The 55385-nt window shown below is 73.1% G+C and carries 54 protein-coding genes (1 of these 54 running past the window's edge); 26 read left to right on the top strand and 28 right to left on the bottom strand.

Annotated elements, in window-relative coordinates:
- The coding region (locus tag ACFP2E_RS00510; RefSeq protein WP_378539246.1) for a DUF222 domain-containing protein at positions 1-895 on the top strand (895 nt) is incomplete at its 5' end.
- Positions 896-911: 16 nt separating this feature from the next.
- On the opposite strand, the gene ACFP2E_RS00515 is transcribed toward ACFP2E_RS00510, so the two are convergent.
- The 3 genes from ACFP2E_RS00515 to ACFP2E_RS00525 are packed head-to-tail and all read right to left on the bottom strand — an operon-like array spanning position 912 to position 4509.
- A complete protein-coding gene (locus tag ACFP2E_RS00515) occupies positions 912-1421 on the bottom strand; it encodes a GNAT family N-acetyltransferase (protein WP_378521670.1) in 510 nt (169 codons plus the stop codon).
- Positions 1422-1432: 11 nt separating this feature from the next.
- Positions 1433-3418, bottom strand: a complete 1986-nt coding sequence (locus tag ACFP2E_RS00520; protein ID WP_378521671.1) for a CocE/NonD family hydrolase — start codon at positions 3416-3418, stop codon at positions 1433-1435.
- The gene (locus tag ACFP2E_RS00525; protein WP_378521672.1) at positions 3415-4509 is read right to left on the bottom strand and encodes a P1 family peptidase; all 1095 of its coding nucleotides are present in this window, start codon (positions 4507-4509) and stop codon (positions 3415-3417) included. Before ACFP2E_RS00525 ends, ACFP2E_RS00520 begins: the two co-directional genes overlap by 4 nt.
- Here ACFP2E_RS00525 and ACFP2E_RS00530 point away from each other — a divergent pair.
- Both ACFP2E_RS00530 and ACFP2E_RS00535 read left to right on the top strand, forming a co-directional pair.
- Complete coding sequence (locus ACFP2E_RS00530) at positions 4508-5620, top strand: hypothetical protein (protein WP_378521673.1); 1113 nt, start codon at positions 4508-4510, stop codon at positions 5618-5620. The two genes, ACFP2E_RS00525 and ACFP2E_RS00530, sit on opposite strands and share 2 nt — an antisense overlap.
- A 9-nt stretch (positions 5621-5629) precedes the next feature.
- Positions 5630-6220 carry a GNAT family N-acetyltransferase gene (locus ACFP2E_RS00535; RefSeq protein WP_378521674.1) on the top strand — a complete coding sequence of 197 codons (591 nt, stop codon included), beginning with the start codon at positions 5630-5632 and terminating at the stop codon, positions 6218-6220.
- Between the two features lie 28 nt (positions 6221-6248).
- On the opposite strand, the gene ACFP2E_RS00540 is transcribed toward ACFP2E_RS00535, so the two are convergent.
- Positions 6249-7532 (bottom strand): ATP-binding protein, encoded by a 1284-nt coding sequence (locus tag ACFP2E_RS00540; RefSeq protein ID WP_378521675.1) that lies wholly within the window; start codon positions 7530-7532, stop codon positions 6249-6251.
- Positions 7533-7664: 132 nt separating this feature from the next.
- Between ACFP2E_RS00540 and ACFP2E_RS00545 the strand changes: the two genes are divergently transcribed.
- From ACFP2E_RS00545 to ACFP2E_RS00570, 6 genes are all read left to right on the top strand, one after another.
- On the top strand, positions 7665-8036 hold the full coding sequence (locus ACFP2E_RS00545; protein WP_378521676.1) for a hypothetical protein: 372 nt from the start codon (positions 7665-7667) through the stop codon (positions 8034-8036).
- A 40-nt stretch (positions 8037-8076) separates the two neighbouring features.
- Positions 8077-9126 carry an NUDIX domain-containing protein gene (locus tag ACFP2E_RS00550; RefSeq protein ID WP_378521677.1) on the top strand — a complete coding sequence of 350 codons (1050 nt, stop codon included), beginning with the start codon at positions 8077-8079 and terminating at the stop codon, positions 9124-9126.
- A 10-nt stretch (positions 9127-9136) separates the two neighbouring features.
- A complete protein-coding gene (dxs, locus tag ACFP2E_RS00555; RefSeq protein ID WP_378521678.1) occupies positions 9137-11086 on the top strand; it encodes a 1-deoxy-D-xylulose-5-phosphate synthase in 1950 nt (649 codons plus the stop codon).
- Positions 11087-11156: 70 nt separating this feature from the next.
- Complete coding sequence (locus ACFP2E_RS00560) at positions 11157-12329, top strand: sensor histidine kinase (protein WP_378521679.1); 1173 nt, start codon at positions 11157-11159, stop codon at positions 12327-12329.
- Between the two features lie 10 nt (positions 12330-12339).
- Positions 12340-13038 carry a response regulator gene (locus tag ACFP2E_RS00565; RefSeq protein ID WP_378521680.1) on the top strand — a complete coding sequence of 233 codons (699 nt, stop codon included), beginning with the start codon at positions 12340-12342 and terminating at the stop codon, positions 13036-13038.
- 109 nt (positions 13039-13147) lie between these two features.
- On the top strand, positions 13148-13825 hold the full coding sequence (locus ACFP2E_RS00570; protein WP_378521681.1) for a hypothetical protein: 678 nt from the start codon (positions 13148-13150) through the stop codon (positions 13823-13825).
- Positions 13826-13870: 45 nt separating this feature from the next.
- On the opposite strand, the gene ACFP2E_RS00575 is transcribed toward ACFP2E_RS00570, so the two are convergent.
- The 5 genes from ACFP2E_RS00575 to ACFP2E_RS00595 all read right to left on the bottom strand — a co-directional run bounded on the left by ACFP2E_RS00575 (position 13871) and on the right by ACFP2E_RS00595 (position 20175).
- On the bottom strand, positions 13871-14950 hold the full coding sequence (locus ACFP2E_RS00575) for a hypothetical protein (RefSeq protein WP_378521682.1): 1080 nt from the start codon (positions 14948-14950) through the stop codon (positions 13871-13873).
- A gap of 31 nt (positions 14951-14981) precedes the next feature.
- Entirely contained in the window at positions 14982-15110 is a 129-nt protein-coding gene (locus ACFP2E_RS00580; RefSeq protein ID WP_378521683.1) for a methionine/alanine import family NSS transporter small subunit, read from the bottom strand.
- Positions 15110-16657: a sodium-dependent transporter gene (locus ACFP2E_RS00585; RefSeq protein ID WP_378521684.1), complete on the bottom strand. Its 1548-nt coding sequence runs from the start codon at positions 16655-16657 to the stop codon at positions 15110-15112. Before ACFP2E_RS00585 ends, ACFP2E_RS00580 begins: the two co-directional genes overlap by 1 nt.
- 201 nt (positions 16658-16858) lie before the next feature.
- Positions 16859-18958 (bottom strand): 3-hydroxyacyl-CoA dehydrogenase NAD-binding domain-containing protein, encoded by a 2100-nt coding sequence (locus ACFP2E_RS00590; RefSeq protein ID WP_378521685.1) that lies wholly within the window; start codon positions 18956-18958, stop codon positions 16859-16861.
- Entirely contained in the window at positions 18958-20175 is a 1218-nt protein-coding gene (locus ACFP2E_RS00595; protein WP_378521686.1) for a thiolase family protein, read from the bottom strand. The genes ACFP2E_RS00590 and ACFP2E_RS00595 overlap by 1 nt, the downstream gene beginning before the upstream one ends.
- Positions 20176-20358: 183 nt before the next feature.
- Between ACFP2E_RS00595 and ACFP2E_RS00600 the strand changes: the two genes are divergently transcribed.
- From ACFP2E_RS00600 to ACFP2E_RS00615, 4 genes are all read left to right on the top strand, one after another.
- Positions 20359-21318 carry a PAC2 family protein gene (locus ACFP2E_RS00600; RefSeq protein WP_378521687.1) on the top strand — a complete coding sequence of 320 codons (960 nt, stop codon included), beginning with the start codon at positions 20359-20361 and terminating at the stop codon, positions 21316-21318.
- A 25-nt stretch (positions 21319-21343) separates the two neighbouring features.
- Positions 21344-22225 (top strand): acyl-CoA thioesterase, encoded by an 882-nt coding sequence (locus ACFP2E_RS00605; RefSeq protein ID WP_378521688.1) that lies wholly within the window; start codon positions 21344-21346, stop codon positions 22223-22225.
- A 223-nt stretch (positions 22226-22448) separates the two neighbouring features.
- Entirely contained in the window at positions 22449-23645 is a 1197-nt protein-coding gene (locus ACFP2E_RS00610; RefSeq protein WP_378521689.1) for a peptidoglycan DD-metalloendopeptidase family protein, read from the top strand.
- Positions 23646-23704: 59 nt separating this feature from the next.
- Positions 23705-24475: an MBL fold metallo-hydrolase gene (locus ACFP2E_RS00615; RefSeq protein ID WP_378521690.1), complete on the top strand. Its 771-nt coding sequence runs from the start codon at positions 23705-23707 to the stop codon at positions 24473-24475.
- Positions 24476-24581: 106 nt separating this feature from the next.
- Here the strand turns inward: ACFP2E_RS00615 and ACFP2E_RS00620 are convergent, their stop codons facing one another.
- Both ACFP2E_RS00620 and ACFP2E_RS00625 read right to left on the bottom strand, forming a co-directional pair.
- Complete coding sequence (locus ACFP2E_RS00620) at positions 24582-25502, bottom strand: MaoC/PaaZ C-terminal domain-containing protein (RefSeq protein ID WP_378521691.1); 921 nt, start codon at positions 25500-25502, stop codon at positions 24582-24584.
- Position 25503: 1 nt separating this feature from the next.
- Positions 25504-26874, bottom strand: coding sequence for a 3-oxoacyl-ACP reductase (locus ACFP2E_RS00625; RefSeq protein ID WP_378521692.1), 1371 nt, complete (start codon positions 26872-26874; stop codon positions 25504-25506).
- Positions 26875-26970: 96 nt separating this feature from the next.
- Between ACFP2E_RS00625 and ACFP2E_RS00630 the strand changes: the two genes are divergently transcribed.
- Both ACFP2E_RS00630 and ACFP2E_RS00635 read left to right on the top strand, forming a co-directional pair.
- Positions 26971-28251, top strand: coding sequence for an acetyl-CoA C-acetyltransferase (locus tag ACFP2E_RS00630; RefSeq protein WP_378521693.1), 1281 nt, complete (start codon positions 26971-26973; stop codon positions 28249-28251).
- A gap of 129 nt (positions 28252-28380) precedes the next feature.
- Positions 28381-29775: a protein kinase gene (locus ACFP2E_RS00635; RefSeq protein ID WP_378521694.1), complete on the top strand. Its 1395-nt coding sequence runs from the start codon at positions 28381-28383 to the stop codon at positions 29773-29775.
- A 28-nt stretch (positions 29776-29803) separates the two neighbouring features.
- Here the strand turns inward: ACFP2E_RS00635 and ACFP2E_RS00640 are convergent, their stop codons facing one another.
- Together ACFP2E_RS00640 and ACFP2E_RS00645 are read right to left on the bottom strand one after the other, a co-directional pair.
- Positions 29804-30490 (bottom strand): TetR/AcrR family transcriptional regulator, encoded by a 687-nt coding sequence (locus ACFP2E_RS00640; RefSeq protein ID WP_378521695.1) that lies wholly within the window; start codon positions 30488-30490, stop codon positions 29804-29806.
- 71 nt (positions 30491-30561) lie between these two features.
- Complete coding sequence (locus tag ACFP2E_RS00645; protein WP_378521696.1) at positions 30562-30972, bottom strand: nuclear transport factor 2 family protein; 411 nt, start codon at positions 30970-30972, stop codon at positions 30562-30564.
- Between the two features lie 68 nt (positions 30973-31040).
- On the opposite strand from ACFP2E_RS00645, the gene ACFP2E_RS00650 reads away from it, so the two are divergent.
- Positions 31041-31271: a hypothetical protein gene (locus ACFP2E_RS00650; protein WP_378521697.1), complete on the top strand. Its 231-nt coding sequence runs from the start codon at positions 31041-31043 to the stop codon at positions 31269-31271.
- Positions 31268-31474, top strand: a complete 207-nt coding sequence (locus ACFP2E_RS00655; RefSeq protein WP_378521698.1) for a hypothetical protein — start codon at positions 31268-31270, stop codon at positions 31472-31474. The genes ACFP2E_RS00650 and ACFP2E_RS00655 overlap by 4 nt, the downstream gene beginning before the upstream one ends.
- Positions 31475-31576: 102 nt before the next feature.
- On the opposite strand, the gene ACFP2E_RS00660 is transcribed toward ACFP2E_RS00655, so the two are convergent.
- Positions 31577-33109, bottom strand: coding sequence for an ATP-dependent DNA ligase (locus tag ACFP2E_RS00660; RefSeq protein WP_378521699.1), 1533 nt, complete (start codon positions 33107-33109; stop codon positions 31577-31579).
- 91 nt (positions 33110-33200) lie between these two features.
- Here ACFP2E_RS00660 and ACFP2E_RS00665 point away from each other — a divergent pair, with 91 nt between their 5' ends.
- On the top strand, positions 33201-34460 hold the full coding sequence (locus ACFP2E_RS00665; RefSeq protein ID WP_378521700.1) for an aldehyde dehydrogenase family protein: 1260 nt from the start codon (positions 33201-33203) through the stop codon (positions 34458-34460).
- A 24-nt stretch (positions 34461-34484) separates the two neighbouring features.
- Here ACFP2E_RS00665 and ACFP2E_RS00670 read toward each other — a convergent pair whose 3' ends face one another.
- A complete protein-coding gene (locus tag ACFP2E_RS00670) occupies positions 34485-35345 on the bottom strand; it encodes a tryptophan 2,3-dioxygenase (RefSeq protein ID WP_378521701.1) in 861 nt (286 codons plus the stop codon).
- Between the two features lie 74 nt (positions 35346-35419).
- On the opposite strand from ACFP2E_RS00670, the gene ACFP2E_RS00675 reads away from it, so the two are divergent.
- Positions 35420-36349, top strand: coding sequence for a DNA-3-methyladenine glycosylase family protein (locus ACFP2E_RS00675; RefSeq protein ID WP_378521702.1), 930 nt, complete (start codon positions 35420-35422; stop codon positions 36347-36349).
- Positions 36350-36352: 3 nt separating this feature from the next.
- Here ACFP2E_RS00675 and ACFP2E_RS00680 read toward each other — a convergent pair whose 3' ends face one another.
- The 7 genes from ACFP2E_RS00680 to ACFP2E_RS00710 all read right to left on the bottom strand — a co-directional run bounded on the left by ACFP2E_RS00680 (position 36353) and on the right by ACFP2E_RS00710 (position 43661).
- Positions 36353-37282: an NAD(P)H-binding protein gene (locus tag ACFP2E_RS00680; protein WP_378521703.1), complete on the bottom strand. Its 930-nt coding sequence runs from the start codon at positions 37280-37282 to the stop codon at positions 36353-36355.
- Between the two features lie 32 nt (positions 37283-37314).
- Entirely contained in the window at positions 37315-38574 is a 1260-nt protein-coding gene (locus ACFP2E_RS00685; RefSeq protein WP_378521704.1) for a phosphatidylserine/phosphatidylglycerophosphate/cardiolipin synthase family protein, read from the bottom strand.
- A gap of 41 nt (positions 38575-38615) precedes the next feature.
- Complete coding sequence (locus tag ACFP2E_RS00690) at positions 38616-39203, bottom strand: ATP/GTP-binding protein (RefSeq protein ID WP_378521997.1); 588 nt, start codon at positions 39201-39203, stop codon at positions 38616-38618.
- Positions 39193-39555: a DUF742 domain-containing protein gene (locus tag ACFP2E_RS00695; protein ID WP_378521705.1), complete on the bottom strand. Its 363-nt coding sequence runs from the start codon at positions 39553-39555 to the stop codon at positions 39193-39195. Before ACFP2E_RS00695 ends, ACFP2E_RS00690 begins: the two co-directional genes overlap by 11 nt.
- A gap of 4 nt (positions 39556-39559) precedes the next feature.
- Positions 39560-40012 carry a roadblock/LC7 domain-containing protein gene (locus ACFP2E_RS00700; RefSeq protein WP_378521706.1) on the bottom strand — a complete coding sequence of 151 codons (453 nt, stop codon included), beginning with the start codon at positions 40010-40012 and terminating at the stop codon, positions 39560-39562.
- Positions 40009-42624 carry an ATP-binding protein gene (locus tag ACFP2E_RS00705; protein ID WP_378521707.1) on the bottom strand — a complete coding sequence of 872 codons (2616 nt, stop codon included), beginning with the start codon at positions 42622-42624 and terminating at the stop codon, positions 40009-40011. The genes ACFP2E_RS00700 and ACFP2E_RS00705 overlap by 4 nt, the downstream gene beginning before the upstream one ends.
- A gap of 182 nt (positions 42625-42806) precedes the next feature.
- Positions 42807-43661: an META domain-containing protein gene (locus ACFP2E_RS00710; protein WP_378521708.1), complete on the bottom strand. Its 855-nt coding sequence runs from the start codon at positions 43659-43661 to the stop codon at positions 42807-42809.
- 117 nt (positions 43662-43778) lie between these two features.
- Here ACFP2E_RS00710 and uvrB point away from each other — a divergent pair, with 117 nt between their 5' ends.
- Genes uvrB through ACFP2E_RS00740 form a run of 6 tightly spaced genes read left to right on the top strand, consistent with a single transcriptional unit; the run spans position 43779 to position 47955 of the window.
- A complete protein-coding gene (gene uvrB, locus ACFP2E_RS00715; RefSeq protein ID WP_378521709.1) occupies positions 43779-45929 on the top strand; it encodes an excinuclease ABC subunit UvrB in 2151 nt (716 codons plus the stop codon).
- Entirely contained in the window at positions 45926-46369 is a 444-nt protein-coding gene (locus ACFP2E_RS00720) for a VOC family protein (protein WP_378521710.1), read from the top strand. Before uvrB ends, ACFP2E_RS00720 begins: the two co-directional genes overlap by 4 nt.
- A 20-nt stretch (positions 46370-46389) precedes the next feature.
- Positions 46390-46680, top strand: a complete 291-nt coding sequence (locus ACFP2E_RS00725) for a hypothetical protein (protein ID WP_378521711.1) — start codon at positions 46390-46392, stop codon at positions 46678-46680.
- 52 nt (positions 46681-46732) lie between these two features.
- On the top strand, positions 46733-46972 hold the full coding sequence (locus ACFP2E_RS00730) for a hypothetical protein (protein WP_378521712.1): 240 nt from the start codon (positions 46733-46735) through the stop codon (positions 46970-46972).
- Positions 46973-47016: 44 nt separating this feature from the next.
- Positions 47017-47574, top strand: coding sequence for a hemerythrin domain-containing protein (locus ACFP2E_RS00735; RefSeq protein WP_378521713.1), 558 nt, complete (start codon positions 47017-47019; stop codon positions 47572-47574).
- 15 nt (positions 47575-47589) lie between these two features.
- The gene (locus ACFP2E_RS00740; RefSeq protein WP_378521714.1) at positions 47590-47955 is read left to right on the top strand and encodes an MmcQ/YjbR family DNA-binding protein; all 366 of its coding nucleotides are present in this window, start codon (positions 47590-47592) and stop codon (positions 47953-47955) included.
- On the opposite strand, the gene ACFP2E_RS00745 is transcribed toward ACFP2E_RS00740, so the two are convergent.
- From ACFP2E_RS00745 to ACFP2E_RS00765, 5 genes are read right to left on the bottom strand one after another with little or no spacing between them, the layout of a single operon-like run.
- Entirely contained in the window at positions 47895-50114 is a 2220-nt protein-coding gene (locus ACFP2E_RS00745) for a glycosyl hydrolase (RefSeq protein ID WP_378521715.1), read from the bottom strand. The genes ACFP2E_RS00740 and ACFP2E_RS00745 overlap by 61 nt on opposite strands.
- Entirely contained in the window at positions 50111-50587 is a 477-nt protein-coding gene (locus ACFP2E_RS00750) for an ATP-binding protein (protein WP_378521716.1), read from the bottom strand. The genes ACFP2E_RS00745 and ACFP2E_RS00750 overlap by 4 nt, the downstream gene beginning before the upstream one ends.
- Entirely contained in the window at positions 50580-50915 is a 336-nt protein-coding gene (locus tag ACFP2E_RS00755; protein WP_378521717.1) for an STAS domain-containing protein, read from the bottom strand. Before ACFP2E_RS00755 ends, ACFP2E_RS00750 begins: the two co-directional genes overlap by 8 nt.
- Positions 50916-50942: 27 nt before the next feature.
- Positions 50943-52922 carry a glycosyltransferase family 2 protein gene (locus ACFP2E_RS00760; RefSeq protein WP_378521718.1) on the bottom strand — a complete coding sequence of 660 codons (1980 nt, stop codon included), beginning with the start codon at positions 52920-52922 and terminating at the stop codon, positions 50943-50945.
- Positions 52919-54130, bottom strand: a complete 1212-nt coding sequence (locus tag ACFP2E_RS00765) for a PP2C family protein-serine/threonine phosphatase (protein ID WP_378521719.1) — start codon at positions 54128-54130, stop codon at positions 52919-52921. Before ACFP2E_RS00765 ends, ACFP2E_RS00760 begins: the two co-directional genes overlap by 4 nt.
- 144 nt (positions 54131-54274) lie before the next feature.
- On the opposite strand from ACFP2E_RS00765, the gene ACFP2E_RS00770 reads away from it, so the two are divergent.
- Complete coding sequence (locus tag ACFP2E_RS00770; protein ID WP_378521720.1) at positions 54275-54997, top strand: response regulator transcription factor; 723 nt, start codon at positions 54275-54277, stop codon at positions 54995-54997.
- On the opposite strand, the gene ACFP2E_RS00775 is transcribed toward ACFP2E_RS00770, so the two are convergent.
- Positions 54981-55385: the 3' portion of an ion channel gene (locus tag ACFP2E_RS00775; RefSeq protein WP_378521721.1), read on the bottom strand. It continues 276 nt past the right edge of the window; only the last 405 of its 681 coding nucleotides appear in the window; its start codon lies off the right edge, out of view; the stop codon is at positions 54981-54983. The two genes, ACFP2E_RS00770 and ACFP2E_RS00775, sit on opposite strands and share 17 nt — an antisense overlap.

A 55385-nucleotide genomic window follows, 5' to 3' on the forward strand; every position in this document is an offset into this window, starting at 1 on the left:
GGCGTCGGGGGCGGTGAATCCGGCGCAGGCGCGGGTGCTGGTCACGTCGCTCGACGACCTGCCGGCCGACCTCGACCCCGACGTCGTCGCGAAGGCGGAGGAGTACCTCGTCGACCAGGCCGCCCACTTCGCGCCCAAGCAGCTGCGGGTGCTCGGTGCGAAGGTGCTCGAGGTCGTCGCGCCCGAGGCCGCCGAGGCTGCCGAGCGGGACGCGCTGGAGCGGGCCGAGGCGCACGCCCGGCGCCGCACCAGCCTGACGTTCCGGCGACAGGGCGACGGCACGACCGAGATCCATGCCCGCGTCAGCGACGCCGTGGCCAGCCGCCTGAAGACGTACCTGGACGCGTACTCCAGCCCACGCCAAGCAAGCGGAGCGGAGAGGGTTCCGCGGGACCGGCTGCTCGGGGAGGCGTTCGGTGCGCTGCTCGAGCACCTCGACCCCGCGAGGCTGCCGCGGCACGGCGGCCGCGCCACCACGGTGGTGGTGACGATCGACCTCGACCAGCTCCGCGCCCGGCTCGGCGCGGCCGGGCTCGGGACCGGCGACCTCGTGTCCGCGGCCGAGGCGATGCGGCTGGCCTGCACCGCGGACCTGGTGCCGATGGTGCTCGGCGGCAGGGGCGAGGTCCTCCACCAGGGCCGCGCGAAGCGGCTGTTCACCGACGCCCAACGGCTCGCGATGGCGGTGCGGGACAAGACCTGCCGCGCGGCCGGCTGCACCATCCCCGCGACCTGGTCCGAGGCGCACCACAAGCACGAGTGGGCCCTGGGCGGACGGACCGACCTCGACGACGGCGTCAGCCTCTGCTCGTGGCACCACCACCGCGCCCACGACCCGGCGTACACGACGGAGTTCCACGCATCCGGCGACGTCCGGTTCCACCGACGCAGATAAGAGCGCGGATCCAGCCTCAGAGGTCGAGCGCCGTCAGGAGGGTGGTTCCGTGGAACTCGTCGACCTTCCACTGCTTGGTCTCCTCGAAGCCGAGCTTGGCCAGCACCCGGAGGGACGCGGAGTTCCAGTCCCAGACCGTGGCCCAGAGGCGCTCATGGCCGGACGAGCGCGCCCAGTCGAGCACTGCCAGCGAGGCCTCGGTCGCGTAACCCTGACCCCACACGCGGCGCAGCAGCTCGAACGCGAGCTCCGGCTCGCCGTCGGCGCCGCGCCCGCTGTCGACGAGGCCGCAGTAGCCGATCGCGTCGCGGGTCGACCTCCGCTCGACCGTCAACAACGACGATCCATCGGCGGAGCGGATCGACTCCTCGAGGTCCGCGACCGTGGGGCGCCCGTCCGCGTCGACCCGGCGGTGCTGCGGCACCCGCGGGTCGCGCTCGGTCCACAGCTCCCGCAGCACGGCAGCATCCGCCACCTGCCGCGGCCGCAACAGCAGCCGCTCGGTCTCGATCCTCACGCCGGTCATCAGCTCGACCCTCACCGGGGCGGGAGGTGCTCGGACCAGTGCCGGTGCGAGACCTGCTCGCCGTCCTGCGTCGCCCACGTGTCGATCGCGACGGCGACGCCGGACCGGTCCACCCGGACCTCCATCACCGACCGCACGCTGACGTCGACGCCGGGCCACGACAGGTCGAAGGTGGTGTCGGCGTGCGCGCGCTGCTCGAAGCTGCGGCGGTCGACACTCACCTCACCGCGGTAGGACTCGCGGGCGCGCCCGTCGTCCGGCACGGCGTACGCCGACTCCGCGAACGTGCGCGCGCTGGTCGTCCGTCGCAGCACGTCGTCGATGACCTCCCAGACCACGCCGTCGGCCGACTCGGTCGAGTGCGCCGCACCGGGCGTGAACGACGGCTCCGCGGCGTGCCCGTCGTTCAGTGGCACGTCCTCCAGCACCGGCAGCACCAGCCGCACGCCGTGCACGGTGAGCGCGACCGGGGCCGGGGGAGCGACGGTGTTCGGCCAGTCGCAGCCGGCGATGCTGAGCCGCAGCCGGTTGCCCGGCTGCCACGAGTAGGCGCATGCGTCGAGGTCGAGCGTGACGTCGTAGACCTCCTCCGGCACGAGCGGCGCCGGGTCGCCGTGCACGCCGTCGCGGAAGGCAAGGTCCAGCGTGCCGCGCGCAACGAGTGCGGACGCCCCGTCGGGGAACACGTCGCAGAGCTTGACCGACAGCGACGCCTCCGGCCGGTCCGCGCTCACCCGCACGGTCACCCTCGGGTGCCCGACCACCGGGTCAGACGGCGGGTCCACGTCCCACGTCAGCGACCGCGCGTCGTCGAGCCGCTGGTCGGTCGACTGGCCCCACGGCAGGTGCCCGGCGCAGTCGATCCAGGCAGCGGTCCCGACGTCGGGGAGCACGACCAGCCGCCGGGTGTCCGACACGTCCACCACGACCGGCCGGGTGGGCGGCACCGACGGCAGTCGCAGCCACCGCCCCTCGTGCATCTCGAGATCGGGCTCGGGGCGGGTGGAGGAGCGCACGAAGACGTCGCAGTGCGAGGTGAAGGCCTGCGCCGGCTCCTCCCGCAGCCAGCGGTCGAACCACGCCGCCATCTCGACGTCGAGGTCGATCCGTGGGCCCGGCATCGCCGTGCGCGGGTCGGCGTGGGCCCACGGCCCGGCCAGCAGCCGGTGCGGCACGCCCTGCTCCGCGAGCCGCTCGACGGTGCGGAACGTTTTGTTCCGGTAGCCGTCGGCCCACCCCGCCACGAGCATGGTCGGCACGGTGATCCGTTCGTAGCCCTTGTCCCGGCCGTCAGGGGACGGGTCCAGCCGCACCGAGCCGTGCCGCCAGTAGTCGGAGTGCCGCGACTCGCGGAGCCAGGTCAGCACCCACGGCTCGTTCACGGCGAGGCGGCGCCGCCACTCCTCGTCCCAGGTGGTCTCCTGGTCGGGACCCCACACCGCCGGCACGGGCGGCAGCACGCACATCGCGGTCATGTAGTGGCAGTAGTCCACGAGGTCGACCAGCCGCAGCGCCCCGCCGCGCCAATGGACGTCGTCGGTCCACCGGTCGTCGGTGGCGTAGATCGCGCAGATCGCGCCCAGCGCGGGCGCGTCCTCGCAGGCGACCTGCAGCGAGTTGAAGCCGGAGTACGACGTCCCGAACATGCCGACCCGCCCCGAGCACCACTCCTGCTCCGCGAGCCAGGCGATGACGTCGACGAGGTCGCGCTGCTCTGCTGCGGGGTACTCGTCGGTGGCGTCGCCCGGCGACGAGCCGGTGCCACGCAGGTCGAGCCGGCACACGGCGAACCCGTGGCGGTCGCGCAGCTCCTCGTAGCCGACGGCGTACGACGCGGTGAGGTCGTCCTTGCGGTAGGGCAGCGCCTCGAGGAGGCAGGGCTGCGGGCCGGCCGCCGGATCGGGGAGGTAGAGCGTCGCGGCGAGCAGGAGGCCGTCGCGGACCGGGATCCGGACCCGGCGGGTCAGGCTCACCGTCGAGCCGGCCACCCCGGTCACGACCGCACCCCGGCGAGCAGGTCGAGCACCTCGGGCGAGTGCAGCGACGGACTGGTGTTGCCGTCCCGGCCGGTCGTGGCCGGCGCACAGAACATCGAGTTCAGCACCGCCTCCTCGGCCGCCTCGACGACCGCGGCAAACAGCGGGTCGAGCGCGCGACCGGACAGCACGGGCGGACCGGCCTCCGGCGAGATGTCGCGGTCGTGCCGCCGCCCGGTGCCGAAGCCCAGGAAGATCTCGCCGCTGCCGTGGTGGGCCACGGACCCGGCGCGCGCCAGGCCGAGCCCGACGCGGCGGGCGAGCCGCTCGCAGCCGTGCCCGTCGACCGGCGCGTCGGTGACGACGAGGCCGATGCAGGACCCCGCCGGCCGCGCCGGGCCCGGTCCGGCGGCAGGCAAGAGCAGCCGTCCCACCGGTACGCCGGCCACGACCGCCTGGTCACGGGTGCCGAAGTTCGTCAGCAGCAGCACCCCGACGGTGTACCCACCGGCGCCCCCGCCAGGCACGACGCGGGACGCCGTTCCGATGCCGCCCTTGAGCTCGAAGCACGACATCCCGGTCCCCGCGCCGACCGCGCCCTCCGCGGGCGGCGCCGACGAGCCGCGCGAGGCGAGCGCCGCGTCGTACGCCGCGCGGACGTCGTCGGCGGTCACCTGCATGCGGCGGCAGTCGTTGAGGAAGGAGTCGTCGCACTCGGCGACCACGGGGATGACGACGTCGTCGGCGACACCGGCGTCGCCCTCCAGCGCGATCTCGCACGCGGCGTCGTAGACACGGCCGAGCTGCATCGTCGAGGTCAGCCAGACCGGCGTCTCGGCCGTTCCCCACTCGCGGGCGGAGAGGAAGCCGGTGCACTCGCCGGCGCCGTTGAGAACCGCGCCACCGGCCGCCACGGGTCGCCGGTAGGCGTCCTCGGCCAGGACCACCGCGGTCACGCCGGTCCGGGCCACGCCGCGGCCGCGTGGTGGCGGATCCTCGTCGCGGTGCACGGTGGCGTGGCCGACGCCGACCCCGGCGACGTCCAGCACCGAGTTGGTCGGACCGGTCGGCAGCACCCCGATCCGCAGGCCCAGGTCACGAGCACGCGGCATGCGCTCCATCCTGCCGGAGACCGCGGCCGTCGGCTGGCATGCTGGCGCGGTGAACCGCACCCGGATCCCGGTGGTCTGGTCCCCGGACACCCGCCTCCACGACCCCCGGCACGAGATCTGGGTCGGCGCTGCCACCCCGGCGGTCGAGGTCGCGGAGCGCGTCGACGCCATCCTCGAGACCCTCGCGGACCACCCGCGCGTCGAGGCGCGGCCCCACGACGACGACCTGCTCGAGGCGGTCCACGGTGGCGAGCTGCTCGCGTTCCTCGAGGGCGCCCACGACGCCTGGGCCCGCGGGCCGTACGCCGACGCGGTCGGCCAGGACCGCGTGGTGCCGTACGTCTTTCCCACGGAGGCGCTGCTGGCGGGCATGGAGCCGACGCCGCCGGCCGCGCTGCACGGCCTCGCCGGGCGCCACGCCTACGACACGATGACCCTCGTCGGCCCCGGCACCTGGCGGGCGGCGCGTGCGGCCGTCGACGTCGCACTCACCGCCGTCGACCTCGTGGTCGCCGGCGAGCAGACCGCGTACGCCCTGTGCCGGCCGCCGGGCCACCACGCCACCCCGGACGGCTACGGCGGCTCCTGCTACCTCAACAACGCCGCCGTCGCGGCGGAGGCCCTGCGGGCCGCCGGGCACGCGCGCGTTGCCGTGGTCGACGTCGACGCCCACCACGGCAACGGCACCCAGGCGGTCTTCTGGGAGCGGGCCGACGTGCTCTACGGCTCGCTGCACGTCGACCCGGCGGCCGGGTGGTTCCCGCACTGGTTCGGCCACGCCACCGAGACCGGCCGCGGTGCGGGGGCCGGCGCGACCCGCAACGTCCCGCTGCCCGAGGGGACCGGCGACGACGCCTGGCTCGCGGCCCTCGCCGGTCTCCGCGACTGGGTCGCCGCCGAGGGTGCCCACGCGCTGGTCGTCTCGCTCGGCGTCGACGCCGCCGCCGACGACCCCGAGAGCCCGTTGCAGGTCACCGCGACCGGCTACCGCGAGGCCGGCGCCCTGCTCAGCGGGCTCGGGCTGCCGTCCGTCCTCGTCCAGGAGGGCGGCTACCACCTGCCCAGCCTGGGCGGCCTCGTGGCTGCCTACCAGGACGGCCACGCGGGCTAGGGTCGCGGCGTGGTCTCCGCCCTTCCCTCGCCGCCCGCGATCCGCCCCGCGCGGCCGTCCGACGACGACACCGTACGGCGGCTGGTGCGCGCCGCGTTCGGGGAGGACGAGGGGCCGAGCATCGTCGGCCTGCTGGCCGGGCTCGAGGCGAGCGGACGCCGCGAGCGCAGCCTGGTCGCGGTGACCGCGAACGACGACCCCGTCGGCCACGTCCAGCTCAACCGGTCCTGGGTCGACGCGCGCGAGGCGCTGGTCGACGTGCTGGTGCTGAGCCCGCTGTCCGTGGCGCCCGCGCACCAGGGGCACGGCCTCGGCACCGCGCTCGTCCGGGCCGCCATGCAGGCCGCTGAGGAGCTGCACGCGCCGGCGCTCTTCGTCGAGGGGGACCCGGACTTCTACGGCAGCCGCGGCTTCGAGCCGGCGACGCCGCAGGGCTTCATCCGGCCGTCGGTGCGGGTCCCCGAGCCTGCGTTCCAGGTCAGGCTCCTCGCCGCCCACGAGCCGTGGATGACCGGGGCACTCGTCTACTGCGAGGCCTTCTGGGCCCACGACTGCGTCGGGCTGCGGGACCCGCTGCTGGCCGAGCTCGAGGGACGCTGAGGCCGGCCGAGGACCTCGGTCGTGCGGATCAGCCGAAGAACTCGGCGGTGAACACCCGCCGGCCGTGCGGCAGCCGCTGGGCCTCGACGACGAGGTCGACGAGCCGCTCGGTGCCGTCCGCGCAGACCGCCGGGACCGTGATCCGGTTGCCGAGGAGGGGGTCGCGGCCGTTCACGAGGTGAAGCGTGAAGCCGGCGACGTGCGCCTGGTGGTAGCGCGCCGGGATGATCGAGAGCAGCCGGTGGCCGACCAGGTCGGCAGGGGAGTCGTAGCCCAGCAGCTCCGCAGTCGCGGCGCTGACGGCGACGATGAGGTTGGTGTCGTCTGCCGCGAGCAGCGCGCGGTCGGACTCCGTCACCGAGGAGGGGTCCCACTCGAGGTCGAAGGAGCCGATCGTCCGGGGCGCGGCGGTCGTGGGGGAGGTCCAGGGCTGCGGGTCGAGGCCGAGCGCCTGCTCCCGGACCTGCTGGCACAGCCACTGCCGCATCGCCCGGATCTCGGGCGGGGTGGGCGAGGCGAGCAGCTCGCCGAGGTCGGCCAGCCGGACGGCCTCCTCCAGCATGTCGTCGAGCGTCTCGAAGTTCGGGGTGGACGGCTGCGGGACCGTGACGAGGAGCCGCTCGAGCGAGACCTCGGGGTCGACCGCCGTGGCCATGATCGCGGAGGGCTCGTCGTGCAGGTCGGGCTCGGGAACCTGCTCGAAGAGCAAACCCAGCGCGTCGCTGGCCGCCGCGTGCTGGCTGATCACGTCGGCGTCGTCGTCGAGCCGGACCAGCAGCACCTCGCGCAGCAGCGCCGAGGCGTGCTCCTGCCAGGCGGCGTGCATGAGCAGCGGCATGTTGAACAGCTCGACCTCGACCTCGGCGACCACGGCCGGGTCGTGGCGGTCGGGGAGCGCGGTCTCGGGGTGCTCGTCGTCGCCGTCGCGGATCTCGAACCAGACCACCTTGCCGTCGCCGATGGCGTAGGAGCCCCAGCGGTCGACGATCTCGGAGATCACGTGGAGGCCGCGGCCCGTCACGGCGTTCTCGGTGTGGTCGCGGCGCCGCGGCAGGTGGGGGCTGCCGTCGCTGAGCTCGACCCGGAGCCGGCCCGAGGTGAGCATGACCCGCAGCCGCATGGTGGTGCCGGCGTGGACGAGCGCATTGGTCACGATCTCGCTGATCGCGATCTGGGCCGCCTCGAGCTGGTCGGGCTCGAGGGCGTCCTGGCCGCCGATCTCCGCCAGTGCAGCGCGCAGCAGCCTGCGAGCCTCGCCCGCGCTGGTGGCAAGCGGCGGCAGCAGACGGTCCACGGCCACGTCGACGTCCACGAGTCGAATGTTGCTCCTCGTCGCGCGCTTTGCCCAGCCCGACGCGCGGGGGACCGGACCAGCGTGGCCCAAACGGTGTGCAGTGCCTCACACTGTCGAACAGGTGTTCGACGAAGGAGTAGAGTTCGGGGCATGCCCACCCACGTCGCGCCGCCCGGGTGGCCGGCCCAGGTCCGGCCGCCCGACGCCCCGGACTGGGAGCGGACCGCCGTCGACTGGCTGCTCGACCTGTGCCCGCCCGACTACCGGCGCTACACCGGCCTGCGGCGCCACGTCGTGGTGCTGGCGCGGTTCGCAGTCCTCCACGTCGAGGCCAACCAGGAGGCGTGCCGGCGGGGCCTCAGCGCCGCCCGCGCCGACCTGCGCGAGGTCGCCGGTCCCGACGTCGTGGAGGCCGCCGTGCAGACGTTCCAGCTCGAGGAAGCGCGACTCCTCGGCGTACGGCGGGCGGTCGGGCTGGTCGAGGAGGCGCTGCGCGGTCGTCGGTACGTCGCCCGCCTGTAGCGCCCGCAAGGGCGGCCGGAGCCCCCGATAGCGTGCAGGCATGCAGCGTTTCTCGAGTGTCGTGCTCGTCGACGACCGCGGCTGGGTGCTGCTCCAGGAGCGCGACGAGCACCCCGTCATCGACCCCGAGCGGTGGGGGTTCGTGGGCGGCCACCTCGAGGACGGGGAGGACTTCGAGACCGGTGCCTACCGGGAGCTCGAGGAGGAGACCGGGATCCGGATGCCGCGAGGAGCCCTGCGGCTGCTCGGCGAGTTCACCGTGTTCCACGAGCACTCGCAGACCGTGGATCCGTTCCAGGTGTTCGTGGCCGGGACCGACCTGACCGACGACGACATCGACTGCCGCGAGGGCAGGCGCATCGTGTTCGTGGATCCCGCGGCGATCGAGGACCTCCCGCTGACCGCGGCGGCCGCGGTGGCCTTGCCGCAGCTGCTCGCCTCGCCGGAGTACGCCGGGCTTGCGTCGAAGTCAGCGTCGAAGTCAGCGTCGAAGTCAGCGTCGAAGTCAGGGCCGGAGTCAGCGCCGGAGTCAGCGCCGGAGACAGCGCCGGAGACAGCGCCGCAGTCCGGCACTGAGAGCCGAGTCCGCCTGGCGTGCGCGGTGCTGGTCGACGCCCGCGGCTGGATCCTGCTGCAGGAACGCGACGAGAAGGCGAGGGTCGACCCCGACCTGTGGGGCTTCGTCGGCGGCCATGTCGAGCCCGGCGAGGGCTTCGAGCAGGGTGTGTACCGCGAGGTCGAGGAGGAGACCGGGCTTCGGCTGGTCCCGGGGGAGCTGCGCCTCTGGAGGGAGTTCGCGTCGTGGCGGGACCGGCACGGCGATGCGGTGATGCAGATCTGGGTGTCCGACACCGACCTCACCGACGCTGACGTCGAGTGCCACGAGGGTCGGCAGATCGTCTTCGTCGACCCCGCGAGCCTCGCCGACCTCCCGCTGGGCGGTGCGCCCTCGACGATCCTGCCGGCGTTCCTCGACTCGGACGTCTACCGCGCCCTGACCCACCGCGACGGAGGGGTGGGCGGGGGCGTGACGTACGCCTCGTCGCGAGCGCGTCACACGGGTTCGGGTGGGCGGGGACCCCGCCACTAGACTCGCTGGAATGGGCCACCTCGAGTCGATCACGACCCCACGTGACCTGCGGGACCTCTCTGCCGAGCAGCTCGACGAGCTCGCCGCCGAGATCCGGGACCGGCTGGTCACGACCTGCGCCCGCACCGGCGGCCACCTCGGCCCCAACCTCGGCGTCGTCGAGCTGACGATGGCGATCCATCGGGTCTTCGACTCGCCGTCCGACCGCGTCGTCTTCGACACCGGCCACCAGGCCTACGTCCACAAGCTGCTCACCGGCCGCGCCGCGGAGTTCGACTCACTGCGGCAGGAGGGCGGCCTCAGCGGCTACCCGAGCCAGGTCGAGTCCGAGCACGACATCGTCGAGAACTCCCACGCGTCGACCGCGCTGAGCTACGCCGACGGCCTCGCGAAGGCCTACGCCATCCGTGGCGAGGACCGCCACGTCGTGGCCGTCATCGGCGACGGCGCCCTCACGGGCGGCATGGCCTGGGAGGCGCTCAACAACATCGCGATCGCGAGGAACAGCCGGCTCGTCATCGTCGTCAACGACAACGGCCGCTCCTACACCCCGACGATCGGCGGCCTCGCCAACGCGCTCACCGGGCTGCGCACGAACCCGCGCTACGAGCAGGTCCTCGAGGCCGTGAAGAAGCGTCTCAACGCCGTGCCCGGCATCGGCCACGCGGCGTACGACGCGCTGCACGCCATGAAGAAGGGCCTCAAGGACGCGCTCGCGCCGCAGGGCCTCTTCGAGGACCTCGGCCTCAAGTACGTCGGGCCGGTCGACGGCCACGACCGCGCGGCGATGGAGCAGGTGCTCGCGCAGGCCAAGCGGTTCAACGGCCCGGTCATCGTCCACGCGCTCACCCGCAAGGGCTTCGGCTACGACGCCGCCGAGCGGCACGAGGCCGACCAGTTCCACGCGCCCGGCCCCTTCGACGTCGACAGCGGCGAGGAGATCCCGAAGGGCCGGATCTGGACCGACGTCTTCGCCGACGAGATGGTCCACGTCGGCAAGCGCCGCCCCGACGTCGTCGCCATCACCGCCGCGATGATGCACCCGGTCGGCCTGCACCTCTTCGAGGCGCGCTACCCCGAGCGGACCTTCGACGTCGGCATCGCCGAGCAGCACGCCGCCACCAGCGCCGCGGGCCTCGCCATGGGCGGGCTGCACCCGGTCGTGGCGGTCTACGCGACGTTCCTCAACCGGGCCTTCGACCAGGTGCTCATGGACTGCGCGCTGCACCGGTGCGGTGTCACCTTCGTCCTCGACCGCGCCGGCGTGACCGGTGACGACGGCGCCAGCCACAACGGCATGTGGGACATGTCGGTGCTGCAGGTCGTTCCCGGGCTGAGGCTCGCCGCCCCGCGTGACGGCGCCCGGCTGCGCGAGCTGCTCAACGAGGCGGTCGAGGTCGACGACGCACCGACCGTGGTGCGCTTCCCCAAGGGGCCGCCGCCCCAGGACATCGAGGCGGTCGACAAGGCGGGCACGATGGACGTCCTCGTCCGGTCGGGCGCCAAGGACGTGCTGCTGGTCGGCATGGGCTCGATGGCGTCGACCTCGGTCGAGGTGGCGGACCGGCTCAGGGCGCAGGGGATCGGCGTGACCGTGGTCGACCCGCGCTGGGTCAAGCCCTTCGACCCGACCATCGTCGACCTCGCCCGCGAGCACCGGCTCGTGGTCAGCGTCGAGGACAACGGCGTCGTGGGTGGCTGCGGGTCGGTGCTGCTGCAGCAGCTCAACGAGGAGCGAGTCGAGACGCCGGTGCGGATCCACGGCATCCCCCAGCGGTTCCTCGACCACGCCAAGCGGGCCCGGATCCTCGACGAGATCGGCCTGTCGGCCCAGGCGTTGGCACGCAGCGTCGTCGAGGACGTCACGGCCCTCGACCGGGGCGGCAGCCTCGTCGGTGCGGACCTCGACGTGGAGGCCGACATCGAGGCCGACATCGAGGCCGACATCGAGGTCGAGTGACCCGAGCGGCCCTGCGTTCTCCGTCGTGAGGACGATGCGCCCACGTCCGGGAATGCCCTAGCGTCGTCACGTGGAGCGGGTTGGGGTCACGACGGCCACCACGCCGGGCGGGCGCTGGCCCGTGCCGACGGTGCTGGACGGCCTCGTCGCGGCCGCGTTCGTGGCGATGGTGCTCGCCGAGGCGGTGCTCAACCCCGCGGTCGCGTCGCCCCTGTCGCACGCCTTGGTCGCCGGCCTGGCGATGGCGTCGCTCGCGTGGCGACGGTTCCTCCCGGTCACCGTCGCCGCGCTCGTCGTCGCGGCGCAGATCCTGCTCAACCCCGACAACCAGTACTCCACCGTGCTGGCCCTGGTGCTCGTCTCCTACACCATCGGCGCGGAGGTGCTCGGTCGACGGAGCTGGCTCGGTCTCGCCGTCGTTGTGGTGCCGTACGTCGTCGTGATGCTGCTGCAGGGCCTGGTGCCCAGCGACGTCGCCGCCGTGTTCATGTTCGTCGTCGGCCCGTGGGTCGTGGGACAGGCGGTGCGGCAGCGCGGTGACAACGCGCAGGCGGCCGTGGCCGAGGCGGAGCGGCGCGCCCGCGAGCACGAGGCGCGGGCGGCGGCGGCCGTCGCGGAGGAGCGGTCCCGGATCGCCCGCGAGCTGCACGACATCGTGTCCCACTCGATCAGCGTGGTCGCGATCCAGACCCAGGCGGTGCGGCGCCGGCTCGGTCCCGGGCAGGAAGCCGAGGTCCAGGACCTGGCGCTCGTCGAGGACACGGCACGGGAGGCGCTGGCGGAGATGCGTCGGCTCTTCGGAGTCCTGCGCAGCGACGGCGAGGCGCTGTCGCTGGCGCCGCAGCCCGGGCTCCACGAGCTCGACCGCCTGGTCGGCTCGGTCCGGCGGCCCGGGCTCGACGTGGAGGTACGCGTCGAGGGGGCGCCCGTGGAGCTCACTCCCGGCCTCGACCTGGCCGCGTACCGCGTGGTCCAGGAGGGCCTCACCAACGCGGTACGGCACGCGCAGGCCACCCGCGTCGACGTGCTGCTGCGCTATCTCGAGGGCTGCCTCGAGGTCTCGGTGGAGGACGACGGTCGCGGGCTGCCCGACTCGAGCGGGCCGGACGGGGCCGACGGGGGGCACGGCCTCGTCGGTGTACGCGAGCGCGCCGCGTTGTACGGCGGCGCCGTCGAGCTCTCGTCCGGAACCGGCGGCGGCACCCGGCTGGCCGTCTCGCTGCCACTGAGGCCCGCACCATGAAGCCCGCACCATGAGCCCGACCGCGCCCAGGACCAGCGTGGTGATCGCCGACGACCAGGGCATGGTCCGCTCCGGCTTCCGCTCCCTGCTGTCCGGTGAGCCCGACCTCGAGGTCGTGGGGGAGGCGGCCAACGGGAGCGAGGCGGTCGAGGTCGTGGGTCGGCTCCGACCGGACGTGACGCTCATGGACATCCGGATGCCCGTGCTCGACGGGATCGCGGCGACCCGTCGGCTGGTCGAGGCCGAGGTCCCGACGCGGGTACTGGTGCTGACCACCTTCGACCTCGACGAGTACGTCTTCGAGGCGCTCCGGGCGGGAGCCTCCGGCTTCCTGCTCAAGGACGCACCCGCCGAGGAGCTCGCCGCCGCGATCCGGGTGGTGGCGTCGGGCGACGCCCTGCTGGCACCCGGCGTCACGCGCCGTGTCGTCGACGCCTTCGTCCGTCGGCCCGGTCCACCACCGCGCCCTCGCGACTCGCGGCTCACGACGCTGACGCGGCGCGAGCTGGAGGTGCTCGGTCTGCTCGCCCGCGGGCTGTCGAACCTCGACATCGGCGCGCGCCTGTACGTCTCGGAGGCAACCGTGAAGACCCACGTCAGCAACGTGCTCGCCAAGCTCGGGCTCCGCGACCGGGTGCAGGCGGTGATCTTCGCCTACGAGCACGGCGTCGTGGTGGCAGGGCAGCCCGACACCCAGCACCCGGCGTGAATCCGTCGTACGGCTGAGTCGGGAATCCGCCCCGGGACCGATCCCCGCGGAGACCGGTCGGGCCCACCGTGGGGTCGCACGTCCACGACACCTCACGGAAGGCTCCACCATGACCACGCATGTCGCCACCGCCCCCGAGGCTCCTCCGGCCGGATCGACGCCCACGACGGCCCTGGGCCTGCGGCGCTGGTTCCTGGTCGCGTCTCCCGTCCTGGCCGGGGTCCTCGCGGTCGTCGGAGCGGCCGCCGACCCGGCGGCCGGCCTGGAGGGGAAGCAGCTCTTCCAGCTCTACGCGGACAACCCCGGCCCGCTGCAGATCAAGTCACTGGCACTTCACTGGAGCTACGCGTTCTGGATCGCGCCCGCCCTGCTGGTGGCGCCGTACGTGCGGGGCCGCGGCGCGTGGATCGCCACCGTCGCCGCGCTCCTCGGCTTCGCGGGCATGACCACGCTCCCGGGGTTGCTGTTCATCGACTGGTACGACTCGGCGATCGGGCAGCTCTACGGTGCCGACGGCACGCAGGCGGTCGCGACGCTGATGGAGGAGTCCATGTGGGGGCTGCAGGTCTTCGTCCTGCCCGGCCTGCTCGGCTTCGCCCTCGGCCTGCCCCTGGCTGCCGTGGCGTTGTGGCGGGCGGGTCGCGTCCGCTGGTGGGCTCCGGTGGCAGTCGTCGCCGGGTTCCTCGCGTTCATGTCGTCGAACGTCATGTGGTGGGGCTGCGTGCTGACCACGCTCGCCTTCACGGTGTTCGCGGTCGCCGTCGAGCGGGGCACGCGCCAGGTCTGAGCGGACCTCGCGCGGAACGCCGGAGGAACTCGGGGCGAACGGCTGTCAGATCAGGTACTGGCCCAGCGCCAGCACCGGCAGCTGCTCGTAGATCGCCGGGAACCAGGCGCTCTCGGCCTGGCAGGACCCGGTGTCGACCCGGCACGACACCACGCGGACCCGGCCGTCGCGCCCGTTCGGGTCTGCCCACCGGACCCCCAGGAAACGGTCGTCGTCCAGCCAGCCGCCGATCAGGAACCGGCCCGTGACGGCACCGGAGAACTCCGTCGGCCGGGTCCCCGGGAGCGCCCGGCCCCTGCTGTCGAGCTCGACGACGAGCGGCGGGCCGTCGACGACGGTGTAGAGCAGGTGCCGGCCGTCGGGTGACAGTCGGCCGCCGCTGTGGCTCCCGGCCTCGGGGTGGGGGACCAGGACCACCCGTCCCTTCCTCACGTCGAAGGCCTGGACCATCCCTCCGGGACGGTTCGGAGTCGCCGGCGGAGGCACGTCGGGGAACGACGGCTCGGGGACGAGTTCCCGCTGCCCGGTGCCGAGGTCCCAGCGGTAGTAGGCGTCCGAGGCCGTGCTGGCGTAGACGTGGCCGTCGTCGAAGCCGAGGACGGTCGGCGGCAGCTCGGCGTACAGCGTGGGCAGGTCCTCACGCTCCCAGCGGTCGCCGTTGCCGGTCCCGTCCCGGACGATCTCCTCACCGGTCGTGGTGTCGACCACGACGACCTGGGCGATCCGCTCCCGGGACAGGTTCATCGGGCCGTTGTGCCGGTCGATGAAGGCGAGGTAGCGGCCGTCCGCGTCGGTCTGCAGCCACTGCTCGTGGCCGAGGTCGGCGACCTCGACCGCCTCGCCGTCGCGCCAGAGATACAGCGCTCCGCCGGACAGGTAGAACAAGCCGCCGGAGGTCAGGGCCAACGACTGCGGCGTCGGGGAGATGGGGTACTGGTGCCCGGGGACGAACAGCCGCTCCTGCGATGCGTAGACCACCTCGTCCGGCTGCGCAGGTGGGGCGGCCGTGGGCAGCGGCGCGGCCCCCCGCCACGGCAGCACGAGGTAGGACGCAGCGGACCCTGCGAGCACGATCGCTACGGACAGTGCTCCCAGGACCACCCGCGTGTGGGCACGTCTACCCATGGTCTTCCCCCGTTCCCCCGGCTCGGTCGTGCTACAGGTCGCGCTGGAAGACCTCGGGCTCCTCGCCCTTGAAGCGGTTGATGTTCCAGATCGCGAGGGCGAGACCGCCCCAGAGCACGACCATGGCGATCAGCATCATGACGATGGCGGAGCCGGACATCAGGACCTCTCTTCGGTCGTGGCGGTGACGGCCTCGGGGTCGCCGAGGTAGGTGCTCTCGCGCCACGGCATCCGCGCGGCGAGGAAGCCGAGCAGGATGACGGCGGCGGAGACGCCCCAGCCGAGCAGGTTGAGCATCCAGGTCGGGTAGCCGCCGTACGGCGTCTCGAGGTTGTCGAGGAACTCCTGGACCAGGATCACGACCAGCGCGGCAGGCGCGACGAGGCCGATCAGCCACTGCCACCACACGCCGAGCTGGATCGAGCCGTCGAGGTTGAGGTGGTCCCGCAACAGCGCGGTCTTCCGGAACACCCACGAGATCGCCAGCATGCTGACGACCGCGACGAGCAGGATGCCGAACCGGTTGATGAAGTGGTCGACGATGTCGAGCACGTAGAGCCCGGTGCTGGTGCCGAGGAAGACGATGCTCACCAGGGCGGACGGGACGCCGACGGCCATGGTCGCGCCGACCCGGCTCATCTCGAACTTGTCGCGCACCGCGGAGATGACGACCTCGATGACGCTGATCAGCGAAGTGACGCCGGCGATCACGAGAGAGCCGAAGAACAGCACTCCGATCAGCGCGCCGGCGGGGGCCTCGCTGATGATCGTCGGGAAGGCGAAGAACGCCAGGCCGACGCCTTGCTCGGCCACCTCGTCGACAGGGACGTTCGAGGAGGTGGCCATGAAGCCGAGCGCGGCGAACACGCCGATGCCGGCGAGCAGCTCGAAGCCGGAGTTGGAGAAGCCGACCACCAGGCCCGACCCGGTCATGTCGCTGCGCTTCCCGACGTAGGAGGCGTAGGTGATCATGATGCCGAAGCCGATCGACAGCGAGAAGAAGATCTGGCCGAAGGCGGCGACCCAGACGCTCGTCTCGCCCAGCGCCGCCCAGTCGGGCCGGAACAGCGCGTCGAGGCCGGCACCGGCGCCGTCCAGGGTGAGCGCGTAGATCACCAGGGTCAGGAAGGCCAGGATCAGGATCGGGATGAAGACCATCGCGGTCGCGCCGATGCCCTTCTGGACGCCCAGCGCCATCACCCCGAGCACGACGACCCACACCAGGATCAGCGGCACGGTCACGCCGCTGACGAAGTCGAGCCCGATTCCCGGGTCGCCGAGCTGGAGGAACTCGCCGACGAAGAAGCCCTGCGGGTCGGCGCCCCACGCCTTGTCGACCGAGAAGAAGGTGTAGCGCAGTGCCCACGCGATGACCGCTGCGTAGTAGACGGCGATGACCGCGCAGATTCCGACCTGCCACCAGCCGATGCCCTCGGCGGCCGGGTGCGCCCGGCGGAAGGACAGCGGGGCGGAGCCGCGGTAGCGGTGGCCGAGGCCGTAGTCGAGGAGCAGGAACGGGAGTCCCGCGGTCAGCAGGGCCACGAGGTAGGGGAGCATGAACGCGCCGCCGCCGTTCTCGTAGGCGACGTAGGGGAACCGCCAGATGTTCCCGAGACCCACGGCGGACCCGATGGCCGCCAGGATGAAGACCTTCCGCGAGGAGAACGCTCCCCGGTGGTGCTCGGTGTGCTCGCCGGCCTGACTCATTCCCGCTCCTGTGTCGTGAACCACGGTCAGCGCCAGCATGCCAGACCGCGGCGGTCGTCCCCGGCGCGGTCCGCCGTCCGGAGTCCGGAGAGGCTCAGGGGCGCCGGCTGCTGCCGACGCCCCTGAGCATGCCCCCGCGGTCAGCGCGCGCCGGAGGCGGCGCGCGCCGGGATCAGTGCGAGCACTGAGTGGTCCCCGAGATCAGTGGAAACGCTTGCCGTTGACCTTTTCCGAGATGCCCTCGGTGTCGAGGAGCATGGTCAGGCCGCCGTTCCAGAAGGAGAAGCCGGCGCCCGTGATCATGGCCAGGTCGAGGTCCTCCGGAGCCGCGACGACGCCCTCGTCGAGCATCAGCTGCGCCTCCTGGGCAAGCCCCTCGAGCACCCGGGCCCGCACCTCGGCGGGCTCTAGGACGACCGGCTCGGCCGGCTTCTCGAGCAGCGCCTCGACCTCGGGGTCGAGCGCCCCGTCGGCGCCGTAGTACGACGCCTTGCGGGCCTCGACGACCCGCTTCAGGGCGGGGGAGACGTGGAAGCGCTCCGGGAACGCGCGCTGCAGGGTCTCGCTGTTGTGCAGCGCGATGGCCGGGCCGACCAGCGAGAGCAGCATGAACGGCGGCATCGGAGCGACGCCCGCGAACGCGGAGTCGGCCACGGCCACCGGGGTGCCCTCGTCGACGATCTTGCCGACCTCGCCCATGAACCGGCCGAGAAGCCGGTTGACGATGAAGGACGGGCTGTCCTTGACCAGGATCGAGGTCTTCCGCAGCGCCTTGCCGGTCGCGAACGCGGTGGCCAGCGTGGCGTCGTCGGTCTGCTCGCCGCGCACGATCTCCAGCAGCGGCATCACGGCGACGGGGTTGAAGAAGTGGAAGCCGACGACCCGCTCGGGGTGCTCGAGGTCGGCCGCCATCTCGGTGATCGACAGCGACGAGGTGTTGGTCGCGAGGATGCAGTCGACCTTCACAGCCTTTTCGAGGTCCGCGAACACCGCCTTCTTGACGCCCATCTCCTCGAAGACGGCCTCGATGACGAAGTCGGCGTCGGCGAAGACGTCGTTCTTGTCGACCGCACCGGTGACCAGGCCGCGGTAGCGGTTGGCCTTGTCGGCGTTGAGGCGGCCCTTGGCCTCGAGCTTGCCGATCTCGTCGTGCACGTAGGCCACGCCCTTGTCGACCCGCTCCTGGTCGAGGTCGGTCAGCACGACCGGCACCTCGAGGCGGCGGACGAACAGCAGCGCGAGCTGGCTGGCCATGAGGCCGGCGCCGACGATGCCGACCTTGGTGACCGGGCGGGCCAGCGACTTGTCCGGCGCACCGGCCGGCCGCTTGGCACGCTTCTGCACCAGGTCGAAGGCGTAGAGGCTGTGGATCAGCTCGGGGGTGTGCGACATCGCCTCGAGCGCGTCGTCCTCGCGGGCGAAGCCGGCGTCGCGGTCGCCGTCCTTGGCGGCCGCGATCAGCTCGACGGCCTTGCGGGCGGCGGGGCTCGCGCCACCGGTCTTGGCGGCGACGACGCCCTCGGCGCGCTTCACGGCGGCGTCCCAGGCCTCGCCGCGGTCGACCTCGGGCCGCTCCACGGTGACGATGCCGGCGAGCACGCCGGCGGCCCAGCGCAGCGACTCCTCGAGGAAGTCGGCGCCCGAGAAGCAGGCGTCGGCGAGGCCGAAGTCGAAGGCCTGCTTGCCCTTGAGGGTCTTGCCCTGGTTGAGCGGGTTCTCGACGACGAGGGTGACCGCCTTGTCGGCTCCGACGAGGTTCGGCACGAGGTACGCGCCGCCCCAGCCGGGGACGAGGCCGAGCATGACCTCGGGCAGGCCCAGCGCCGGGGCACTGTCCATGACGGTGCGGTAGGTGCAGTGCAGCGCGACCTCGAGGCCACCGCCCAGGGCGAGGCCGTTGACGAAGCCGAATGACGGCTTGCCGCCATCGGTCAGCTTGCGGAAGACCGCGTGGCCGAGCTCGGCCACCACGCGCACGGCGTCGGGGCCACCGCCGGCGATCGAGGTCAGGTCGGCGCCGGCCGCGAGGATGAACGGCTTGCCGGTCACGCCGAGAGCGACGACCTCGTCGTCGGCGAGCGCGGCGTCGATCGCCGCGTTCAGCGAGAGCAGGCCGCGGGGACCGAACGTGTTCGGCTTGGTGTGGTCCTCGCCGTTGTCGAGCGTGATCAGGCCCAGCACGCCGGGGCTCTTCCCGTCCACGGGCGGGAGGGCGACCTTGCGCAGCTTGGCCTCGGTGACACGCTCGGCGTCGGAGGAGATCTCCTGCGCGCGGGTCAGGAGGGTCGAGATGTCAGCCATCAGGCGGCCTTCCCTTCGGTGGTGCCGTTCCAGTGCGGGTTCTCCCAGATGACGGTGCCGCCCATGCCGATGCCGATGCACATCGTGGTGAGGCCGTAGCGGACCTCGGGGCGCTCCTCGAACTGGCGGGCCAGCTGGGTCATCAGCCGGACGCCCGAGGAGGCGAGCGGGTGACCCATGGCGATGGCGCCGCCGTACGGGTTGACGCGTGCGTCGTCGTCGGCGATGCCGAAGTGCTCGAGGAAGGCGAGCACCTGCACGGCGAACGCCTCGTTGACCTCGAACGCGTCGATGTCGTCGATGGTGAGGCCGGCCTGCTTGAGGGCCTTCTCGGTGGCAGGGATCGGACCGGCGCCCATGACCTCGGGCTCGACGCCGACGAAGGAGTAGGACACCAGCCGCATCTTGACCGGCAGGCCCAGCTCGCGGGCGGTCTCCTCGTCGGCGAGCAGCGCCGCAGTGGCGCCGTCGTTGATGCCCGCGGCGTTGCCGGCGGTCACCTTGCCGTGCGGGCGGAACGGCGTCTTGAGGGCGGCGAGGCTCTCGACCGTGGTGCCCGGACGCATCGGCTCGTCGGTCGTCGCGAGGCCCCAGCCCTCCTCGGCGGAGCGGGTCGCGACCGGCACGAGGTCGGCCTGGATGACGCCGGCCTCATAGGCGGCGGCGGTCTTCTGCTGGGAGCGCACGGCGTAGGCGTCGACCCGCTCCTTGGTGATCGTGGGGTAGCGGTCGTGGAGGTTCTCCGCGGTCTTGCCCATCACCAGCGCGTCGGGGTCGACGAGCTTCTCGGACAGGATGCGCGGGTTGGGGTCGACCTGCTCGCCCATCGGGTGGCGGCCCATGTGCTCGACGCCGCCCGCGATGGCGACGTCGTAGGAGCCGAAGGCGATGCCGGCCGCGGTGGTCGTGACCGCGGTCATCGCGCCGGCGCACATCCGGTCGATCGCGTAGCCCGGGACGCTCTGCGGGAGCCCGGCGAGCAGCGCCGCCGTCCGGCCGATGGTCAGGCCCTGGTCGCCGATCTGCGTGGTCGCGGCGATGGCGACCTCGTCGACCCGCTCGGGCGGGAGCGACGGGTTGCGGCGCATCAGCTCGCGGATGCACTTGATGACGAGGTCGTCGGCGCGGGTCTCGGCGTACTGGCCCTTGGCCTTGCCGAACGGGGTGCGCAGGCCGTCGACGAAGACGACCTCGCGCAGCTGTCGGGCGGGTGACATACGGGGATCTCCTCGGGGAGGGGGATGCTGCCGGCGGCTACGTTACCCCGCGGTAACAATGCCTGTCGCGGCGGCCCGGATGTGGCCCCGGTCACGCCGGGGCGGGCGTAGGTCGGGGAATAGGCTGGTGTGCGCCGTCGCTGCGGACGGCGACCCCCGAACACCTGCCAGAGAGGACCCTCCGTGCCGTCTGACTCCCGGCTCGTCCACATCGTCGACGAGGTGCCCGAGCTCGACCGCCCCGAGCGGCCCGAGGAGGGAGCCGGCGGGCTGACGATGGTGCTGGCCCTCGACGGCTTCCTCGACGCCGGCAACGCGGCCGCACGCGCGGCCCGGCACCTCGTCGAGCTCTCGGACGGTCCCGTCGTGGCGACCTTCGACATCGACGAGCTCCACGACTACCGCGCCCGGCGGCCCCCGATGTCGTTCGTGCGCGACCACTACGAGGGGTACGAGCCACCGCGGCTGGTGGTGCGGCTGCTCCACGACCTCGGCGGTACGCCGTACCTGCTGCTGCACGGCCCCGAGCCCGACATCCGGTGGGAGGCGTTCACCCGCGCGGTGCGCGAGGTCGTCGAGCGGTTCGACGTCGCCCGTGTCGTGACCATGGGCTCGGTGCCGATGGCGGTGCCCCACACCCGGCCGATCGCCATCACCCCGCACGCCAACCGGCGCGAGCTCCTGGTCGGCGACAGCGCCTGGCGGGGCGAGCTGCGGATCCCGTCGAGCGCGCAGGCGCTGCTCGAGGTCCGGCTGGGGGAATGGGGCCACGATGCCCTCGGGTTCGTCGCGCACATCCCGCACTACCTCGCACAGCTCGACTACCCGAAGGCCTCGGCCGTGCTGCTGGAGCACGTCGAGGTCGCCGGCCGGCTCACCCTCGACCTGACCCGGCTGCGCGAGGACGCCGAGCGTCGCGAGATCGAGATCGCGCGCTACCTCGCCAGCAACGAGGAGGTCAGCGACGTGGTGCGCGCGCTCGAGCAGCAGTACGACGCCTTCGAGCGCGCCGAGCAGTCCGGAGAGAGCCTGCTCGCGCAGGACCAGCCGCTGCCCACCGGCGAGGAGCTCGGCCGCCAGGTCGAGCAGTTCCTGGCCGGGCTCGACGGGTCCGACGAGGCTCGCGACCCCGAGCAGGACTGACCGAGCAGGACCGAGAGGAACCCCCGTGCCCGCATCCGCAGAGGAGCTCGTGGAGCTGCTCGACCTCGAGACCATCGAGACCAACCTGTTCCGCGGCCGCCAGCCCGACACCGTGCTGCAGCGCGTGTTCGGCGGCCAGGTCGCCGCGCACGCCCTCGTCGCCGCGGCCCGCACCATCGACCCGGAGCTCAGCGTGCACTCGCTGCACTCCTACTTCCTGCGCCCCGGCGACACCGCGGTGCCGATCGTCTACGACGTGGAGCAGCTCCGCGACGGTCGGTCCTTCGCCACCCGGCGCGTGGTCGCCCGGCAGCACGGCCGGCCGATCTACTTCCAGACCGCGAGCTTCCAGCGCGCCGAGGAGGGCTTCGAGCACCAGGACGCCATGCCCGACGTGATCCCGCCGGAGGAGGCCCTCGACCTGGCGGCGCTGGTGAAGGAGCGCGGCGATGCGGGCAGCGAGCACTACGCCAAGGAGTGGGCGGCACTCGACGTGCGCTACGTCGGCAACTCCGGCAATGCGGCCGCCGGTGGCGGGCTGGCCCAGGACCCCGACCACCCGGCGCGGGCGCAGCTGTGGATCCGGGTCAACGGGCAGCTCTCCGACGACCCGCTCGAGCACCTCGCGGCCTTCACCTACGCCAGCGACATGACGCTGCTCGGCGCGACGCTCGTCCCGCACGGCGTGACGATCTCGACGCCGGGGCTGCAGCCCGCCTCGCTCGACCACACGGTGTGGTTCCACCGGCCGTTCCGGGCCGACGAGTGGTGGCTCTACGACCAGTGGTCGCCCTCTGCGCAGGGTGCGCGCGGCCTGGCGTTCGCCCGGGTCTTCACCCAGGACGGCCGGCTCGTCGCGACGGTGGCCCAGGAGGGGCTCATCCGGATGACCGACCGCACCTCCTGAGCCCCTCCGGGGGCTTCTGCGGCCGCAGGTCTGGACCGGATCCCGCCTGCCATAGCACTACACCGTTGTAGTTCGTGACAGACACGCCGGGACTCTGGTTACCTTTGCTCACTTCTGTGGCGGAAGTCATCTCGTGAGGTCGATGTGCCTCACGAGGTTCCGCCCCCGGCGAGCGAGGTACGGCGTGAGGTGTGGGCGTGTCGGGGGTGTGACGGTTGCGGCCGTGAGCGGCCTGGTGGTGTCGCTGGTGGTGTCGCTGGGGCTGTCGCTGGGGCTGGGGGCCGCGACGGCGTACGCCGCCCCGGTGACCGACTTCCAGATGCCGTTCCCGTGCGGTGAGGAGTGGACCGGGACGACCCGGGACTCGCACAGCCCCAGCAGGCTCTCGATCGACTGGAACCGGGTCGACGACCTCGGCGACCCGGTCGTCGCGGCGGCCCCCGGCGTCGTCACCACGGTGGTGCGCGGCACGACCGGCTACGGCAACTGGGTGCGGGTGACCCACGCCGAGGGTGAGTCGTCGCTCTACGCCCACCTCGAGACGATCGCGGTCGCCCAGGGTCAGGCCGTGGACCAGGCGGCGCTGATCGGCACGGTCGGCTCCACGGGACGCTCGACGGGCCCGCACCTGCACTTCGAGGAGCGCGACTCGCAGGGCGTCGTGGCGCCGTATTTCGACGGGGTGCCGTTCGTCTTCGGGTCGACGCTGGCCTCGCGCAACTGCGTCGATGTGCCGGTGGCCGGGAACTTCCTCGGCACCCCCGAGGCCGAGGTCGCAGTCTTCCGCCGCGCCGCGGCCGCGGCCTTCCAGGTCCGCCGCCCCAACGGCGGCACCAAGGTGATCCCGTTCGGCACCTCGGTCGACGCGCCGGTCGTGGGGGACTGGGACGGCGACGGGCGCGCCAACGCCGGTGTGCGCACCCCCGCCACCAAGACGTTCCAGCTCAGCACGCCGGCCGGCGTCACGACGGTCGTCTTCGGCTCCGCCGCCGACCTCCCGGTCGCGGGCGACTGGGACGGCGACGGGCTCTGGGAGGTCGGTGTCCGGCGCGCCTCGCGCAGCCTCTTCCGGCTCCGCGCCGCGGACGGCACCGTCACCTCGATCACCCTCGGTGACGCCGACGACCTGCCCGTCACCGGCGACTGGGACGGCGACGGCCGGACCGACGTGGGCGTGTTCGACTCGGCGACCGCCACCTTCACGCTCCGCATCACCGACCAGGACGGGCTCGCCTGGACCGCCGCGGTCCCGTTCGGCCAGCCCGGCGACCTGCCCGTGACCGGCGACTGGGACGCCAACGGCCGCACCGACGTCGGCACCTGGACCCCCACCACCGCGGTGTTCAGCGCGCGTCGCGCGCCCTCTCCCGTCGCCACCACGCGAAGGATCACCGAGGTCCAGTACGGCGACCCACGCTGACCAGTCCGCGCCAGCGATCGGGGTTGACGCGGGCGACCTGACGGGCGTTGGGTCGAGGCATGGGCTCCCCGCCCACGCTCTACATCGCACGTCGGTCGCTGCTGAGGGTGACCGGCGGGGGCGTGGTCGGCTTCGCGATCCTGGGGCTGACCTCGTGCGGCGGGGACGACGAGCCCGCCGACGACGCGGCCAGCCCTCCGGACGAGACGCCCGAGCCGACCGACGAGGCGACGGACGCCGCTTCCGAGGCTCTGTCCTGGGAGCGGGTCGACCTCGGCTTCGTGGCGGCGTACGTCCTGGTCCGCGGCGAGGACGCCGCGGTCGTGGACACCGGCGTGGAGGGCAGCGCCCCGGCGATCGGCGCGGTGCTCGACAGCGCCGGCCCGGGTTGGGCCGGCGTGCGCCATGTCGTGCTCACGCACAAGCACCCCGACCACGTCGGCAGCGCGAGCGAGGTGCTTGCCGAGGCGGCCGGGGCGACCGGGTACCTCGGCGAGGCCGACCTCGCCGAGGTCGATGCGGCGGACCTGCAGCCCGTCAACGACGGCGACGAGGTCTTCGGCCTCCAGATCGTGGGGACCCCCGGCCACACCGCGGGCCACGTCTGCGTCTTCGACCCGGACACCGGCGTGCTCGTCGCCGGTGACGCGCTCACGAACCAGGGCCAGCTGGGCGGCTCGCCCCCGGAGTTCACCGAGGACGAGGCCATGGCCGCGGAGTCGGTGCGCGCGCTGGCCGCCCTGCAGCCGAGCACCATCCTCGTCGGGCACGGCACTCCGGTCACCGAGGACGCCGCCGCGGCGCTGGACGAGCTGGCCGCCTCGCTGTAGCCATACACCGGTGGTTGAGGTGCGAGGCCGTCCGCGGCCGAGCCTCGAAACCCCGGAAGGGAAGGCAGGGCGGTGCCCACGCGTTGGCCGCCGCTCTGCGCATCCTTCAGTCGGTCAGCTTCGTGGCGCGACCCAGGAGGTGGGGGGCGCCGTCCTTCGCGGTGAGCGTGAAGGCGAGGCCGTCCTCGAGGCGCTCGGTGCCGAAGCGGACCGTGCCGGGCAGCAGGATCGGCTTCTTGAAGGCGACGTCGACCTGGACCGCGTCGGGCAGCCGGTTCTCGACGGCGGCGAGGCAGCGCGCCTTGCTCCACATGCCGTGCGCGATCTGGCGCGGGAAGCCGAACGCCTTGGCGGTCAGCGGGTGCAGGTGGATCGGGTTGTGGTCCCCGGACGCCGCGGCGTACCGCCGGCCGAGGTCGCCCGGCAGCCGCCACTCGACGCTCCCGGTGGGGGAGACGTCGAGCTCGAGGCCGCGCGGGGCGTCGGCGTCGCCGTCGCCGCGACGCAGGTACGTCGAGACGGACTCCCAGACCAGCGCGCCGGAGGAGTGGACGGTGGTGCGGAAGTCGAAGACCCGGCCCTTGGGGTGCGGCCGGAGGTTCTCGACGCGGGCAGTGACCTGCAGTCGTTCGTCGAGGCCGATCGGGCGGCGCTGGGTCAGCCGGTTCTCGAGGTGCAGCGTCCCGATCGCCGGGAACGGGAACGACCCGTCGGTCATGATCGCGAGGTGCAGCGGGAACGCGAGCATGTGTGGGTAGGTGACCGGCAGGGTGTCCTTGCGCGGGAACCCGCAGACCGCGGCGTACGCCGAGACGTGGTCGGGGTCGAGCGGCACGTCGTGGCGCACCAGCGCGAGGTCCGGCAGGTCGCCGCCGCGCTTGGCGACGCCGATCCGGTCGAGCCCGGGCACGAGGTTGACGCCCGGCAGCACCGGCAGCGCCGCCTTCAGCATCATCGGCAGCACCGACGGGGAACCGTCGACGACCTTCGGGGTGGACTGTGCCGGCTTCCCGGCCTTGGCAGCCATGTCACGCCCCCAGCATCATCTGGCCGCAGACGCGGACCACGTTGCCGTTGACGGCCGTCGACGCCGGGTTGGCGTACCAGGCGATGGTCTCCGCGACGTCGACCGGCAGCCCGCCCTGGGCCATCGCGTTGAGGCGCTGGCCAACCTCGCGGGTGGCGAACGGGACGGCGTCCGTCATCGCGGTGATGATGAAGCCGGGGGCGACGGCGTTGACGGTGATCCCGTCCTTGACCTCGCCGGCGAGCGCGTCCACGAGCCCGATGACGCCGGCCTTGGAGGCGGCGTAGTTGGTCTGGCCGACGTTGCCGGCGATGCCGGCGATCGAGGCGACGCCGACGATCCGGCCGTTCTTGTTGACCACCTTCTGGGCGAGCAGCTCGCGGGTGATCGCCTCGGGGGCGGTGAGGTTGACCGCGATGACGGAGTCCCAGCGGTCCTCGCGCATGTTGGCGAGCTTCTTGTCGCGGGTGATGCCGGCGTTGTGGACGACCACGTCGACCCCGCCGTGCTGCTCCTTCAGGTGGCGGGCGATCCGCTGCGGCGCGTCCTTCGCGGTGATGTCGAGGAGCAGGTGGTCACCGTCGAGCTCGCGCATCAGCGCCTGCAGCTCGCTGGCGGCCTGCGGCACGTCGACGCCGACGACGGTTGCACCGTCGCGGTGGAGAACCCGCGCGATCTGCTCGCCGATGCCGCGGCTGGCGCCGGTGACGAGCGCGACCTTGCCCTCGAGGGGGCGCTGCCAGTCGGTGACCTGCTCGGCGGGCTTCTTCGCCCCGGTGGCGCCGATGCGGACCACCTGGCCGGAGACGTACGCCGACTTGGGGGACAGCAGGAACGCCAGTGTCGAGCCGACCGCGCCCTCGGCGCCCTCGGCGACGTACACGAGCTGGGAGGTGCCACCGCGGCCGACCTCCTTGCCGAGGCTGCGGGTGAAGCCCTCGAGCGCCCGCTGCGCCACGCGCTCGCTGCCGGAGACCAGCTCGGGCGGGCTGCCGAGCACAACCAGGCGGGCGCAGCGGTCGAGGCGGCGCATGAGCGGGGTGAAGAAGTCGCGCAGCGCGGAGAGCTCGGCCGGGGAGGTGATGCCGGTGGCGTCGAGGACGAGGCCCTTGAAGGTCTCCCCGCCGGCGCTGTCGGTGCTGCCGGTGCCGCCGGTGCTGCCGGCGTCGGTGGTGGAGGCGATCCCCAGCTGGTCGAGCAGCGCGGGCAGCGACTCCGCGAGCCGGCCCTTGCCGCCGAGGGCGACGGTGCCGTCGACGAGCGGGGCGCCCTCGCTCCAGCGCTCGAGCTCGACGGGGTTGGGCAGGCCGAGGTACTTGACCATCAGCTTGCCGACGGGGGTCTGGACGAAGCCCTGGTAGCGATCGCTCATGGCGTCATGCAACTAGAGGTGTAACTCGGTGTCCACATTTCGTGATGTGCCCCTCATCCGGTTCCGTCACGGACGTTACCCGGACAGGATGGGGACATGACCTCCACGACCCGCCGCGTCGCCGTCATCGGCGGCAACAGGATCCCCTTCGCCCGCTCCAACACCGTCTACGCGACTGCCTCCAACCAGGAGATGCTGACCGCTGCCCTCGACGGGCTCGCCGCCCGGTTCGGGCTCGAGGGCGAGCGGGTCGACGAGGTCGTCGCCGGCGCCGTCCTCAAGCACTCGCGCGACTTCAACCTCACCCGCGAGGCCGTGCTCGGCAGCCGGCTCGCTCCCGACACCCCGGCCACCGACATCCAGCAGGCCTGCGGCACCGGCCTGCAGGCGACCATCCAGGTGGCCAACAAGATCGCGCTCGGCCAGATCGACGTCGGCATCGCCGGCGGCGTCGACACCACCTCCGACGCCCCCATCGCCGTCGGCGAGGGGCTGCGCAAGATCCTGCTCGAGGCCAACCGCGCCAAGGACCTCAAGGGCCGGCTGGCCGCCCTCGCCAAGGTGCGCCCCGGCCACCTGGTCCCCGCCATCCCGCAGAACGGCGAGCCCCGCACCGGCCTGTCGATGGGCGAGCACGCCGCGCTGACCGCGCTGGAGTGGCAGATCGGCCGCGAGGAGCAGGACGAGCTCGCTGCGACGTCCCACCAGCGCCTGGCCGCTGCCTACGACGCGGGCTTCATGGACGACCTGATCACGCCGTTCCGCGGCCTGGAGCGCGACCAGAACCTGCGCCCCGACTCGTCCGTGGAGAAGCTCGCCAAGCTGAAGCCGGTCTTCGGCCGGGGCGAGGCGGCCACGATGACCGCCGGCAACTCGACGCCGCTGACCGACGGGGCCTCGACGGTCCTGCTCGCGTCGGAGGAGTGGGCCGCCGCCCACGACCTGCCGGTGCAGGCGTACCTCGTCGCCTCCGAGACCGCCGCGGTCGACTACGTCCACGGGGGCGAGGGGCTGCTGATGGCGCCGGCGTACGCCGTGCCGCGGATGCTGCAGCGCGTCGGCCTGACCCTGCAGGACTTCGACTTCTACGAGATCCACGAGGCGTTCGCGTCGCAGGTGCTCTCCACGCTCAAGGCGTGGGAGGACCCGATCTTCTGCAAGGAGCGGCTCGGCCTCGACGCGCCGCTGGGGTCGATCGACCGGACGAAGCTCAACGTCAACGGATCCTCGCTGGCGGCGGGTCACCCGTTCGCGGCCACCGGTGGCCGGATCGTGGCCAACCTCGCGAAGCTGCTGGCGCAGAAGGGCGAGGGCCGCGGCCTGGTCTCGATCTGCGCGGCCGGCGGCCAGGGCGTGGTGGCCGTTCTCGAACGCTGAAACACCCTGCCCGAGGGGCTGCGCCCGCGCCGCCCCTCGGGCAGACTCGCCGGTGATGCGGACGGGGTCCGGAGAAGTCGACGTCGCCGACGGGGTGTCGCCCCCGCCGGACCGGGGTACACGGCGCTCATGGTGACCTACCCGACTGCGACCTCCGGCGAGCTCCTCGCCGGACGCTACGCGCTCGGCGAGACGCTGGGCTCGGGTGGCACCGGCACCGTGTGGCTGGCCCACGACCGGGTGCTCGACCGCGCCGTCGCGCTGAAGCTGCTGACCGCCGGCGGTAGCGACGAGATCGAGCGGGAGCGGATGCGGGTCGAGGCCAAGCTGGCGGGGTCGGTGGTCCACCCGGGCATCGCCCAGGTCTACGACTACGGCGAGTTCCGCGGCGAGGGCGGCGAGGACGACCTCACGCCGTACATCGTCATGGAGCACGTCGAGGGCACGACGCTGTGGCGCACCCTCCGCGAGCAGCGCACGCTGTCCGCGCGACGGGTGATGGACCTCGTCGGGCAGGTCGCCGCCGCGCTTCACGTGGCCCACGGCGCCGGCATCGTCCACCGCGACCTCAAGCCCGGCAACATCCTGGTCACCCACGACGGGCGGGCCGTCCTCGTCGACTTCGGCATCGCGCGCTCCAGCGACGTGGAGCCGCTGACCAGGACGGGCGCCATCGTCGGCACCGTCGACTACCTCAGCCCCGAGCAGGCGCAGGGCCGCACCGCCACGACGGCGTCGGACGTCTACTCCCTCGGCATGGTCGCCTACGAGGCGTTGACCGGGCTCAAGCCGTTCCACCGCGAGAACCAGGTCGCCACGGCGCTGGCCCACCTCAACGACCGGGCACCGGCGCTGCCGGACGACGTCCCGCCCGCCGTGGCGGACCTGGTGGTGCGGATGATCGCCAAGGACCCCCGGCGCCGGCCGACCGCCGCAGAGGTCGCGCAGACGGCCGCGGCGCTGGCAGAGGAGCCGGTGCTTCCCCCGCCGCCGTCGCGGGCCGTGCTGGCCCGGCTGCGCACCCCGCTGTGGCGGACCGACGCGTGGCGCTCCCGGTGGATGCAGGTGGCCGCCGCTGCCGTGGTCGGCGCGGTGGTCGTCGGCGGTCTGGTCGCGGCGAAGCCGTCGGCGGCCGTCGTCCCCGACGTCGAGGGGCTGACGTACGCCGCCGCCCGCGCCGAGCTCGCCGACGCCGGGCTGGAGGCCGAGCGGGTGTGGCATGACGGACGCGGCGAGCGCGGCACCGTCCTGGACCAGAAGCCGGCGCCCGGCAAGCGCGCCGGCAAGGGGCCGGTCGTGCTGCAGGTCGCGTCCGGCGAGGCGGTGGTCGACGGGAGCGCGCTGGTCGGGCTGTCCTACGAGGAGGCGGCACGGCGGCTCGTCGAGCAGGGCATGGTGCCGATCCGGCAGCGGGCCCAGCGCCCGGGCGCCGACGGCACGGTCGTGACGGCGCTGCCCAACGGCCGGCTCGAGCTCGGCACGATGGTCACGCTGACCATCGGGTTCGACCCGGCCAACCGCTGAGTCGCCGCCTGCCCGCTCAGCCTGCTCGTCAGGGACGGCCGCGGGCGACGCCCAGTGCGGACGCGACGAGGTAGGCGCGGACCTGGTCGGCGCCGATGGTGCCGACCGTCGGGATGCCCGGCGCCGCCTCCTTGACGAGGATGCCGACCCGGGCGAGCTGGAGCGCGCCCAGACCGCTGGCGTAGAGCGCGTTGGCGAGCAGCACCGGGTCGTCGACGGTGAAGTCGCCGGACTCCACGCCGGCCTCGAGGACGCTGCCGAGCGTGGCAAGACAGCCGGAGATGCTGCGGCCGAGCCGGAACAGGGCGCCCTCGGAGATCTCGTCGAGGAGCTCGGGTCCGGTGCGGCGCATCAGCGTCTGGGCGCAGTCGACGAACGCTGGGTGCGCCACGCCGTAGTCGCAGAACGCCTCGACCACGGCGGTGAGCCGGTGGGTCGCGGAGCCCTTGCGGCCGGCCGCCTCGTCCAGGGCCGTCTTCAGCTCGTCGAGGTACCCCTCGAGCGTGAGCGCGAAGAGCTCCTCCTTGCCGGTGAAGTGGCGGTAGACGATCGCGCGGTTGATGCCGACCGCCTTGGCGATGTCCTCGATCTGGGCGTCGCGGACACCCCGCTCGTCGAACAGCGCCCGGGTCGCGGCGATGATCTCGGCCTCGCGGGCGCGGCGCCGCGCGGCGGCGGCGGTACGGCGCCCGTCGGTGCGGGGGGCGGTGGCCATGAGGTGATGTTACTGCCGTGCAACTCGGTGTGACAGCAACTGGGACCGGCGTCGCACCGGGGCGCGGCCGGTCAGAACATGCCGTTGTCGTTCGCCGCGGTCGCCGGGACCTCCTGCAGCGCGTCCCAGTGCTCCACGACCCTGCCGTCGGCGTCGAGCCGGAAGATGTCGATGCCGGCGTAGACGACCTCGCTTCCGCCCGGCTGCTCGGGCGGCCAGGTCTGCCGGCAGTGCAGAACGACGTGGTCGCCCTCGGCGATAGTGCGGACGAACTCCACCCGCTTGCCGGGGTGGTCGCGCGCCATCCGCTCGAAGTACTCGACGAAGGCCTCCTTGCCGTCGCCGACGTGCGGGTTGTGCTGGCGGTACTCCGCGCCGGCGTACCGCTCGATGGCCTCGCGGGGCCGGTCCTGGTTGAACATCAGGTCGTAGAAGGCCTGCACATTCGCCTTGTTGCGCTGCAGCGTGTCGGCGTCACCCATGACGCCATCATGGCGCGGGCCCTGACCGGCTGTGGAGCGCGCCGATGTCGGGGCGGCAGACTGTGGGCATGGAGATCCGGGGGACCGACGTCGACCAGCAGCAGCGAACGCCGGCCCGGGGCTGGCGGTGGGGCATCCCCTTCTTGCTCCTGGGCAGTGCGACCGGCTGGTCGGTCGGGAAGGCACTGGACGACCCGTGGTGGTTCGTGGCCGCGGTGCTGCTCGCCTGGCTTGCGACCCTGTGGGTGCGTCGAGGGCGTCGGCAGGGGCAGCTCGACTCGCGGGGCAGGGCCTCGTGAGACTCCGTGCGGTGGTCTGGTGGGTCTGCTTCACGGCGTTCTGCGTAGCCAACGGCACGATCGCGGCCAAGGCGTGGGACAACCCGTGGTGGTACCTCGTCGGCTTCGCCTGGCTCGCCATCGGTTTCTTCGTGGGCCGCTGGGCAGCGCGTCGCGGGTTCACCGCGAGCGGACGCCCCCTCGGCCTCCCGGTCGCCCGCTGAGGCCCCGGCGGGAGCCGAGGTCTTAGCGCCGGTCCGTCCGTCCAGCCCCTCGCGCAGCAGGTCGGATCCTGCCCCGTGGAGCGGCGTGGGCGGTCGAGATGGTCAGGCGAGTCCCCGCACCGTCTCGATCGTGTCGGCCTCGTCGGCGGTCTTGTCGTCGCGGTAGCGCAGCACTCGCGCGAAGCGGAGGGCCAAGCCGCCGGGGTAGCGGGACGAGCGCTGCAGCCCGTCGAAGGCGATCTCGACGACCTGCTCGGGGCGGACCTCGACGACGTAGTGGTCGCGCAGGCTGCCGGGGGAGACGGCCAGCTCGGTGAACCGCTTGGTCTGCCAAGCCAGCATCTCGTCGGTCATCCCCTTGAACGTCTTGCCCAGCATGACGAACCCGCCGGTCTCGGGGTCGCGGGCGCCGAGGTGGATGTTGGAGAGCCAGCCCTCGCGGCGGCCGCTGCCCCACTCGACGGCGAGCACGACCAGGTCGAGGGTGTGGACCGGCTTGACCTTGACCCAGGCGGCGCCGCGGCGGCCCGCCTCGTACGGCGCGTCGAGGCTCTTGACCACGACACCCTCGTGGCCGGCGCCGAGCACCTCCCGGACGAAGCCGTCGGCCGCGGCGGGGTCGTCGGTGACGAGCCGGGCGACCCGGTGGCGCTCGGGCACCAGGGCGTCGAGGGCGGCGAGCCGCTCGGCGCCGGGGGAGTCCAGCAGGTCACGACCGTCGACGTGGAGCACGTCGAAGAAGTACGGCGTCACCTCGATGCCCGCGGCCTGCGCCGTGCGCGACGCCGTCTCCTGGAACGGCCGGGGCCGGCCGTCCTCGTCGAGGGCGATCGCCTCGCCGTCGAGCACGAACCGCTCGGCGGCCAGCGAGCGGGCGACAGCCACCACCTCGGGCAGGCGGGCGGTGATGTCCTCCAGCGTGCGGGTCGCGACGAGCACGTCGTCGCCGTCGCGGTGGACCTGGATCCGGATGCCGTCGAGCTTCGTGTCGACCGCCACCGGAGCCCTCGCGCCCCCGGCCGCCTTCTCCATTGCGGCCGCCACGTCGGGGGCGGTCGAGGCCAGCATCGGAAGCACCGGCCGGCCGACCTCGAGGCCGAAGCGGTCGAGCGCCGCCTCGCCCTCGGTGAGGGCCGCGACCGCGACCGGCCGGGTCGAGCCGGCCAGCATCGCGGCGCGTCGTACGCGCACCAGCGGCACGCCGGCGGCAGCAGCCACGGCCTCCTGCACCAGCGCGTCGAGCGCCCCCTGACGCACCGCGCCGGTGACGACGCCCCGCAGCCACGCCTGCTCGTCGGCGGTGGCCCGGCCGAACAGGTCGGCCACGGCGGCGGACCGCGCGGCCTGCGAGCCGGGACCCGACAGGGCGCCGATCCCCTCGAACGCCGCGTCGACCTCGAGCACCTCCAGGGACGGCTCCGCGGCCGGGGGAGGCAGGGCGGCGACGCCGCGCCAGCCCAGGCCCGTGCGCCGCTGCCGCAGGCTGCCCGACAGGTAGGCGGTGACGGTCTCGATCTCCTCGGACGAGGTGGTGTCGGCGGCGGACAGCGCCTCCGCGAGCGCGGCCACCTTGGCCTTGCGGGAGCGGGTGGCGGCGACCGCCCCGGAGGCGGCGACGACGTCGGCGAGCAGCACGCCGCCATTGTGCCGTCGACCACCTACACACCCCCTGCATGCACGGCGGACACGGACCGGCCGGCGACCACCCCGGTGCGAGGATCACGCCGTGACGACGCGCGACCTGCCCACGATCCCGGCCGAGCCGGGCATGCTCCTCGACGGCCACCTGGTGCCGGCCCACGACGAGGCCCGCTACCCGGTGCTCGACCCGACCACGGGTGAGCGGCTGGCGATGCTCCCGCACGGCTCGGAGGGCGACGTCGAGGCTGCGGTGACCGTCGCCCGACGGGCGTTCGACGTGACGGCGTGGAGCAGCGACCTCGACCAGCGGCTGCACTGCGTGCGCCAGCTCCACGACGCCCTCGCCGACGAGCTCGAGGACCTCCGGTCGCTGACCGTGCGGACCGCGGGTGTCCCGGTCGCGCTCACCCGCGGCGCCTGGCTCGACGGCGCTGTGACCGACCTGGGCCTCGCAGTCGAGCGCGCCGCGGCCGGTGAGGTTCCCGCTCTCCCGGGCGGGCCCGGCGTCGTCGGCGTCGTGACGCCCTGGACCTCGCCGTGGCAGGTCCTCCTCGACCGGCTCGGCCGGGCGCTGCTGGCCGGCGGCACCGTCGTGCTCAAGCCCGGCGCCGAGACCGCGCTGCTCGCCTGCGAGGTCGCGCGACTCGCTGCCGAGCGGACCGACCTGCCGCCGGGCGTGCTCAACGTCGTCACCACCCGCGACGTCGACGCCGCGATCGCGCTCACCACCGACCCTCGCGTCGACCTGGTCTCCTTCACCGGCTCGACGGTCGCGGCGGAGCGGGTGCGCCACCAGGTCCACCCCGGCGAGGACGGCGAGCAGCGCCACCTCGAGGTGACCGCGGGCGGCACCCGGGCCGCCATCGTGCTCGACGGCGCCGACCTCGGGGCCGCGGTGGCGGCGACGGCGCAGGAGATCGCGACGTACGCCGGCCAGCGCTGCGGCGTGCCCGCCCGGCTGCTGGTGCCACGGGACCGCTACGACGAGGCGATCGACCACGCGGTCGCGGCGACGGACGCCCTGCAGCCCGGTGACCCGTGGGACGAGGCGACGGTCTGCGGGCCGGTCGTCTCACCCGTGCAGCGCGACCGGGTCCGTCGCTACCTCGCCCTCGCCGTGCAGGAGGGCGGCCGGCTCGCCGCCGGCGCCGAGCACCCCGCACGCGAGCGGGGCTGGTGGGTGGCGCCGGCCGTCGTCGCCGGGCTCGACCCGCGGGACCGCGTGGCGCGCGAGGAGGTGCTCGGCCCGGTGCTGGTCGTGCTGCCGCACGACGGCGAGGAGGATGCGCTGGCCACCGCCGCGGACTCGCCGTACGACTTCGAGCCTGTGGTCCACCGGGCCTGAGCGGCCCGACGTCGGCGGCCGGCCTCAGCCGCCGATGCGGGTGCGCACCTCGAACAGCTCGGGGAAGAACGTCAGGTCGAGCGCCCGGCGCAGGAAGTCGACGCCGGAGGAGCCGCCGGTGCCGGTCTTGTGGCCGATCGTGCGCTGCACGACCTGGAGGTGGCGGAACCGCCAGGCCTGGAAGTAGTCCTCGATGTCGACGAGCTCCTCGCAGGTCTCGTAGACGCCCCAGTGCTCGTGCGGTGCCGCGTAGACCCCGGCGATGGTGTCCACGAGCGCGTCGTTGAGGCGGTGCGGCTTCGACCAGTCGCGGTCGAGCAGCTCGTCGGGCACGGCGTACCCGGCCCGGTGGAGGTAGCCGAGGAACTCGTCGTAGAGGCTCGGCTCGTGGAGCAGCGTCGCCAGCTCCTCGCGGGTGGCGCTGTCGTGGCGGAAGACGTCGACCATGGCGGCGTCCTTGTTGCCCAGCAGGAACTCCACCTCGCGGTACTGCGCCGACTGGAAGCCCGAGCTGGTCGCGAGGAACGGCCGGATCTCGGCGTACTCGCTGGGGGTCAGCGTCGCCAGCACCGTCCACTGGTCGGTGAGCACGCGCTGGACATGCTTGACCCGGGCCATCCGCTTGAGCGCCGGGGCGAGGTCGTCGCTGCGCAGGAGGTCGCGCGCCGAGCGGAGCTCGTGGACGAGCAGCTTGAGCCAGAGCTCGGAGGTCTGGTGCTGGATGATGAACAGCAGCTCGTCGTGCTGCGGCGGCCGGCTCTGCGGCCGCTGCGCGCTCAGCAGCTGGTCGAGGCAGAGGTAGTCGCCGTAGGACATCCTGTCCTCGAAGTCGCGCTCGATCCCTGCCTCGAGGTCGCGGTGGTTGCCGCTCGCGTCGGTGGCCATGGCCCGCAACCTACCGTCGCCGGATCGGAGGGACGCCGCGCCCTGCGTTACCGTCGTGCGGTGATGGTCCCGTGATGCCTGCTGCGCCCCGGCACGACCGGGTCTGGCGTCCCGACTGGCCGTGCCCGGTCGGGCGGATCCTGCGCATCCACCGCCGCGGCGCCGGGGACCCGACCTACCGCATCGACGCCGCGGGCCGCCACTGGCGCGGGATCCGTACGCCGGAGGGGCCGGCCACCCTCGTGGTCGAGGAGCGGCACAGCGAGGGCGCCGTGCACGCCTCCGCCTGGGGGCCCGGCGCGGTGTGGGCGCTCGAGTCGGTGCCCGACCTGCTGGGGGCGGCCGACGACCCGTCCGGCTTCGAGCCGCGTCACCCGCTGCTGGTCGAGCTCCTCCGGCACCACCCGCACTGGCGGCTGGGCCGGTCCGGCCTGGTCATGGAGGCGCTGGTCCCGGCGATCATCGAGCAGAAGGTCACCGGCCAGGAGGCGTTCGCGGGCTTCCGGCAGCTGGTCTACCGGTTCGGCGAGCGGGCGCCCGGCCCGGCCGACGAGGTGAACCTCTGGCTGCAGCCGACCCCGGAGACGCTGCGCGCGATCCCGTCGTGGGAGTGGCTGCGGCTCCACATCGACCCGGCGCGCTCGCGCCCGATCGTGGTCGCGGCGCGGGTCGCCGACTCGCTCGAGCGGTGCGCCGCGCTCCCCGCGGACGAGGCGGACCGCCGGCTGCAGAGCCTGCCGGGCATCGGAGTGTGGACCAGCGCCGAGGTGCGGCAGCGCGCGCTGGGCGACCCGGACGCCGTCTCCTTCGGCGACTACCACGTGGCCAAGGACGTCGGCTACGCGCTGACGGGGGAGCCCGTCGACGACGAGGGCCTCGCCGAGCTGCTGGAGCCGTGGCGCCCCCACCGGGGCCGGGTCACGGCGCTGGTCGGGATCTCCGGCATCCACCGGCCGCGCCGCGGGCCACGGATGGCGCCCCGGACGCACCTGCCCGCGCGGTAGCCGTCAGGGCTCCAGCCCAGCGGCGAGACGGTCCTCGAGCGCCGCGCGGACCATGTCGTCGTACGCGACCGTCTCGCGCGGCAGGACCGCGTGGATCTCGTCGTTGGTCACGACCGCCTCGGTGCCCATCGAGCCGAGCAGGTTGCGCGCGGTCGCGGGGTCGACGTCGGTGATGAACGACAGGGCGATGCTCATGAAGTCGGTCGTCAGTCCCGCGACCCCCGGCAGCGGCGGCACGTCGACCGCGACCAGCGGTACCGCCTCGCCGCGCAGCGCCAGCGACGCCGCCTGCAGCATCTCCTCGTAGGTCATCGCCTCCGGGCCGCCCACCTCGAACGTGCGGCCGACGGCGTCCGGGTTGTCGAGCACCCCGACGAGGTAGTGGACGACGTCGGCGAGGCCGATCGGCTGGGTGCGGGTGCGCACCCAGCCCGGCGCCACCATGAGCGGCATCGCGTTGACCACCTGCCGGGTGATCTCCCACGAGGCGCCGCCATGACCGACCACGATGCCCGCCCGCAGGGTGGTCACCGGGACCCCGGCCTCGGCGAGGTGGGACTCGGTCGCGCGCCGCGACCGCAGGTGCGGCGAGAGGTCGCCGTCCTCCGCGCCGAGCCCGCCGAGGTAGACGATCTGGCGTACGCCGGCGTCGGCCGCGGCGCTTCCGAAGGCGCGCGCCGCCCGGGCGTCACGCTCCTCGAAGTCGTCGGAGTCGAGGGAGTGCACGAGGTAGTAGGCGGCGTCGACCCCGTCGAGGGCGGCCTGGAGACCCTCGGCGGCGAACACGTCGCCGGGGACCGGCTTGCCGGCGCCCGTGTAGTCGTCGGGCCGGCGCGTCATCGCCCGGACCTCGTGACCGGCCTCGGCGAGCTCGCGGGCGACGTGGGAGCCGATGAAGCCGGACGCCCCGGTGACGAGGACGGTGAGCGGCATGGATCTCCTTGGGGAATCGGGCGGGGACTGAGTCAGAGAAGAGGGCGCAGCGGGGCGAGCACGAACTCGGTGAACTTGCGGTGCAGGTCGCGCGCCTCCCACTCGTGGCTGGTCAGCTCGAGGCAGTTGCCCTGGTCGACCCGGAAGATCTCCTCGAGGACCTTGGCCATCGACTCGTCGATGACCTCGAGGTTGATCTCGTAGTTGCCCTGGAGGCTGAGCCGGTCCACGTTGGCGGTCCCGACGGTCGACCAGGTGCCGTCCACGGTGGACGTCTTCGCGTGGACCATGGCGTCGCGGAAGCGGAAGATGCGGACCCCGGAGTCGAGCAGCTGGGAGTAGTACCCGCGCGAGATCCAGTCGGTGACGATGTGGTTCGACTTCAGCGGCACCAGCAGCCGGACGTCGACCCCGCGGCGCGCGGCGTCCTTGAGTGCGTCGACGAAGTCCTGGTCGGGGATGAAGTAGGCCTGGGTGATCCACACGTTGCGGCTCGACCGCAGGATCGCCTCGAGGTACATGCTGCGGATGGGGAACATCCACAGCCGTGGCACGTTGCGGTGCAGCCGGATCCGCGACTCCCACGTCGACGGCGTCTCCATCAGCAGCGGGCGCTCGCTGGGCGTCAGCCGGCGACGGCGGTTCAGGTTCCAGAAGTCCGCGAAGGCGCGCTTCAGGTCCCACACGCCGGGGCCGGTGATGCGCACGTGGGTGTCGCGCCACTCGGTGGCGTAGGCGGTGCCGATGTTGAAGCCGCCCACGAAGCCCACCTCGTCGTCGACCACGAGCAGCTTGCGGTGGTTGCGGCCGTAGCGGCGCAGGTCCCAGAACCGCAGACCTGCGTTGTAGACGGGGTAGCGCAGCACCCGCATTGTCGCTGGGAAGCGCTTGAACCGCGGCGGGACCACGAGGTTGGCGAAGGCGTCGTAGACGACGTAGACCTCGACGCCCCGGTCGGCCGCGGCGGCCAGCGCCGCCTTGAAGCGCTCGCCGACCTCGTCACCCTTCCAGATGTAGGTCTCGAAGAGGATCTGGCGACGGGCGCCCTCGATGGCGGCCACCATGTCCTCGAAGAGGTCGCGGCCGTAGGTGTACGTCGTGACGGTGCCGTCGCCGACCTCGACGGTGCGCGGTGGCGTCGTGGGGAACGGCTTGGGCTTCTTGCCGCGGCGGCGGTAGGAGTCGACCAGCGACATGCCGAGCGCCAGCGCGAGCTGGGCGCCCAGGATCGCCACGATGGTGCGCCGCAGGAGGCGCAGCACCCGGCTGCTGGAGGAGACCCCGTTCGTCACGCCGCCAATCTAGCGACCGGATGGCCACCTCACCGGCCACCTCACCGGGCACCGGCCGCCACGGCCTCGTCGAGCCGCTCGAGCGAGTACTCCGTCACGCGGATCAGCGCCTGCTTCGCGGACTCCCGCTGCCGGGCGTCGACGTTCATCATCGGCACGTGGGCGGGGATCGCCAGCGCCTCCCGGACCGCCTCCAGGGAGTACTCGGGCGTGCCGTCGAACCGGTTCACGGCCACGATGAACGGCAGCCCTCGCTCCTCGAAGTAGTCGAGGGGCGCGAACGCCTCGGCGAGCCGGTTCGTGTCGACGAGCACCACCGCGCCGATGGCGCCGCGGCACAGGTCGTCCCACATGAACCAGAACCGCTGCTGCCCGGGCGTGCCGAAGAGATAGAGCACCACGTCGCCGGTGAGCGTGATCCGGCCGAAGTCCATGGCCACCGTCGTGGTCGCCTTGGTCGGCACCGCGGCGAGGTCGTCCACGCCGTGGGACTCGTCGGTGACGAGCGCCTCCGTCCGCAGCGGCACGATCTCGGAGACCGAGCCGACGAAGGTGGTCTTGCCGACGCCGAAGCCGCCGGCGACGACGATCTTGGTGGAGGCCGCGCCGCGCGAGGCCCTAGTACGCACGAAGTCCACGGAGTGTCCTTTCCATCAGGTCGCGACGCTGGTCCGTTGACGAGCAGTCGGTCATCGTCTCGCGCACGCGCACCAGGCCCTGCGCCACGAGGTCCCCCAGGAGTACGCGGACGACGCCCACCGGCATCCCCAGCCGCGCCGACACCTCGGCCACCGAGCTGGCGTCGCAGGCATCGAGCACCCGGCCCAGCGCCCCGGCGGGCAGGCGTGTCGTGTCGTCGGTGCGGTCGAGGATCGCCTCGACCGACAGCTCCACGCGGGCGCGGGTGCGGCCCGCGGTCAGCGTGTAGGGGCGTACGACGGCGGCGGAGCCACCGTGCCCGTCGCCGTCCTGCGGGACCACCGGGTCACCCCGTCGCGCCGCTGAGCGGCGAGCGAGCCCGGGCCTCGACCATCCGGCCGACCCGGTCGACCATGAGCGCCATCTCGTAGCCGACCTGGCCGAGGTCGGCGGAGTCCTGGGTCAGCACCGCGAGGTGCGAGCCGTCGCCCACGCTCATCAGCAGCAGGTAGCCGTGCTCCATCTCCACCACTGTCTGCAGCACCTGCCCGCCGTCGAACAGGCGGGCCGCGCCGACCGCGAGGCTCGCCAGGCCCGACGCGACCGCCGCCACCTGCTCAGCCCGGTCGTCGGGAAGCCCCGCGCTGGCGGCCATGAGCAGCCCGTCCGCGGAGACCAGCACGGCGTGCGCGGTGCCCGGGACGTCCTCGACGAACCGGGAGACGACCCAGTCGAGGTCGCGCTCGGCGGTCCCTTCGGGAGCCGGTTCCGTCACTGGCTGCGTCAGGTAGTCGGTCATGGGGTTCCTGCCTCCTGTCGGGGGGAGTCCGGGGCTGGGGTGCCGCTCGCGGCGAGTCGGCCGCGGGCGACGCCGGCGGAGTGGGCGGAGAGCCGGGCGCGGATCGCCTCGGGGTCGCGCCCGGGCACCGTGGCCGCGGGCGCCCTGCCGGGGCCGACACCGCCGGGCACGAGCCGGCCGCCGGGTCGGCGCATCGGCAGCCCGGCGTCGGTCAGCGGTGCGGCTGGCGCCTCCGAGGTCCGGTCTGCCGCCTCCCAGCCCGCGTCGATCTCGGGGGACGTCCAGCCCGCGGCGGACGTGCCTCCCGGGGTCAGCCAGCCGGACCGCAGCTCGCGGAAGATCGGCGAGTCGTCCAGGTCGTCGAGGTCGCCCGGCGAGTCGGGCACCCGGGTCGACGGGTCCAGCGCGTCGCGGCGGACGGGCAGGGGAGCGAGGGCGACGGGCTCCTCGACGATGGGTTCCTCGACCACCGGCTCCTCGGCCACCGGCTCCTCGACCACCGGCGGCACGACCGTGAGCGCCGCCGGCGACGTGACGGCCGCTGCGGGGACCCGCACCGGCAGGTCGGGTGCGGCCGGCGACGGGTCCGCCGGGTCCGCCGGGTCTGCCGGGTCCGGTGGTGCCGCGCCGGCCACCGGGGCCAGGGAGGGCGCCGGGGGTGCGGTCGGCGCCGCCTGTCCGGGCGACCGGCGCGACAGGCCGAGCACCGCGTCGATCGCGGCCGAGATCTGGGCGACCGACGGCTCGTCGGCGCGCGGGGCGGGGCCGGCCGGCTCCGGCTGCTGGGCCGGCTGGTGGGCCGGCCGCTCGACAGTCGGCCCCTGGACGGTGGCGTCCCGGCCGCCGTTGGCGAGCACCCGGGCCGGCAGCACCACCTTCGCGGTGGTGCCGTTGCGCTCGTTGCGCTCGAGCCGGACCGTGATGCCGTGGCGCCGGGCGAGCCGGCCGACCACGAGCAGGCCCATGCGGCGGGCGGTGTCGGGCGTGACCTGCCCGCCGGACTCGAGCTCGGCGTTGATGCTGGTGAGGTCCGCCGGCGGGATGCCCAGCCCCGCGTCGACGACCTGGACCAGGATCGACGAGCCCTCGCGGCTCGGCATCACCGTCACGGCCGCCGTCGGCGGTGAGTAGGCCAGGGCGTTGTCGACGAGCTCGGTCAGCAGGTGCACGACGTCCGCGGCGGCCGCAGCATTGATCGTGTCCTCCGGGGCGCCGAGCACCTGGACGCGCTGGTAGTCCTGCACGCCGGCGCAGGCGGCCTGCAGCGCGTCGACGACGGCCAGGCTGCCGATGCCGCCGGGACGCGGGGGAGCGTCGGCCAGCACGAGCAGGGAGTCGCCCGTCCGGCGCATGCGGGAGGCCAGGTGGTCGAGCCGGAAGAGGGCCTCGAGCCGCTCGGGGTCCTCCTCGTCCCGCTCGAGGTTCTCGATGAGGGCGAGCTGCTGGTTGACGAGGGAGGTGCTCCGGCGCGACAGCGTCACGAACATCTCACCGACCCGTGCACGGGCCTCCGCCTCGCCGGCCGCCAGCGACACCGCGCGGCGGTGGAGGTCGTCGACGGCACGGGCGAGCTGGCCCACCTCCTCGCGCGTCGTGACGTCCAGCGGGACCACCTGGCCGGGGTCCTGACCCTCCCGGATGCGGCGGATCGCCTCGGGCAGCCGCACCTCGGCCACCTCGCGGGCGCCGTCCCGCACCCGGTGGATCGGCCGCAGCAGCAGCCGCGCCACCAACAGTGCCAGCAGCACGGCGGCCAGCAGCGCGCCCAGGGTCGTGGCCGCGGTGAGCGCCGCCAGGGTCCGGGACCGGTCGGTGGCCGCGGCCAGCTCCCGGTCGACGCCCTGGAGCAGCTCCGTGGTGAGCTCGTCGTAGCCGGTGTAGGCCGCCGCGCCGCCGAGGTCCGTCCCGCCGTCGCGGGCGGTCGCGAAGTGCAGGGCGTTCTGCTGGCGCAGCCCGAGGACCGTCGGGTCCACGGTGCCGAGGTCGACGCCGAGGCGCTCGATGGCCGCGGCCTCGACACCCACCTCGGCGGCGAGCTCGGCGGAGACCGACCGGCGGTCCCCGGCCTCGGCGACCATGACCTGCTGCATCGCCAGCGAGAGCCGGCCGTCGAGGACGTGCGCGAGGGTCCGCAGCCGCGGCTCCGGCTCGATCTGCGCGTCGACGATCGAGGCGAGCAGCTGGGAGACGCCGCGGTGCAGCTGGCGCACCTGCGACACCGACTGGCCGACGCTGACGTAGGCCCGCCCGTCGCGGAGCTGGTCGCTGAGCTCGAGCAGCGAGTCGAGGCGGGCCCGCTGCCGGGTGGTCAGCGGGGCGGCCGCGCCGGCGCGCTCGAGCTCCGTGGCGGCGGCGTCGACGCGGCGGACCGCGCTGAGGCGTTCGGGGTCGTCGAGCCCCGTCGTACGCCCGACGACGGCCGCGTGCTCGGCCGCGGCGAGGTACGCCACCGCCGCTGGCAGCACCGTGACCTGGCCGGCCGTCGACGCGTGGTTGGTGGCCTGGGCCGACTCCGACATGACGCGCAGACCGCCGAGGACGGCCGCGAGGAGCATCGGGATGGTGAGCGCCAGCGCGAGCTTGCCGCGCAGCGACCACTCCGGGACCGACACGCGATTCCTGGAGAACCGAGAAAACCGAGACATGTGCACACCTGCTGTCCGCAGCAGTCGCCCGAGAGAGCGACGGATCCCGACGGGGGACCGGGTTCCTGCTTCGCAATGTAGGGGCGTGTCACCGGGGGTGTGGGGGAAACCGCGGAATCGGTCCGGACCGGTCCACCACCTGCGAGGTGTCAGCGCCGGACGTGGACGAGTGCCCGGCCGCTCCGGCCCTGCACCGTCAGCACGTCGCCGTCGAGGACCGGTCGCCACCGTCCGTCGAGCACCCGGACGACGTGGCGGTCCTGCGCCCGCAGCCCGCGCGGGCAGCGGGGCGGGGGCCGGCGGGTGGCCGGCAGCGAGCCGGCCACGACCTGGCCCGCCACGCGTTCCCAGCGGCCGGAGAGGTCACGGCAGCCGGTGGCGACCTCGAGGCTGCCGTCGCGGCGCAGCCGCATTACCACGCCGGTGCCGCGTGCCGGTGTCACCTGGGCCAGGGGGAGGCTGACCCCGCTGGTCACCAGCGTCTCGAGGCGCCAGGCGCTGCCGACGACCCCTCGCAGGGGGTCGCCCGGGATCGGGGCGAACGTCAGGCGCACGTCGTCGCCCTTCAGGGTCAGCCGGCTCTCCGTGAGCTCGGCCCGGTCGGCGGCCTGCAGGGCGAACGTGAATGCCTGCTCGACGGCGTCGACGGGGGCCGGGCAGGACCGGAGCGTCTGCCGGACGGTCCCGGTGCGGAGCACGCCCGCGGCCTCGCGGACCGGCACCCGGTACTCGTTGCAGCCGGTGGAGCCGGTGCCCACCCCGTCCGCCACCGTCATCGTCACCGGGTGCAGCGGGTCCGGGCGCCGGTCCCGCGAGCCGACCCGGACGGCCACGAGCTGCCAGTCGCCGTCGAGGAGATCGCTGTCGGCCGTCGGCGTGGCCGGCTCCCCGCCGCCGTCCGCCGGGGAGGGCGGGCGGTCCGGCCCGGTGCAGCCGGCGGCGACGAGGACGGTGCACAGGACGGCGCACAGGACGGCTGCGACCGGCGCGGTGCGGTGCGGCATCCGGCCTCCCTGCCATGGCCTCCCAGTCACGGCCTCCCTGTCACGGCCTCACTGTCCGGGCCCCGTGGGCTCACCTCGAGTCTGGGGGCTGTCGGAGGCGCCGTCTACGCTCGGGGCATGCGCCCCGTCACCGATCTCGAGCGCCGCGTCGCCCCCTTCAAGGTGGTCTCCGACTACCAGCCGTCCGGCGACCAGCCGACCGCCATCAAGGAGATCAGCGAGCGGATCCGCGCAGGGGAGAAGGACGTCGTCCTCCTCGGCGCCACCGGCACCGGCAAGACCGCCACCGTCGCGTGGGTCGCCGAGCAGGTGCAGCGGCCGATGCTCGTGATGCAGCCCAACAAGACGCTGGCGGCCCAGTTCGCCAACGAGCTGCGCCAGCTCTTCCCCGACAACGCCATCGAGTACTTCGTCTCCTACTACGACTACTACCAGCCGGAGGCGTACGTCCCGCAGACGGACACCTACATCGAGAAGGACTCCTCCATCAACGAGGAGGTCGAGCGGCTGCGCCACTCGGCGACCAACTCGCTGCTCACCCGGCGCGACGTCATCGTGGTCTCGACGGTGTCCTGCATCTACGGCCTCGGCACCCCCCAGGAGTACGTCGACCGGATGCTGAGGCTGCGCGTCGGCGAGGAGCACGACCGCGACTCGATCCTGCGCCGCCTGGTCGAGATCCAGTACACCCGCAACGACATGTCCTTCACGCGCGGCACGTTCCGCGTCCGCGGCGACACCCTCGAGATCTTCCCGGTCTACGAGGAGCACGCCGTGCGCGTCGAGTTCTTCGGCGACGAGATCGAGCGGCTGATGACGCTCCACGCCGTCACCGGCGAGGTGCTCACCGAGGACGAGGAGCTCTACGTCTTCCCGGCCACCCACTACGTCGCGGGCCCCGAGCGGATGGAGCGGGCGATCCGGGGCATCGAGGCCGAGCTCGAGGAGCAGCTCGCGAAGTTCGAGCGCGAGGGCAAGCTGCTCGAGGCGCAGCGGCTGCGGATGCGCACGACCTACGACATCGAGATGATGCGCCAGGTCGGCTCGTGCTCGGGCATCGAGAACTACTCGATGCACATCGACGGCCGCAGCCGCGGCTCTGCGCCCAACTGTCTGCTCGACTACTTCCCCGAGGACTTCCTGCTCGTCGTCGACGAGTCCCACGTCGCGGTCCCGCAGATCGGCGGGATGTACGAAGGCGACATGTCCCGCAAGCGGAACCTCGTCGAGCACGGCTTCCGGCTGCCGAGCGCGATGGACAACCGCCCGCTGAAGTGGGAGGAGTTCGTCGACCGGATCGGCCAGACCATCTACCTGTCCGCGACCCCTGGCGACTACGAGCTCGACAGGGTCAGCGTCGGCGGCGGCCCCCCTCGAGTGGTCGAGCAGATCATCCGCCCGACCGGGCTGGTCGACCCCGAGGTGGTGGTGAAGCCGACGAAGGGCCAGATCGACGACCTCATCCACGAGATCCGGACGCGCGCCGAGCGCCACGAGCGGGTGCTCGTGACGACGCTGACGAAGAAGATGTCCGAGGACCTCACCGACTACCTCCTCGACGCCGGCATCCGCACCCGCTACCTCCACTCCGAGGTCGACACCCTCAAGCGGATCGAGCTGCTGCGCGACCTGCGGCTCGGCGAGTACGACGTCCTCGTCGGCATCAACCTCCTCCGCGAGGGCCTCGACCTGCCCGAGGTGTCGCTCGTCTCGATCCTCGACGCCGACAAGGAGGGCTTCCTCCGCTCGGACAAGTCGCTCATCCAGACGATCGGCCGCGCCGCCCGCAACGTGTCGGGCCAGGTCCACATGTACGCCGACAAGATCACCCCGTCGATGGAGGCCGCCATCGACGAGACCAACCGGCGCCGGGAGAAGCAGGTCGCCTACAACAAGGCCAACGGCGTCGATCCCCAGCCGCTGCGCAAGAAGATCGCCGACATCACCGAGATGCTCGCCCGCGAGGACGAGAACACCCAGGCCCTCCTGGAGACCTGGGCCGGCACGGAGGCGAAGGGCCGCGCCGGCGGCGTCAAGGCCAAGCAGTCGGGGCAGCCGGTGCCCGCCCTCAGCAAGGCCGCCGCCGGCCAGCACGCCGCCGACCTCGCCGGGCTGCCCAGCGGCGAGCTCGCCGCGCTCATCCAGGAGCTCACCGACCAGATGAAGGCCGCCGCCGCCGAGCTGCAGTTCGAGGTCGCCGCCCGGCTCCGCGACGAGATCTCCGAGCTGAAGAAGGAGCTACGGCAGATGATGGAAGCCACGAAATGACCGACCCCGCCCGCGAGTTCCAGGTCACCTTCGACTGCGCCGACCCCGCCGCGCAGGCGGAGTTCTGGGCCGCCGCGCTCCACTACATCGTCCAGCCGCCGCCCGAGCCGTTCGGCTCGTGGGACGAGGCCCTCGAGGCCTGGGGCGTGCCGGAGGACCAGCGCAACAGCCGGTCGGCGATCGTCGACCCCGAGGGGCGGCGGCCGCGGGTCTTCTTCCAGCGGGTGCCGGAGGGCAAGACGGTCAAGAACCGCGTCCACCTCGACGTCCGGGCGGCCCACGGCACGTCCGGTGACGAGCGGCGGGAGCGGCTGGAGGCCGAGCGGGACCGGCTGGTCGCGCTCGGCGCGTCCGTTTTCCGGGTCCTCGAGCCCACTCCCATGGACGAGCTGGTCATCGTCATGCAGGACCCCGAGGGCAACGAGTTCTGCCTCGACTGAGCCGAGTGCGAGGTGATGTGGTGACCGACCCCGAGCGCACGCCCGACGGGCGCTACGTCGTCATCGACGGCCGCCGCTGGCGCGCCACGGACCCCGACATCCCCGCGGAGCGCCGTTCGGAGCTGCAGCGCGTGCTGATGGCGTGGCGGCGCGAGGTGCGCCGCACGAAGGGCACCGACGGCGAGGCGGCGGCCCGGGCCGGCGTCCAGGCGACGAAGGTGGCGCTGGGGGAGCGGGGCGAGCCCTGGTGGGAGCAGGACCCCGGGGCGCGGCGCAGGCGCTGGGAGGCCGACGTCCCCGAGCCCGGATAGGCTCGGCACGAGCGCGGCCCGTCCGGGGTGGCCGCCGGGGGAAGGAAGAGCCATGACTGGTCCCACGCCGAAGCGGACTCCGAGCGACAGGAACCCCGAGCCGGACCGCCGCGAGATGGACATGGTCGTCAACACCGCCAGCGCCGCTGCCGGGGCCGGCACCGGCACGTGGGGGATGGGCCCGCTGTTCCGGTTCCTCTCCGGCCGCAAGCGCCACAAGCTGGAGCGGCGGCTCGCCGCCGAGCACGCCGCGCAGCGGGACGCGAAGCGGGCCGGGTCCGACGACGCCTGAGTCGTCGTAGCGGGAGCCGTGGCCGGCACCGCTAGGGTCGCGCCATGACTTCGATCGACCTGGGACGCCCCGTCCAGGGTGACGTCGTGGACCTCATCCTCGACGACCACCGCCGCTTCGAGACCCTGCTGCGCGACCTCCGCGACACCAGCAGCGACCGCGACGCCGTACGCCGTGCGTTCGCGGCCCTGCACGTGGCGCACGCCGAGGCCGAGGAGAAGCACGTCTACCCGAAGCTGCGCAAGAAGCGCGCGGTCAGCGAGCACGAGGCGGAGCACGGCGAGGAGGAGCACGCCGAAGGCCACGAGGCGCTGCTCAAGGTCCTCGAGCTCAAGGGAACCGACACCCAGGCGTTCGACGACGCAGTGGAGGAGCTGGCCACCGCCGTCAACCACCACCTCACCGAGGAGGAGCTGACCATCCTCAACCCCGCCCGCGAGGAGGTCGGGGAGCAGGTCCGCGCCGAGCTCGGCGAGCAGTTCGCCACGGAGCGCAACCGCCAGATCGACGCCGACTGTGGCGCCGTCGAGAACGTCCGCCGCATCGTCGAGGCGGCCCGCCGGGAGGGCCTCCTCGACGACGAGGACGACGACGAGGACTGACAGAGCGGAGGGCCCGTGGACGTCGACGCGATGCTGGCGCACTGCCTCGCCAAGCCGGGCGCCTGGCCCGACAACCCCTGGGACCACGACCACCCGGTGGTCAAGGTCGGCCCCGGGAAGGACGGCAAGATCTTCGCCTTCCTGGGGGCCGACTCGGTCGGCGTCAAGGCCGGGGCGTCCCGCGAGGAGGCCGACGAGTGGCTGGCCCGCTACCCCGACGACGCCGGGGTGATGGCCTACATCGGCCGCTCCGGCTGGAACGACCTCGGCCTGTCCGGCGCCATCCCGGACGAGGAGCTCATCGAGGCCGTCGACGAGTCCTACCGGCTCGTGGTCTCCAGGCTCCCCGTCCGGTCGAGGCCCGCCGGCTGGGACTCCTGACCCTGCCCCCGTCGGGTGCGTAGCGGCGCCGCCAGCGCCAGCACCGCCATGCCGACGAGCAGGCCCAGCGACAACGTGGCCACCCCATCCGGCAGGGCGACACTCGTCGCGGCCAGTGGCTGCGCCGCCAGCAGAACGGCGAGCGCCAGCCCCGCGATCGGGTGCGTCACCATTCGTGGGAGACCCACGCCGGCAGCGAGCCCGACCACGAACGGCAGCTGCCACAGCAGAGTCGGCAGCACGAACTCCCACGGCGCGACGTCGACGCCGACTCCGGTCGCCCCGACGACGGCGACGACCGCAGATGTCGGAAGCAGCACGGCCCATGCCCAGGCCGCCGGCAGCAGCCGCAGCAGCACCGCGGAAACGAGGCAGAGGAGCGTCACCAGACCGATCAGGGTGACCGGCCAGGGTGCGGCGTCGAGGGTCAGCACGTCGCGCACCGCGAACCACGGTGGCGGGTACTCGAGCAGGCGGGCCGCGTCGGCGTACCGCTCGGCACCCCCGGGGAACGCCGCGGCGAGCAGCGACACCAGGGTCAGCACGACGCCGACGGCGTGCAGCGCCACAGCGCGCCCCAGCAGGAGCCGGGCCGCGACGGTCTCACCGCCGGTCGCCACGTGGCGTCGGTGGCGCGAACCCAGGGTACGACCGCCGAGCGCGAGGACGGCTCCCGCCAGCCCCGCGAGGAGCCAGGGGTCGAGGTCGCGCACGGCCGGCGCTCCGAAGAAGGCGAGGAAGGCGACCGCGACGGACCCGACCGCGGCCGCCATCGGCAGGCCGAGCCAGCGTCCTCGCGGCTCGGGCGCCGCCTCGGCCGGCTCCGGGGTCCGGCGCCGGGCGAGCCGCCAGGCGGCCGCCAGCGCGACCAGGCCGGCCAGCCCCCAGGGCCAGCGGGGCGCCTCCTCCGGGGCGTCGAGCAGCGGCGACGGCTGCGTCCGCGGGTCGACCGTGGGCTCGGGCAGCGGTCGCAGCAGCAGCGGCGACCGATCGATCGCGGCAGCGAACCTCGCGGCGATGCCTGGGTCGGCGGTGACCCGCCAGTCGACCGGCACCTCCTGACGGGCCTCGGGCTCGGGACGAGCGACCTCGAGCCACGTCACACCCGCGATCCAGGGGCGACGGGGGAGCGAGGCCACGACCTGTCGCCACCAGCTCCGCTTGACCGCCAGCTCGCTGGGACCGCCCTCCTCGGGGTTGTAGAAGATGCCGGTGGCCACCAGCATCGGGCGACCGCGCTCGAAGGCGAACCGTTCGTAGAAGGCGCGGCGCTCCCGGCGGTCGGGGTAGCCGAACGTCTCCGCGAGCCGGTCACGGAACTCGCCGCGGACCGCCAGCTCGTTGCGACCCCGGTCGGCCCTTCGGCTGCGGGACCCGGCCGGGACCTGCTCACCGAGGCGGAAGAGCGACAGCCCCACCCAGTCGACCCAGCGGTCGCCCGGGTAGTAGGGCCCGTACGGGTCGTCGCGGCCGTCGACGCGGCCGTTGCCGCTGGTGTCGGCGCGCGGGTCGTTCCGTGCCACCACGCCGGGCAGGGCGCCCTCGGCCCCAGGGTCGCGGAACGGGTAGCCCGCGCCGTAGACCGGGGACCAGACAGTCGCCGACCACTGGCCCTGCGGGTCCTGGGTGCGCAGCGCGCCCGCGAGCTCCCGGAACGCGCTGACGTAGGCGGTGGGGCTCTGGCCCCAGCGGACCCACGACCCGTTCATCTCGGACGCGAAGCGCACGAGCACCTCGAGGTCGAGCTCACGGTGGAGCCGGGCGAGATCGGTCGCCAGCGCGTCTGCGTCCGCGTCGGTGAGTCGCTCGAGCCGGACGTCGGGCTGGACGTCGAGCACCAGCACTGCTTGCTGCTCGGCGACGGGGACGGCGAAGTCCGCGAGCAGGGCGACCGCGCCGTCGTCGAGCGGATAGGGCACGGCCAGCGTGTAGAGGGAGGGTCGGAAGCCGAGTCGCGATGCGTACGCGCTGGGCGTGTCGGCGGGGTAGGGCAGGGTGGGTCCGAACCAGGCGCGCCCGCCGTCCGGGACGAGGTCTGTCCTCGCCGTCCCGGCGGCCACCGAGGGCGCCGTCCCGAGCAGGGTGGCGACCACGGCGCAGAGCACCGCCGCCACCCAGACCTGCCGCATCTGTCGTCGCACCCCCGTGCGCGCCGTCACCCGTCCTGCCGGTGACACTCGAGCAACCAGCGGTTGCGGCCGTCCACCCGGCTGTAGTCGAGGACGTCGAGAGTCGCCTTGGCCAGCGCCAGGCCGCGGCCCGACTCCGCGTCGACGCCCGGCATGAGTGCCGCGCCGAGGTCCAGGGCGGCGGGCAGCCCGTTGTCACCGAACGTGGCGACGACCTTGTGAGGCGTGACACCGACGACCAGCTGGAAGCGTCGCCACTCGTCCGGGGCCGGGCTGCGACCGGCGTCGAGCTCGTAGGCGTGCTCGACGATGTTGCCCAGGATCTCCACGACCGCGGTCTCGAACCGCATCCGGTCGGTGTCGCCCACCTCGGGGTGGCTGTGCCAGAGCTGCTCGAGGAGGCTGTGCACCAGCTCGAGGACGTCGGGCACGGCGGGCGCCAGCACCGCCAGCCGATCGGGAACGTGCTCGAGCTCCCCGAGCGTGATGTGAGCGTCAGTCATCGAACGCCTCCTCCACGCTGGGACGCGGCCGCAGCACCTTGTCGAGGTTCGTCAGCTCGAACACCGTCACCACGGCGGGAGTGGGGCGGACGATCCGCAGGTCCCCGCCGGCCTGGCGCGCCGACTTCAGCCCTGAGATCAACGCACCGAGCCCCGACGAGTCGAGGAAAGTGGTGCCCTCCATGTCGACGACGATGCGCTTGGTGCCCTGGTCGACCAGCGAGCCGAGGAGCTCCCGCAGCTGGCGGGCGGACGCCATCGTCAGCCGACCGCGGGGTTCGACGACGCCGACCCCGTCGGGACGGGTGGTGGTCTGGAACTCGATCATGCGGATCCTCCGGTCAGGAACTGGGGGTCAGTGGGCGGCCGGTCGGGCGTGGAACGGATCGGTCAGCGATTCCCGTGCGCCGTCGCCCCGGTCGAAGCCGCGGTAGCGGGCGGCGCGGATCACCACAGAGAGCACCACGAGGTCGAACACGACCCAGGCGACGTTGACGGTCGTCGCGAGGACCGTGGCCTGCCCGGCGACCATCCGCGCCGTGCCCACGACGAGGGCCAGCGCGAGCAGGGCCATCGCCCACAGCTGCGGCCTGATGAGGTGCCAGGCCGGTCCGGAGGAAGCGGACCGCACCTTCGGCGTGACGGCGAAGTCGAGGTCGCGTCCGAGGACGACGTTGCCGAACGCCGACGTCGCCGACTTGATCCACGTGGGGAAGAGCGCGAGGGAGTACTGCTGTCCGCGCCAGGTCGGACGGCCGGCGGCGACGATCAGGAAGAGCAGCTGGTTGACGAGCAGGAAGGGCACGAGCCGGACGAAGAAGTCGGAGCTGAACGCCTGTACCGGCATCACGCCGAAGCCGAGGAACAGCACGGGCGCCGCGATGTAGACGACGGCGGCGAAGCCGGACAGGTAGCTCCACATGGTGGCGAAGTACATGAGTCGTTGGGGCCAGCTCAGTCCCTTCTGCACGAGCGGGTTCTCGCGCAGCATCACCTGCATCGTGCCCTGCGCCCATCGCAGCCGCTGGGTGAGCATCGTCTGCAGGTCCTCCGGAGCGAGGCCGTGCGCGAGCACCTCGTCGTGGTAGGCCGAGCGCCAGCCGAGCGCGTGCAGTCGCATGCAGGTGGCCATGTCCTCGGTGACCGAGATCGTGGCCAGCGGCATGATCGGCTGCGCCTCGTCGGCCCGGTCGACATCGACGGCCGCGACCAGCGCCGCCACCGCCTCGATCGCACCCAGCGGCGACCACGCGCGGTGCGCGAGGTGGTCGAGCGCGACCGGGTCGACCTCGGCGAGACCGCCCACCTCGTCGAGGACGCCCAGCTCCTCGAGGTCCGCCCGGACGGAGGCGAGGTCCTGGTCGACCATGCGTCGTCGCAGCTCGGCGACATGCTGCTGGAACTCGTAGGTCACATCGAACAGGGCGTCGCCCGCGGCCAGGCGGCGTCGTGCGCGGGTCACCTGCGCGCCGAGCTCGTCGAGCGCCGAGCGCATCGCCCGGTCCTCACGGGGGGTCGCGCGCCGGGCCTGGCGCAGCACGGACCGGGCCATGCGCAGGGCCCGGTGGACGCCCACCTCCACCTCGCCGACGTAGCGCGAGACGCCGAGCTGCATCAGCGCCTCACGCCGGAGCACGGCGTTGGAACCGCAGAAGAAGGCGGCGTTCCAGCCGTCCTTGCCCTGCTGGATGGGGCCGTAGAACAGCGGGGCCTGGCTGCCGAGCGGGTCGTCCTCGGGGACGTTGACGAAGTACTGGGGCGTCTGCACCAGCGCCATGAGCGGGTCGTCGAAGTAGCCGAGCGTCCGGTCGAGGACCGCCGGGTCCGGCACCTGGTCCGCGTCCAGGATGAGCATGAACTCGCCCTCCGTGGCGAGCAGGGCGTTGTTGAGGTTGCCCGCCTTCGCGTGCCGCGGCATCCCGGCCCACTCGGCGGAGCGGGTGATCCAGCCGATGCCCTCGGCCTCGGCGGCCTCGCGCATCTCCGGCCGGTTGCCGTCGTCGAGGACCCACGTGGCGTGCGGGTAGCGGATCGCCTGGGCGGCACGGGCGGTGGCCATGACCAGCTCGACGGGCTCGTTGTACGTCGCGATGAAGACGTCGACCGTGAGCCCCTCCGGGGCCGGTGGCGGTTGGCCGCGCTCCTTGAGCCGCCACATGCCGAGGCCGAAGAGCAGCGAGTCGACGAGGCTGTAGGTCTCCACGAGCACGAGCGGGACCGCGATCCACCAGTAGTCCCAGTTGACAGAGAAGAGCCAGCGCCAGACGACGTAGTTGAGGCCGAGGACCGCGGTGGCCAGCACGACCACCCGGATGAGGAGGAGGCGTCGCGTCACGCGGCGCCGCCTGTCGGTGCTCGTCCGGGGACCCCCCGGAACACGGCGACGGCGGTGACGTCGTCGGACGCCGTGCGCGTGGCGGCCCGCTCGCGGAGTGTGGCCATCAGGGAGCCGACGTCGTCGGCGTCGGCCACCAGGGCTCCGAGCTCGTCGAGCCACCGGTCCTGGTCGTCGAGGAGGTCGAGCAGGCCGTCGCTGAAGAGGAGCAGTCGGTCGCCGGGGTCGAGGACCTCGTCGAGCTCGGTCCAGTGGTCGTCGGGGAGCACCCCGAGCGGCCGGTCCTGGCTGCTGAGCTGGTCGACGGTGCCGTCGCCTCGCACGACCAGGCAGAGGCCGAGGCCGGCGTCGACGTAGCGGAGGTAGCCGTCGTCGAGGTCGATGGCCGCCTCGAACAGCGTCACGAAGGACTCGGCCCGCTCGAGATCCGGCAGCTGCCGGCGGCCCACGTCGGTCACGGTGACGCCGAGGTCGACGCCGGCCGAGACCGCGCTGCGGGTGCTGCGCACGGTGGAGCGCATCCCGGCGCCGAGCAGGGCCGCGCCGGTGCCCTTGCCCATCACGTCGCCCAAGGTCACGTGGATGACGTCCTGCTCGAGCCCGAAGTCGTAGAAGTCGCCGCCCACCGCCAGCGACGGCAGGCAGGTCCCGTCGACCTGCCACTCGCGCGTCCTGATCGGCGCGCGGGGCAGCATCGACGCCTGGATCTGACCGGCCCTGCTCAGCTCGGTCGCCGCGACGAGCTCCTGCTGTGCCCACTCCGCGAGGTCGCGGAACGTCGCCCGCTGCGTCGCGTCGAGGGTGCGCGGCTCCAGGTCGAAGATGCACAGGGATGCGACGACGTTCCCCTGCCCGTCCCGGAGCGGGTGGCCGGCGTAGAACCGGACACCGAGCTCGCGGACCGACCCGAGCCTCGCGAAGTCGGGGTCGTTGAGGGCGTCGGGGACGAGGACGGCCTCGCCGAGGGCCTGGGTCCAGTCGCAGAAAGTGTCCCGTCGGCGCCCTGTCGTGCCCGGCGGGAAGCCGCTGGCGCGGACCGCGCACGCGCCGTCGCCCTCGAGGACGTTGATCGCTGCCAGGGGAACCTCGAAGTACGCACGCGCGAGCGACAGGATCCGGTCGAGGCGGTCGGGCTCGACCGGCGCCGGGAGGACGAGGGGGGAAGGTGGCAGCGTGACAGGCGCGTCGACCCGAGCGCCGGCGGTCATGCGGTTCCCCTATCGTCGGTGGTCTTGGTCGACGTCTTAACCTTGCCACGGGGGAGTTCCACGACAGTGGTCAACGCGCGAATCGGCCGGATGGAACGCATCACGTCGACGAGATACGCAACACATCGCCAGGAGGGCGCCCGCGTGACCGACCAGCAGACCTTCGACGGCACGAGGGCGCGGGCGCTGGTGGTCGAGGACGACCCCGGGACGGCCGAGCTGCTGGCCCTGGCTCTCCGCCAGGACCACCTGGAGGTGCACCAGACGGAGCTCGGCGAGGAGGCGCTCGGGATCTGCCGCGACCTCGACCCGGACGTCGTCACGCTCGACCTGTCGTTGCCGGACATGGACGGCGTCGAGCTGTGCCGGCGACTGCGCGAGTTCAGCGACGCCTACGTCGTCATGGTGACGGGCCGGTCCGAGGAGATCGACCGTCTGGTGGGTCTCGAGATGGGCGCCGACGAGTACCTCTCCAAGCCCGTGAACCCGCGCGAGCTGCGGGCCAGGGTGGCGGCGCTGCTCCGGCGCCCGCGTGCCGGCGCCCGGCGTCCGGAGCGCAGCGAGGTCGTCGAGCACGGTCGGCTGGTCCTGGACCTCGGCAAGCGGGAGGCACTGCTCGACGGCTCGGTACTTCCGCTCACCCCGGCCGAGCTCGACGTCCTGTCGGCGCTGGCCGCTCGTCCGGGCGAGGCGCGTCAGCGCGACGACCTGGTCCGCGACGTGTGGCAGGGGTCCTTCGAGGAGTCGGGATTCCTCGTCGACGTGCACGTCGCGAGCATCCGCCGCAAGCTGCGCCGGGCGGGGGAGCGCCACCGCTGGATCGAGACGGTCGCGGGCGACGCCTACCGCTTCAGGCAGCCTTCCTGATGACGGTCAGGCCAACCATCCGCGAGACCACCAGCGCGATGTAGAAGACGCCGGCGACCTGCTCGATCATCGCCACCGACCGGGCGTGGGCCCCTACCGGCACGACGTCGGAGAGGCCGACGCTGGTGAGCTGGGCGAACGACAGGTAGAGCAGCTCGAACCAGGTCCGGTCGGTGGTGCCGCCGGTGCCGGCGAACGAGCCCGGCTCGAGCACCTGCACACCGGCGAAGACGTAGGCGAAGCCCCAGGCGACCACGGTGAACGCGGCCGCCGTGGCGAAGAGCTCGTCCCGCGTCACCCGGTCGTCGTGGAAGAGGTACCGGATCATCGCGTAGGAGACGTAGAAGTAGAACGGTGCGTGCACGATCGCCGAGGCCAGGACGATCCA

This window comes from Nocardioides sp. GCM10027114, assembly GCF_042659625.1.
Classification (GTDB): domain Bacteria; phylum Actinomycetota; class Actinomycetes; order Propionibacteriales; family Nocardioidaceae; genus Nocardioides.

What these genes read in the sequence shown, in the direction of transcription:
- ACFP2E_RS00550 (WP_378521677.1), top strand. Translation starts at nt 8,077, where the DNA reads ATGCAGCGTTTCTCGAGTGTCGTGCTCGTCGACGACCGCGGCTGGGTG.
- ACFP2E_RS00710 (WP_378521708.1), bottom strand. Translation starts at nt 43,661, where the DNA reads ATGCCGCACCGCACCGCGCCGGTCGCAGCCGTCCTGTGCGCCGTCCTG.
- uvrB (WP_378521709.1), top strand. Translation starts at nt 43,779, where the DNA reads ATGCGCCCCGTCACCGATCTCGAGCGCCGCGTCGCCCCCTTCAAGGTG.
- ACFP2E_RS00750 (WP_378521716.1), bottom strand. Translation starts at nt 50,587, where the DNA reads ATGACTGACGCTCACATCACGCTCGGGGAGCTCGAGCACGTTCCCGAT.
- ACFP2E_RS00720 (WP_378521710.1), top strand. Translation starts at nt 45,926, where the DNA reads ATGACCGACCCCGCCCGCGAGTTCCAGGTCACCTTCGACTGCGCCGAC.
- ACFP2E_RS00650 (WP_378521697.1), top strand. Translation starts at nt 31,041, where the DNA reads ATGGAGATCCGGGGGACCGACGTCGACCAGCAGCAGCGAACGCCGGCC.
- ACFP2E_RS00525 (WP_378521672.1), bottom strand. Translation starts at nt 4,509, where the DNA reads ATGCCGCGTGCTCGTGACCTGGGCCTGCGGATCGGGGTGCTGCCGACC.
- ACFP2E_RS00755 (WP_378521717.1), bottom strand. Translation starts at nt 50,915, where the DNA reads ATGATCGAGTTCCAGACCACCACCCGTCCCGACGGGGTCGGCGTCGTC.
- ACFP2E_RS00700 (WP_378521706.1), bottom strand. Translation starts at nt 40,012, where the DNA reads ATGACCGACTACCTGACGCAGCCAGTGACGGAACCGGCTCCCGAAGGG.
- ACFP2E_RS00595 (WP_378521686.1), bottom strand. Translation starts at nt 20,175, where the DNA reads ATGTCACCCGCCCGACAGCTGCGCGAGGTCGTCTTCGTCGACGGCCTG.
- ACFP2E_RS00615 (WP_378521690.1), top strand. Translation starts at nt 23,705, where the DNA reads ATGGGCTCCCCGCCCACGCTCTACATCGCACGTCGGTCGCTGCTGAGG.
- ACFP2E_RS00635 (WP_378521694.1), top strand. Translation starts at nt 28,381, where the DNA reads ATGGTGACCTACCCGACTGCGACCTCCGGCGAGCTCCTCGCCGGACGC.
- ACFP2E_RS00575 (WP_378521682.1), bottom strand. Translation starts at nt 14,950, where the DNA reads ATGGGTAGACGTGCCCACACGCGGGTGGTCCTGGGAGCACTGTCCGTA.
- ACFP2E_RS00670 (WP_378521701.1), bottom strand. Translation starts at nt 35,345, where the DNA reads ATGGCCACCGACGCGAGCGGCAACCACCGCGACCTCGAGGCAGGGATC.
- ACFP2E_RS00675 (WP_378521702.1), top strand. Translation starts at nt 35,420, where the DNA reads ATGCCTGCTGCGCCCCGGCACGACCGGGTCTGGCGTCCCGACTGGCCG.
- ACFP2E_RS00590 (WP_378521685.1), bottom strand. Translation starts at nt 18,958, where the DNA reads ATGGCTGACATCTCGACCCTCCTGACCCGCGCGCAGGAGATCTCCTCC.
- ACFP2E_RS00735 (WP_378521713.1), top strand. Translation starts at nt 47,017, where the DNA reads ATGACTTCGATCGACCTGGGACGCCCCGTCCAGGGTGACGTCGTGGAC.
- ACFP2E_RS00585 (WP_378521684.1), bottom strand. Translation starts at nt 16,657, where the DNA reads ATGAGTCAGGCCGGCGAGCACACCGAGCACCACCGGGGAGCGTTCTCC.
- ACFP2E_RS00545 (WP_378521676.1), top strand. Translation starts at nt 7,665, where the DNA reads ATGCCCACCCACGTCGCGCCGCCCGGGTGGCCGGCCCAGGTCCGGCCG.
- ACFP2E_RS00565 (WP_378521680.1), top strand. Translation starts at nt 12,340, where the DNA reads ATGAGCCCGACCGCGCCCAGGACCAGCGTGGTGATCGCCGACGACCAG.
- ACFP2E_RS00680 (WP_378521703.1), bottom strand. Translation starts at nt 37,282, where the DNA reads ATGCCGCTCACCGTCCTCGTCACCGGGGCGTCCGGCTTCATCGGCTCC.
- ACFP2E_RS00580 (WP_378521683.1), bottom strand. Translation starts at nt 15,110, where the DNA reads ATGTCCGGCTCCGCCATCGTCATGATGCTGATCGCCATGGTCGTGCTC.
- ACFP2E_RS00570 (WP_378521681.1), top strand. Translation starts at nt 13,148, where the DNA reads ATGACCACGCATGTCGCCACCGCCCCCGAGGCTCCTCCGGCCGGATCG.
- ACFP2E_RS00765 (WP_378521719.1), bottom strand. Translation starts at nt 54,130, where the DNA reads ATGACCGCCGGCGCTCGGGTCGACGCGCCTGTCACGCTGCCACCTTCC.
- ACFP2E_RS00625 (WP_378521692.1), bottom strand. Translation starts at nt 26,874, where the DNA reads ATGAGCGATCGCTACCAGGGCTTCGTCCAGACCCCCGTCGGCAAGCTG.
- ACFP2E_RS00515 (WP_378521670.1), bottom strand. Translation starts at nt 1,421, where the DNA reads ATGACCGGCGTGAGGATCGAGACCGAGCGGCTGCTGTTGCGGCCGCGG.
- ACFP2E_RS00645 (WP_378521696.1), bottom strand. Translation starts at nt 30,972, where the DNA reads ATGGGTGACGCCGACACGCTGCAGCGCAACAAGGCGAATGTGCAGGCC.
- ACFP2E_RS00640 (WP_378521695.1), bottom strand. Translation starts at nt 30,490, where the DNA reads ATGGCCACCGCCCCCCGCACCGACGGGCGCCGTACCGCCGCCGCCGCG.
- ACFP2E_RS00730 (WP_378521712.1), top strand. Translation starts at nt 46,733, where the DNA reads ATGACTGGTCCCACGCCGAAGCGGACTCCGAGCGACAGGAACCCCGAG.
- ACFP2E_RS00630 (WP_378521693.1), top strand. Translation starts at nt 26,971, where the DNA reads ATGACCTCCACGACCCGCCGCGTCGCCGTCATCGGCGGCAACAGGATC.
- ACFP2E_RS00530 (WP_378521673.1), top strand. Translation starts at nt 4,508, where the DNA reads ATGCGCTCCATCCTGCCGGAGACCGCGGCCGTCGGCTGGCATGCTGGC.
- ACFP2E_RS00620 (WP_378521691.1), bottom strand. Translation starts at nt 25,502, where the DNA reads ATGGCTGCCAAGGCCGGGAAGCCGGCACAGTCCACCCCGAAGGTCGTC.
- dxs (WP_378521678.1), top strand. Translation starts at nt 9,137, where the DNA reads ATGGGCCACCTCGAGTCGATCACGACCCCACGTGACCTGCGGGACCTC.